Annotated in this window: 57 protein-coding genes, 4 tRNA genes and 2 riboswitches (1 of these 63 cut by a window edge); of the genes, 42 read left to right on the plus strand and 19 right to left on the minus strand. The window is 56.8% G+C overall.

Annotated features, from left to right (window positions below):
• Positions 1-66 precede the first annotated feature (66 nt).
• The 4 genes from HMPREF1985_RS05175 to HMPREF1985_RS05190 all read left to right on the plus strand — a co-directional run bounded on the left by HMPREF1985_RS05175 (position 67) and on the right by HMPREF1985_RS05190 (position 1,211).
• A tRNA-Ile gene (locus HMPREF1985_RS05175) sits at positions 67-143 on the plus strand.
• Between the two features lie 20 nt (positions 144-163).
• Positions 164-241, plus strand: a tRNA-Arg gene (locus HMPREF1985_RS05180).
• Between the two features lie 3 nt (positions 242-244).
• Positions 245-330, plus strand: a tRNA-Tyr gene (locus HMPREF1985_RS05185).
• A 71-nt stretch (positions 331-401) separates the two neighbouring features.
• Positions 402-1,211: a hypothetical protein gene (locus HMPREF1985_RS05190; RefSeq protein WP_021771452.1), complete on the plus strand. Its 810-nt coding sequence runs from the start codon at positions 402-404 to the stop codon at positions 1,209-1,211.
• Between the two features lie 31 nt (positions 1,212-1,242).
• On the opposite strand, the gene HMPREF1985_RS05195 is transcribed toward HMPREF1985_RS05190, so the two are convergent.
• Entirely contained in the window at positions 1,243-1,974 is a 732-nt protein-coding gene (locus HMPREF1985_RS05195) for a flagellar brake protein (RefSeq protein WP_021771453.1), read from the minus strand.
• A 130-nt stretch (positions 1,975-2,104) separates the two neighbouring features.
• Positions 2,105-3,130: an HD-GYP domain-containing protein gene (locus HMPREF1985_RS05200; RefSeq protein ID WP_021771454.1), complete on the minus strand. Its 1,026-nt coding sequence runs from the start codon at positions 3,128-3,130 to the stop codon at positions 2,105-2,107.
• Between the two features lie 262 nt (positions 3,131-3,392).
• Between HMPREF1985_RS05200 and HMPREF1985_RS05205 the strand changes: the two genes are divergently transcribed.
• The 14 genes from HMPREF1985_RS05205 (at position 3,393) to dgoD (ending at position 17,174) form a co-directional block, all read left to right on the plus strand.
• On the plus strand, positions 3,393-4,202 hold the full coding sequence (locus HMPREF1985_RS05205; protein WP_040637145.1) for an amino acid ABC transporter substrate-binding protein: 810 nt from the start codon (positions 3,393-3,395) through the stop codon (positions 4,200-4,202).
• Between the two features lie 27 nt (positions 4,203-4,229).
• Positions 4,230-4,874, plus strand: a complete 645-nt coding sequence (locus tag HMPREF1985_RS05210; protein ID WP_021771457.1) for an amino acid ABC transporter permease — start codon at positions 4,230-4,232, stop codon at positions 4,872-4,874.
• A complete protein-coding gene (locus HMPREF1985_RS05215; protein ID WP_040637147.1) occupies positions 4,855-5,631 on the plus strand; it encodes an amino acid ABC transporter ATP-binding protein in 777 nt (258 codons plus the stop codon). Before HMPREF1985_RS05210 ends, HMPREF1985_RS05215 begins: the two co-directional genes overlap by 20 nt.
• Positions 5,632-6,192: 561 nt before the next feature.
• Positions 6,193-6,420: an ACGX-repeat peptide gene (gene acgA / locus HMPREF1985_RS11795; protein WP_071782671.1), complete on the plus strand. Its 228-nt coding sequence runs from the start codon at positions 6,193-6,195 to the stop codon at positions 6,418-6,420.
• Between the two features lie 76 nt (positions 6,421-6,496).
• Positions 6,497-7,549 carry a radical SAM/SPASM domain protein, ACGX system gene (acgM, locus tag HMPREF1985_RS05225; RefSeq protein WP_196805324.1) on the plus strand — a complete coding sequence of 351 codons (1,053 nt, stop codon included), beginning with the start codon at positions 6,497-6,499 and terminating at the stop codon, positions 7,547-7,549.
• Complete coding sequence (locus HMPREF1985_RS05230) at positions 7,546-8,148, plus strand: TetR/AcrR family transcriptional regulator (RefSeq protein WP_021771462.1); 603 nt, start codon at positions 7,546-7,548, stop codon at positions 8,146-8,148. Before acgM ends, HMPREF1985_RS05230 begins: the two co-directional genes overlap by 4 nt.
• 2 nt (positions 8,149-8,150) lie before the next feature.
• Positions 8,151-8,762, plus strand: a complete 612-nt coding sequence (locus HMPREF1985_RS05235) for a 4Fe-4S binding protein (protein ID WP_021771463.1) — start codon at positions 8,151-8,153, stop codon at positions 8,760-8,762.
• Between the two features lie 10 nt (positions 8,763-8,772).
• A complete protein-coding gene (locus HMPREF1985_RS05240) occupies positions 8,773-9,744 on the plus strand; it encodes a zinc-binding dehydrogenase (protein WP_021771464.1) in 972 nt (323 codons plus the stop codon).
• Between the two features lie 365 nt (positions 9,745-10,109).
• Positions 10,110-13,064 (plus strand): sigma 54-interacting transcriptional regulator, encoded by a 2,955-nt coding sequence (locus HMPREF1985_RS05245; RefSeq protein ID WP_021771466.1) that lies wholly within the window; start codon positions 10,110-10,112, stop codon positions 13,062-13,064.
• A 130-nt stretch (positions 13,065-13,194) separates the two neighbouring features.
• Entirely contained in the window at positions 13,195-13,827 is a 633-nt protein-coding gene (locus tag HMPREF1985_RS05250; RefSeq protein WP_021771467.1) for a bifunctional 4-hydroxy-2-oxoglutarate aldolase/2-dehydro-3-deoxy-phosphogluconate aldolase, read from the plus strand.
• The gene (locus HMPREF1985_RS05255) at positions 13,824-14,285 is read left to right on the plus strand and encodes a PTS sugar transporter subunit IIA (RefSeq protein WP_021771468.1); all 462 of its coding nucleotides are present in this window, start codon (positions 13,824-13,826) and stop codon (positions 14,283-14,285) included. Before HMPREF1985_RS05250 ends, HMPREF1985_RS05255 begins: the two co-directional genes overlap by 4 nt.
• A 37-nt stretch (positions 14,286-14,322) precedes the next feature.
• On the plus strand, positions 14,323-14,625 hold the full coding sequence (locus tag HMPREF1985_RS05260) for a PTS sugar transporter subunit IIB (protein WP_040637150.1): 303 nt from the start codon (positions 14,323-14,325) through the stop codon (positions 14,623-14,625).
• 14 nt (positions 14,626-14,639) lie between these two features.
• Positions 14,640-16,013: a PTS galactitol transporter subunit IIC gene (locus HMPREF1985_RS05265; RefSeq protein ID WP_021771470.1), complete on the plus strand. Its 1,374-nt coding sequence runs from the start codon at positions 14,640-14,642 to the stop codon at positions 16,011-16,013.
• 15 nt (positions 16,014-16,028) lie between these two features.
• Positions 16,029-17,174: a galactonate dehydratase gene (gene dgoD / locus HMPREF1985_RS05270; protein ID WP_021771471.1), complete on the plus strand. Its 1,146-nt coding sequence runs from the start codon at positions 16,029-16,031 to the stop codon at positions 17,172-17,174.
• Between the two features lie 57 nt (positions 17,175-17,231).
• On the opposite strand, the gene HMPREF1985_RS05275 is transcribed toward dgoD, so the two are convergent.
• Positions 17,232-18,044: a class I SAM-dependent methyltransferase gene (locus HMPREF1985_RS05275; protein WP_021771472.1), complete on the minus strand. Its 813-nt coding sequence runs from the start codon at positions 18,042-18,044 to the stop codon at positions 17,232-17,234.
• A 162-nt stretch (positions 18,045-18,206) separates the two neighbouring features.
• On the opposite strand from HMPREF1985_RS05275, the gene HMPREF1985_RS05280 reads away from it, so the two are divergent.
• From HMPREF1985_RS05280 to HMPREF1985_RS05310, 7 genes are all read left to right on the plus strand, one after another.
• Positions 18,207-18,283: transfer RNA gene (locus tag HMPREF1985_RS05280), tRNA-Arg, on the plus strand.
• 106 nt (positions 18,284-18,389) lie between these two features.
• Positions 18,390-18,545, plus strand: a riboswitch (molybdenum cofactor riboswitch).
• 87 nt (positions 18,546-18,632) lie between these two features.
• Complete coding sequence (locus HMPREF1985_RS05285) at positions 18,633-18,938, plus strand: iron chelate uptake ABC transporter family permease subunit (RefSeq protein WP_021771474.1); 306 nt, start codon at positions 18,633-18,635, stop codon at positions 18,936-18,938.
• Positions 18,939-18,997: 59 nt separating this feature from the next.
• Positions 18,998-19,210 carry an ATP-binding cassette domain-containing protein gene (locus HMPREF1985_RS05290; protein ID WP_021771475.1) on the plus strand — a complete coding sequence of 71 codons (213 nt, stop codon included), beginning with the start codon at positions 18,998-19,000 and terminating at the stop codon, positions 19,208-19,210.
• A gap of 96 nt (positions 19,211-19,306) precedes the next feature.
• A complete protein-coding gene (locus tag HMPREF1985_RS05295; RefSeq protein WP_040637262.1) occupies positions 19,307-19,897 on the plus strand; it encodes a TetR/AcrR family transcriptional regulator in 591 nt (196 codons plus the stop codon).
• 51 nt (positions 19,898-19,948) lie between these two features.
• On the plus strand, positions 19,949-21,148 hold the full coding sequence (nirJ1, locus tag HMPREF1985_RS05300; RefSeq protein WP_021771477.1) for a putative heme d1 biosynthesis radical SAM protein NirJ1: 1,200 nt from the start codon (positions 19,949-19,951) through the stop codon (positions 21,146-21,148).
• Between the two features lie 68 nt (positions 21,149-21,216).
• Positions 21,217-22,215 carry a putative heme d1 biosynthesis radical SAM protein NirJ2 gene (nirJ2, locus tag HMPREF1985_RS05305; protein ID WP_040637264.1) on the plus strand — a complete coding sequence of 333 codons (999 nt, stop codon included), beginning with the start codon at positions 21,217-21,219 and terminating at the stop codon, positions 22,213-22,215.
• A 114-nt stretch (positions 22,216-22,329) separates the two neighbouring features.
• Positions 22,330-23,631, plus strand: a complete 1,302-nt coding sequence (locus HMPREF1985_RS05310; protein ID WP_021771480.1) for a hypothetical protein — start codon at positions 22,330-22,332, stop codon at positions 23,629-23,631.
• A gap of 40 nt (positions 23,632-23,671) precedes the next feature.
• Here the strand turns inward: HMPREF1985_RS05310 and HMPREF1985_RS05315 are convergent, their stop codons facing one another.
• The 12 genes from HMPREF1985_RS05315 to HMPREF1985_RS05370 all read right to left on the minus strand — a co-directional run bounded on the left by HMPREF1985_RS05315 (position 23,672) and on the right by HMPREF1985_RS05370 (position 37,004).
• On the minus strand, positions 23,672-24,505 hold the full coding sequence (locus HMPREF1985_RS05315) for a MurR/RpiR family transcriptional regulator (RefSeq protein WP_021771481.1): 834 nt from the start codon (positions 24,503-24,505) through the stop codon (positions 23,672-23,674).
• A 10-nt stretch (positions 24,506-24,515) separates the two neighbouring features.
• Positions 24,516-26,099, minus strand: coding sequence for a PTS transporter subunit EIIC (locus tag HMPREF1985_RS05320; protein WP_021771482.1), 1,584 nt, complete (start codon positions 26,097-26,099; stop codon positions 24,516-24,518).
• 176 nt (positions 26,100-26,275) lie between these two features.
• The gene (locus tag HMPREF1985_RS05325) at positions 26,276-27,166 is read right to left on the minus strand and encodes an ROK family protein (RefSeq protein ID WP_021771483.1); all 891 of its coding nucleotides are present in this window, start codon (positions 27,164-27,166) and stop codon (positions 26,276-26,278) included.
• 51 nt (positions 27,167-27,217) lie between these two features.
• Complete coding sequence (locus HMPREF1985_RS05330; protein ID WP_021771484.1) at positions 27,218-27,673, minus strand: YhcH/YjgK/YiaL family protein; 456 nt, start codon at positions 27,671-27,673, stop codon at positions 27,218-27,220.
• Between the two features lie 16 nt (positions 27,674-27,689).
• Positions 27,690-29,186 carry a sodium:solute symporter gene (locus HMPREF1985_RS05335; RefSeq protein ID WP_040637153.1) on the minus strand — a complete coding sequence of 499 codons (1,497 nt, stop codon included), beginning with the start codon at positions 29,184-29,186 and terminating at the stop codon, positions 27,690-27,692.
• 118 nt (positions 29,187-29,304) lie between these two features.
• A complete protein-coding gene (locus tag HMPREF1985_RS05340) occupies positions 29,305-30,186 on the minus strand; it encodes an N-acetylneuraminate lyase (RefSeq protein WP_021771486.1) in 882 nt (293 codons plus the stop codon).
• A gap of 45 nt (positions 30,187-30,231) precedes the next feature.
• Entirely contained in the window at positions 30,232-30,903 is a 672-nt protein-coding gene (locus HMPREF1985_RS05345) for an N-acetylmannosamine-6-phosphate 2-epimerase (RefSeq protein ID WP_021771487.1), read from the minus strand.
• A gap of 85 nt (positions 30,904-30,988) precedes the next feature.
• A complete protein-coding gene (gene nagA / locus HMPREF1985_RS05350) occupies positions 30,989-32,146 on the minus strand; it encodes an N-acetylglucosamine-6-phosphate deacetylase (RefSeq protein ID WP_040637155.1) in 1,158 nt (385 codons plus the stop codon).
• Positions 32,146-32,895, minus strand: coding sequence for a glucosamine-6-phosphate deaminase (nagB, locus tag HMPREF1985_RS05355; protein WP_021771489.1), 750 nt, complete (start codon positions 32,893-32,895; stop codon positions 32,146-32,148). The genes nagA and nagB overlap by 1 nt, the downstream gene beginning before the upstream one ends.
• Positions 32,896-33,167: 272 nt before the next feature.
• Entirely contained in the window at positions 33,168-34,316 is a 1,149-nt protein-coding gene (locus HMPREF1985_RS05360; protein WP_021771490.1) for a glycerate kinase family protein, read from the minus strand.
• Positions 34,317-34,362: 46 nt separating this feature from the next.
• Positions 34,363-35,748: a GntP family permease gene (locus HMPREF1985_RS05365; RefSeq protein ID WP_021771491.1), complete on the minus strand. Its 1,386-nt coding sequence runs from the start codon at positions 35,746-35,748 to the stop codon at positions 34,363-34,365.
• Between the two features lie 128 nt (positions 35,749-35,876).
• Positions 35,877-37,004, minus strand: coding sequence for a CdaR family transcriptional regulator (locus HMPREF1985_RS05370; protein ID WP_021771492.1), 1,128 nt, complete (start codon positions 37,002-37,004; stop codon positions 35,877-35,879).
• Positions 37,005-37,136: 132 nt separating this feature from the next.
• Between HMPREF1985_RS05370 and HMPREF1985_RS10790 the strand changes: the two genes are divergently transcribed.
• Positions 37,137-37,649, plus strand: a complete 513-nt coding sequence (locus HMPREF1985_RS10790; RefSeq protein WP_051349063.1) for a zinc-ribbon domain-containing protein — start codon at positions 37,137-37,139, stop codon at positions 37,647-37,649.
• An 84-nt stretch (positions 37,650-37,733) separates the two neighbouring features.
• Here HMPREF1985_RS10790 and HMPREF1985_RS05380 read toward each other — a convergent pair whose 3' ends face one another.
• On the minus strand, positions 37,734-38,162 hold the full coding sequence (locus tag HMPREF1985_RS05380; protein ID WP_021771494.1) for an EamA family transporter: 429 nt from the start codon (positions 38,160-38,162) through the stop codon (positions 37,734-37,736).
• Between the two features lie 247 nt (positions 38,163-38,409).
• Positions 38,410-38,515, plus strand: a riboswitch (TPP riboswitch).
• Positions 38,516-38,577: 62 nt separating this feature from the next.
• Between HMPREF1985_RS05380 and HMPREF1985_RS05385 the strand changes: the two genes are divergently transcribed.
• The 14 genes from HMPREF1985_RS05385 (at position 38,578) to HMPREF1985_RS05445 (ending at position 51,839) form a co-directional block, all read left to right on the plus strand.
• A complete protein-coding gene (locus HMPREF1985_RS05385; protein ID WP_051349064.1) occupies positions 38,578-39,204 on the plus strand; it encodes a YkoF family thiamine/hydroxymethylpyrimidine-binding protein in 627 nt (208 codons plus the stop codon).
• A complete protein-coding gene (locus tag HMPREF1985_RS05390; protein ID WP_021771496.1) occupies positions 39,197-39,763 on the plus strand; it encodes an ECF transporter S component in 567 nt (188 codons plus the stop codon). The genes HMPREF1985_RS05385 and HMPREF1985_RS05390 overlap by 8 nt, the downstream gene beginning before the upstream one ends.
• Positions 39,756-41,180, plus strand: a complete 1,425-nt coding sequence (locus HMPREF1985_RS05395) for an ATP-binding cassette domain-containing protein (RefSeq protein WP_021771497.1) — start codon at positions 39,756-39,758, stop codon at positions 41,178-41,180. Before HMPREF1985_RS05390 ends, HMPREF1985_RS05395 begins: the two co-directional genes overlap by 8 nt.
• A complete protein-coding gene (locus HMPREF1985_RS05400; RefSeq protein ID WP_021771498.1) occupies positions 41,173-41,862 on the plus strand; it encodes an energy-coupling factor transporter transmembrane component T family protein in 690 nt (229 codons plus the stop codon). The genes HMPREF1985_RS05395 and HMPREF1985_RS05400 overlap by 8 nt, the downstream gene beginning before the upstream one ends.
• A gap of 31 nt (positions 41,863-41,893) precedes the next feature.
• On the plus strand, positions 41,894-42,055 hold the full coding sequence (locus tag HMPREF1985_RS11310) for a hypothetical protein (protein WP_021771499.1): 162 nt from the start codon (positions 41,894-41,896) through the stop codon (positions 42,053-42,055).
• Positions 42,056-42,267: 212 nt separating this feature from the next.
• Entirely contained in the window at positions 42,268-43,017 is a 750-nt protein-coding gene (locus HMPREF1985_RS05405) for an NAD-dependent protein deacylase (protein ID WP_040637158.1), read from the plus strand.
• A 161-nt stretch (positions 43,018-43,178) separates the two neighbouring features.
• A complete protein-coding gene (gene hutW / locus HMPREF1985_RS05410; RefSeq protein WP_021771502.1) occupies positions 43,179-44,774 on the plus strand; it encodes a heme anaerobic degradation radical SAM methyltransferase ChuW/HutW in 1,596 nt (531 codons plus the stop codon).
• 112 nt (positions 44,775-44,886) lie between these two features.
• On the plus strand, positions 44,887-45,915 hold the full coding sequence (locus tag HMPREF1985_RS05415) for a FecCD family ABC transporter permease (RefSeq protein ID WP_021771503.1): 1,029 nt from the start codon (positions 44,887-44,889) through the stop codon (positions 45,913-45,915).
• 48 nt (positions 45,916-45,963) lie between these two features.
• Complete coding sequence (locus tag HMPREF1985_RS05420; RefSeq protein ID WP_040637268.1) at positions 45,964-46,803, plus strand: ABC transporter ATP-binding protein; 840 nt, start codon at positions 45,964-45,966, stop codon at positions 46,801-46,803.
• 2 nt (positions 46,804-46,805) lie between these two features.
• Positions 46,806-47,552 carry an ABC transporter ATP-binding protein gene (locus tag HMPREF1985_RS05425; RefSeq protein WP_231385165.1) on the plus strand — a complete coding sequence of 249 codons (747 nt, stop codon included), beginning with the start codon at positions 46,806-46,808 and terminating at the stop codon, positions 47,550-47,552.
• Positions 47,549-48,286, plus strand: coding sequence for an ABC transporter permease (locus HMPREF1985_RS05430; protein ID WP_021771506.1), 738 nt, complete (start codon positions 47,549-47,551; stop codon positions 48,284-48,286). Before HMPREF1985_RS05425 ends, HMPREF1985_RS05430 begins: the two co-directional genes overlap by 4 nt.
• 21 nt (positions 48,287-48,307) lie before the next feature.
• The gene (locus tag HMPREF1985_RS05435) at positions 48,308-49,279 is read left to right on the plus strand and encodes an ABC transporter substrate-binding protein (RefSeq protein WP_021771507.1); all 972 of its coding nucleotides are present in this window, start codon (positions 48,308-48,310) and stop codon (positions 49,277-49,279) included.
• Positions 49,280-49,313: 34 nt separating this feature from the next.
• Complete coding sequence (locus HMPREF1985_RS05440) at positions 49,314-49,823, plus strand: flavodoxin family protein (protein WP_021771508.1); 510 nt, start codon at positions 49,314-49,316, stop codon at positions 49,821-49,823.
• Positions 49,824-49,856: 33 nt separating this feature from the next.
• A complete protein-coding gene (locus HMPREF1985_RS05445; RefSeq protein ID WP_040637161.1) occupies positions 49,857-51,839 on the plus strand; it encodes a TonB-dependent receptor plug domain-containing protein in 1,983 nt (660 codons plus the stop codon).
• A gap of 166 nt (positions 51,840-52,005) precedes the next feature.
• On the opposite strand, the gene HMPREF1985_RS05450 is transcribed toward HMPREF1985_RS05445, so the two are convergent.
• Genes HMPREF1985_RS05450 through HMPREF1985_RS05460 form a run of 3 tightly spaced genes read right to left on the minus strand, consistent with a single transcriptional unit; the run spans position 52,006 to position 53,841 of the window.
• Positions 52,006-52,821, minus strand: coding sequence for an energy transducer TonB (locus HMPREF1985_RS05450; protein WP_021771510.1), 816 nt, complete (start codon positions 52,819-52,821; stop codon positions 52,006-52,008).
• 1 nt (position 52,822) lies between these two features.
• Positions 52,823-53,230, minus strand: coding sequence for an ExbD/TolR family protein (locus HMPREF1985_RS05455; protein ID WP_021771511.1), 408 nt, complete (start codon positions 53,228-53,230; stop codon positions 52,823-52,825).
• Entirely contained in the window at positions 53,227-53,841 is a 615-nt protein-coding gene (locus HMPREF1985_RS05460) for a MotA/TolQ/ExbB proton channel family protein (RefSeq protein ID WP_040637163.1), read from the minus strand. Before HMPREF1985_RS05460 ends, HMPREF1985_RS05455 begins: the two co-directional genes overlap by 4 nt.
• 202 nt (positions 53,842-54,043) lie before the next feature.
• Here HMPREF1985_RS05460 and HMPREF1985_RS05465 point away from each other — a divergent pair, with 202 nt between their 5' ends.
• On the plus strand, positions 54,044-54,415 hold the full coding sequence (locus HMPREF1985_RS05465; protein WP_021771514.1) for a YkvA family protein: 372 nt from the start codon (positions 54,044-54,046) through the stop codon (positions 54,413-54,415).
• 61 nt (positions 54,416-54,476) lie between these two features.
• Positions 54,477-55,141, plus strand: the 5' portion of a protein-coding gene (locus HMPREF1985_RS05470; RefSeq protein WP_021771515.1) for a hypothetical protein. It continues 367 nt past the right edge of the window; 665 of the gene's 1,032 nt are visible here — the first part of the coding sequence; its start codon is at positions 54,477-54,479; its stop codon lies off the right edge, out of view.

The raw sequence follows: 55,141 nt of genomic DNA on the forward strand, positions 1-55,141 counted from the left end.
GTCGCGAGTTCGAGCCTCGTTTTCCGCTCCATTTGCTTGATTCGCCTGTGGCGTTTCGATATACATGGGCCTATAGCTCAGTTGGTTAGAGCAACCGGCTCATAACCGGTCGGTCCTTGGTTCGAGTCCAAGTGGGCCCACCAAAAAATGTATTGGGATCAATGACTCAGTAGCTCAGTTGGATTAGAGTATTTGACTACGAATCAAAGGGTCGGGGGTTCGAGTCCCTCCTGGGTCACCATGTGGGTAGGTGCCCGAGTGGTTAAAGGGAACAGACTGTAAATCTGTCATCTTCGGATTACGATGGTTCGAATCCATCCCTGCCCACCACTATGAAGTGAGAGCGTCACAGCGATGTGGCGCTTTTTCGACATCTTTCGTGGAAGAGAGGTAGCGCAGCTGTGGCATTTTTCAAGAGTTCGGTTATTTTTTTCGTACTTGCGGGCGTCGCCTTCATCATCGGCGCCGTTCTTATCCTGCGCCATCGCGTTCGGCTTGCCGTGGCCGCGGCCGTCTGCGCGTTCCTGCTCGTCGCGACGGGAGGCATCCTGAGCTATCGCGAGTCGCAGATGCAGGCGATCCAAGCGTATACGGCGGAAGTCGATGCAGGAAGAAAGCAGACGCTCATCCGGAAGTATCAGGAGGCAGTGGAGCTCCTGCGAAACGTCTCGACCGCAAATCCCGACAAGGAAAGAACGGCAAGGGCAGTTGCGCTCCTGCAGCCCGTTGCAAGCGGGGCAGAGGCGGACAGCGTCGCGTCGGAGTGTCCCGATGCAAACGTGCTGCTCTGCTATGCGGAAGCGCTTCAGATCGTAAGTTCATACGACGGGCATATAACGAATCGGAATGTTGCGGAGAACGAGCCGCTGCAGAAGCTCGTCGAAGCGATTCCCGTGCCGTATCAAGGCACGCTCATGGAACGGATCGTTCCATTTCGTCAGCTCATTGAAAATCGAAAGAGCGAGGCGGAGCGCGAAGCGGAGCTCGATGCGGAAAATGCAAAGGCGCATGAGCAGGCAATGCGGGAAGGGCACTACGGCGCCCTCCGTCCTGGCGATACCGAGGAAAAAGTCACGGCGGCCATGGGCGAGCCGGATCGCGTCAATGAAAGCCAGACGGCGGACGGTGTGATCCGGCAGTACGTCTTTCGGCATAACAGCAAGTACGTGTACGTCTATACGAAAAACGGCGTTGTGACGGAAGTCAAATAGAGAAAAAAAGAGGGGCGCGTGCCTCTCTTTTTTATTTTACGCCCAGTCCGCGTTTCAGATACGCGCGCTGCAGATGCGCAAGACAGCGTTCGAGCTTTATGCGCTCCGCATTCGTGAGCTCTTTCGCCATCTGTGTGCCGATGTGGTAAACGACATTCGTCGGGCGCTTGTGCTCAGCGCATCGGCGTACGAGGCATGTGGTTGCGAGGGTGCCGAACCCGGGGAGATCCGGGATCTCCACGAGCACTTCGGTGCCCTCGGGGACGGGTTCCTTGGAGATAAAGCAGAGCCCGTCCCCGCTGAGATCGACAAGTTCCATTTCCTTGGTGTTTTTCAGTCCGCCGAGCGAGTTCGGCAAGCGTGCACGGATCGTAAGCAATGTGGGGATGCGGACGAAGCTGCGGCTCTGCTGGCGAATCATTTTCGTCGGCGCCGTGATGTACCAGATGTGGTCGGGGAGCGGCGTGCTCGAAGTGAATTTCGTAACAAAGTGATACGTACACGTGTCGCTCGTCAATGCCGCATGGAACGGCGTATTCTGTTTCGGGCTTTGTGCGTAGGCCTCATCCGTCATCTGCATGCGGACGATGAGACGGTTCCCCTCGTGTGCGGTGATCCGGCCTTTTTTTGCCTGCTCCTCGGAGTCTTCTTCGAGGAGGTATACCGTGCCGCCGGCGTCTAAAAGAGCGGGGACGGCAGCACTTGGGACGCTTTCGATAAACGCGCTCTCATCCTTGGGGTCGGACGTTTCCTTTGTCGCCATTCGTTTCGTCTCCTTGCATCTATGGGATACGACTAGCTTATCCGTAAAAGAAAAGGCTGTCAAGGATCGAATAAAGCCAAAAAGCTGTTCATGCCGGAATGAACAGCTTTCGCAGAAATCCTGGATCCGATCATTTCGGATTGTACTCCATGATCGTAAGCTCTGGATGATCGTTTAGGTTGATGAGCTCGTCTTCGGAGAGGCTGACGATTGGGAGCGAGGCAAATCCGTGCGGATAAGCGGAGATCGTGCCCTTCTCGCCGTTTGAAAGCAAGACCTTCGAGCCGAGGAAAGCGTCCTTGATGTGCGTGAGGACGGGAACGCAGACCGTCGGATCGAGCGAGGTGAACATGTTTTCCGTGACCATGGCGATCGCGGCGAACGGTGTGCGCTTCACGTAGCCCGTGCGCTCCGTCGTGATGTTGTCGTAGAGATCTGCGACCGCGATGACGCGCGCGTACTCGTGGATGTCCGCGCCGTCACAGCCAAACGGGAAACCGCTGCCATCCATGCGTTCGTGGTGCTGCAGGGCAGTGAGCTTGACACCGTCTGAAAGGCCGTCCATCCGATTCAGGATATGATGGCCGTCGACGGTGTGCTGGATGTAGGCCTCGTAGTCCTCGCCTTTGAGCGTTTCGATGTTCTTTGAGAGCAGGCGCTTTGGAAACTTCGATTTGCCGATATCGTGGAGGAAGCCCGCGAGGATGATATCCTGCGTCTTCTCACGGTCAAAGTGCATCCATTTCGCAATGACGCCGGCCAAAAGCGAGACGCGGAGCGAATGGTTGTAGACGTCATCGGCGAGGTGGTTGACATCGTTGAGGTAGTCGATGACACCGCTGCGGCGTGACAGCGGGAATAGGCTTCCCTTGACCATCGTCGACGTTTCCTCGACGGGCACTTCGCCCGTCTTTTGCACGTTGCGGAAAATATTCTCTGCCGTCTTGACGACGGTGCCGTACTCGCGTATGAATTGATTGCTCCGCATGAAAAGCGGCGACGTATTTTCTGCCTGTCGAAGTTCCTGCTCGTCCTTGATGTAGACGACGGGGATGTTCAGGAAGGTGAGTCGCGTGATGTGGGGCTTTTGCAGGACCGTGTCCTCCGACAGGACGACGACCATGTCGGGGTTCGTGACGGTGCGCGCGAGTACCATGCCGGGTTTTAGATCCTCAACGGAAATTGCTCGCAAGAAAGTTCCCTCCTTTTATTCGGTGCGTGTGCAGCGCAGTAGGTTCATGAATGAATTTTGTCGAATATCCATCTGCTTTGTTTAATTCGCTTCATTTTAAGAAAACCCTTCTTTTTCTGTAAATTAAGGAAAGAAAACTTGACAGCCCGCCCGATCCTAACGTATAATAACGCCATACTAATACTTTAGCAGGCTAAAGAACAAAATGAAAAGGAGATTCGATAGGATGAAATGGAAAACGCTCTTGGCGCTCGGCATGACAGCTGTTTTTGCAGCGGCATTCGTGACGGGCTGCGGCGGCACTGGCAAGGCCGTGAAAGACGGATCCTCTGCGGGCAACGAAACGATCATCGTCGGGCTCGATGACAATTTCCCGCCGATGGGATTCAAGGATGAGAACAACGAGATCACCGGCTTTGACGTCGAGCTTGCGAAAGAAGCATCGAAGCGCCTTGGCCGCGAAGTCGAGTTCAAGGCAATCGACTGGGCAAGCAAGGAGGCGGAGCTCAAGAGCGGTCGCGTCAACGTCCTTTGGAACGGGCTCGACATCACGGAAAAGCGCAAGGAGAACATGATCTTCTCCGATCCGTATATGGAGAACCGGCAGATTATCTTCGTCCGCAAGGGCACGCAGGGCATCACGGACGAGAAGAGCCTCGCAGGAAAAGCCGTCGGCACGCAGAGCGCCTCGACGGCAGAAGAATACATGGACAAGAGCGACTTCTTCAAGAACGAGGTCAAGGAGGTCAAGAAGTACTCCGACTTCGTCACGGCGTTCATGGATCTCGAAAACGGCCGCCTCGATGCCGTCGTCGGCGATGAGATCGTTGGCCGCTACTACATGAGCAAGCACCCCGAAGCGATTGAGGCAGTCGATAGCGCAGTCGGTCCCGTCAGCGACTTCGGCATCGCGTTTGCAAAGGACGACCAGAAGCTTCGCGACGCGGTGCAGAAGGTCATCGATGAAATGAAGCAGGACGGCACGATGGCGAAGATTTCCGAGAAGTGGTTCGGCAAGGACATCACGAAGAAGTAATGCCAATCGCATAAGGAGATTGAATCCATGGCCCATTTATCCGATACGGTCTGGCAGATGCTCGAAGGTTCTACGGTGACCTTCGAGATTTTCTGTGTTACGCTCGTGCTCGCACTGCCGCTCGGCGTGCTCGCGTCTTTGGGGCGGCTTTCTGCGTTTCGCCCCGTTTCCCTTCTCATGGAACTTTACGTCTGGCTCATGCGCGGCACGCCGCTGATGCTCCAACTCCTATTCGTCTACTTCGCGCTGCCGATGGTCGGCATACGCCTGCCGGACATGGCAGCGGCGCTTCTCGCCTTCACGCTTAACTATGCGGCGTACTTCGCGGAAATCTTCCGCGCGGGGCTGGAAGCCGTGCCGAAGGGGCAGTACGAGGCGGCGAAGACGCTCGGCATGAGCTACCCGCAGACCATGCGCCGCATCATCCTGCCGCAGGTCATCCGCATCGTGCTCCCTCCCGTGAGCAACGAGACGATCAACCTCGTCAAGGACACGTCGCTCATCTACATCCTCGCGATGAACGATCTGCTGCGCGTCGCGCGCACGATCGTGCAGCGCGAGTTCGACATGACGCCGTTCCTCATCGCAGGGCTTTTCTACCTCGCGATGACCTTTGTCCTGACGTGGATGTTCAAGCGACTGGAGGCGCACTATGGCAAATACGACAACTGATGCCGTCATGCTGCGCATGACTGCAATCCGCAAGTCCTTCGACGCGCTTCCGGTTCTGAAGGGCATCGACCTCGCCGTGCGCTGCGGCGAAGTGCTCGCGATCATCGGCCCCTCGGGTTCCGGGAAGAGCACGCTCCTTCGCTGCGCCAATCGCTTGGAGTCGATCGACAGCGGCACGATTGAAGTCGTCGGCAAGACGCTCGCAAAGACGCAAGGCACTCGCGCCGTTTACGCTGCGCCGGAAAAGAGCCGTGAGATCCTCGCACACATGGGCATGGTGTTCCAGCAGTTCAACCTCTTCCCGCACATGACCGTCATGGAGAACCTCATCGAGGCGCCCATGCAGGTCAAGGGGATGAAGCGGGAAGAAATCCTTCCCTATGCAAGTGAGCTGCTCGAAAAGGTAGGGCTTACAGGCCGCGCGGATTCCTATCCCGCCCAGCTCTCCGGCGGCCAGCAGCAGCGCGTCGCGATCGCTCGCGCGCTCGCGATGCAGCCCGATATCATGCTCTTTGACGAGCCGACGTCCGCACTCGACCCTGAGCTTACGGGCGAGGTGCTGAGGACGATGCGCGAGCTCGCCGCTGAGCATATGACGATGCTCGTCGTCACGCACGAGATGGCGTTCGCGCGCGAGGCCGCGAGCCACGTCATCTTCATGGCAGACGGGCACATCGTCGAGCAAGGCGAGCCCAAGACGTTCTTTGAACACCCGAAAGAGGAGCGCACGCGCGCATTCCTCCAAAACATGTTGTAAGGATGGACTCCTGGCGGTTGGATTGACTGTAGGTTTGTCAATCCTATGTTACACTGAGCCGGAATTTTTCCAAACATTCGTTTGGTGAATCCCAGCCCAGTGGACGCATCGGGAATGCATTGCAGATTCGATTGCGCCGAGCCAGCTGCCTTTTGAAATCCGCAAGGGAATCGAACTCGATCTGCACCTTTTCGCCAGGGAAAGAAGCGGGCTTGTATGGCTTCGGGATGTATTTCGGGTTCGGCAGCTTTTCCGCATAGAGCTTCATGCGCCGCATATGCCGGTACAGCCCTGTGATGGGCCGTGCCGTTCGGCATACCGAACTACGGCTAGACGGAAGGCTGCTTCTTGTGCGATTCTGTTCCTGAGAGGACACTCCTTGGCTTTTGGATTTGCTGCTTAAAAGCATAACACAAGGTGCGTCCTCTTTTCATGACGATTTTGTAACACATGTATTGTAAACCTACAACTTTTTTATTAACAATGCTCCAAAGATATTGACTCAGCAGTCAATGACCGGTATAATATAAGTGCCAACTAATTATGAATGGAGGTATTCTTATGGCACTCTCAAATCTCAGCGAATGGTCAGCTTCCGGAACAGCCTGCGGATCATCTGACAAGCCTGCAGCTTGTGGTTCTTCTGATAAGCCTCCAGCTTGCGGATCATCTGACAAACCCGCCGCTTGCGGTTCTGCGGACAAGCCGGCGGCTTGCGGTTCTTCTGATAAGCCTGCGGCATGCGGCAGTGCGGACAAGCCTTCCGCTTGCGGAGCTTCCGACAAGTAAGAAGCGGCATCGTAAGAGAGAACGGTCGGTCACCGGGAGGCTTCGCGCTTTCCGGTGATTTTTTATGGGAGGGCTTATGAACTATTTTGCGTTTCAATGGCAGCTGCTCGATGACTGTGACCAGCGGTGCAGGCATTGCTATATCTTTCATGGGAATAATGGCGTGCCGCTCACACGTATGGGTTCGGAGCAGATCGATAAGACGCTCGAAAACTGCCTTGATTTCTGCAGGACGTTTCAAAGGCTTCCTGAGTTGTACATTACGGGCGGCGACCCGATATTGCACAGGGATTTCTGGCGGCTCCTCGAAAAGCTGCATGAGCTGGATATTCCTTTCACGATTATGGGCAATCCCTTTCATCTAAGCGATGAAGTATGTCAGAGAATGCGCGGCCTCGGCTGCAAGAAATATCAGATGTCGCTTGACGGTCTGCAGGAAACCCATGACTGGTTTCGCAAACCGGGCAGCTTTGACATTACGCTCGAAAAAGTCGCCTGTATCAATAAATCGGGAATGCACAGTGTGATCATGTCCACGGTTTCGAGCAAAAATATTGACGAGATTCCGGAACTGATTGACATTTGCGCGGAGCACGATGCAGACATCTTCGCTTTCTCACGTTACTGTCCGGGCGCGGAGGACAAGACCAACGGCATCACGCCGGAGCAGTATCGGGAGTTTCTGCTTAAATGTGACGAGAAGTTTGAATATTACAATAACCTGTGCTATTTCGGAAAGGGACGGCTCTGGTGCAATAAAAAAGACCATCTGTGGACGCTGCTTGACTGGGAGCTCGGCCGTTTCAAAATTCCTGAAAACGCAAAGGAAAACATGATCTATGGCGGCTGCAACTGCGGCAACTGCCACTTAACCATTCTGCCGACCGGTGATGTTTACGCCTGCCGGAGGCTGTCAAGCAAGGTCGGGAATGTTTTCAAAGACAGGCTGGCTGACATATGGCTGAAGCCGATGGAGGACTACCGACAGTACGACAAATTTGAGAAATGCTCGAAATGCGAGTTGCTGCGGTTTTGCCGTGGGTGTCCCGCCGTAGCGCACGGAACATACGGAAGCTTTTATGCGGAAGATCCGCAGTGCTGGCACGAGGTACAGGAATCATGTCAATGACAGCAGAAAACAGGAAAATACTGGAAGATAAACGCACAAGCGAGATACAGGCGGCGGCGAAGAAGCTGTTCAGCATTTACGGGTATTGCCATACAAGCATGGACTCCGTGGCTGTGGAAGCCGGAATCAGCAAAGGACTGATTTATCACTACTTCAAAAACAAGGAAGACCTGCTGCTGTCGTTTTCTGATGAAGTGGAAGAATATCTTCATAAACTGAAAAAAGAAAAAAATCCTGTGACGGCACTGAAACGGTTCGGGACAGATTTCCTTACTTCTGACGAATCCAAATATGCAGACATGCCACCGATACAGCTGCTGCTCATTACTTTCGCCAATCAGGAAATGGATATATCAAAATACGAAAAGCAGAATCCCATCCTGCGTGACTTCGGCAGAGGTTATCTCGGCGGATTCTTTCAGCAGGGAATAGACGCGGGTATCTTTCAAAATGGAAATGCCAAAGTCTACGGAGACATTTACTGGTCTTTCCTGATGGGCAAACTGCTGCCAATCAAAAAAGGCAACGAAAAGGGAAAGCCGGAAGTTTATGTGGACGAAATTCTGATGCTGTTTATAAAGAAGAAACAGGAGGGCTGAATATGGATGCCAAAACCTGTATTTTGAAACTATCCTATGTCGGCGTGCTCAATTTTGCTACCGTTGACCAAAACGGGCTGCCGCAGGTGCGCTGTATCAGTGCGGTTCATTATGAGGAGAACTCCTTCTGGTTTCTGACGGCAAGGGGAAAGGAATTTTACCATCAGCTGATCGAAGATGGGCATGTGCAGATCCTTGTCTATACACGGTTCAAGGAAATGATCCGCGTTTCCGCTGTGGCAAAACGCCTGCCGGACGAAGTGCAGGAAAGCTGCCGGAATACAATCTGGGAAGAACAGCCCTATATGGAAAATGTCTATCCAAACGGCACAAGGGAAATCCTGGAAGCTTTTGAAATCAAGGATATGCAGATGGAGTATTTCAATCTCGGAACCCACCCGATTGGCCGCTACTATTACACGGTCGGAAACGCAGAGCCGATCGTTAAAGGATACCACATTTCCGATGCGTGCATTCAGTGCGGAACCTGTGCGGAAGGATGTCCGCAGAATGCGATTGACGAGGGCGAGCCATTCGTCATTCATCAGGATCACTGCCTGCAGTGCGGCAGATGCTACGAAAACTGTCCGGTGCAGGCGATAGAAAGATTATGAGGGAAAAGCAATGAACCAAACGATGAAAGCGGTTTTGATAGACAAGCCGATAAAAGGCGCGGACGTGGAACTCTCGGAAGTGTCGATTCCGCAGGTTCAGCCCGGCTGGGTGCTGGTTAAAGTAAAAGCCTTTGGCATGAACCATTCGGAGGAAATTCTGCGGGAGTTTGAAATTGAAAATGACTATATCAAAAAGCCGATCATTGCCGACATTGAATGTGTCGGAGAGATCGTCGATCCGTCCGACAGCGGTCTTGCAAAAGGACAGAAAGTCGCGGCTCTGATGGGCGGCATGGGCAGGAGCTTTGACGGTAGCTACGCCGAGTATGCTCTGCTCCCCGTTTCTCATGTGCTTCCGGTGGAGTCCAATCTCACGTGGGAAGAAATGGCAGCGATTCCGGAAACATATTTCACGGCGTGGGGTTCGCTCTTCCAGTGCCTGCGCCTGCAGCCGGAGGACACGCTTTTAATCCGAGGCGCGACCTGCGCCCTCGGTTATGCGGCGGTTCAGCTTGCAAAAGCGCTTGGCTGCAAGGTCATCGGCACAACACACAGGGAATCCAAAATGCAGCTCTTAAAAGACGCTGGCTGCGACGAATGCCTGCTTGACGACAGGAGCCTTCGCGGGCGTGTCCATGGAGTGAATAAAGCCTTGGAACTTATCGGAATCAAAACGGTGCAGGATACCATGATGAGCGTTGAACAGGGCGGAATCGTCTGCAACACGGATGTTTTGGGCAAGGTTTACGAGTGGAATCACTTTGACCCGATTAAAGACATTCCAAACGGCGTCTGCCTGACGGGTTTCTACTCCAACTATCCCACAACTGAGATGATGCGGGACATCTATCATTTCATGGATGAACATCACCTCAAGCCGCTGTATGGTGCGGTATATGATTTCAAGGATATCCGCGAGGCCTGCATTGCTCTCGATGAGGGTAAGGTCAACGGGAAAATCGTGGTCAGAGTTGAAGATTGATGGCAATGCCCCATATTGAGTTTTTTAGGTCGTTGGATTATGAGAACGGATTTGAGGTCACGGAGAAGATATTCCGGAGATTTCCCATGCAGTATGGCGTGACGCTCGGCCTTGACGGCAAAACAAATGTTCTGCAAATAGCAGGGTACTGACAGAACAGTTCGGCAGTCATAGGGAGTAGGTCATTGCCTACTATCTGACGGAGATGAAAGCGGAGTTTGCCACCTTCCTGCCCGGACTGACAATTAAACTTGCAATCTTCCCGAGGTTGTGCCATTTCTTACAGATTTTTGTGTTCAAATAACGTTTATATTATGATACAGTGAGATGGATGGAATTGTGCATGATGGCTGGAAGAGGATTTTATGAAAGGCAAGACAAATACGCGTGAGGCGAGACAGGCATTGCAGGGAGCATTGCAGCAGATTCTTGCGGAAGAAAACAAAAAAATCCCATTGTCCGACAGGGAAATTGCAAAAAAACTCGGAATCCGTCGCGAGCGGGTCGTCCTGCTGCGCGGTGAAATGAAGATCCCATCGTGCCGAGCCCGCCGCCAAAAGGCGATGGAAGAAGATGCATTCCGTATCCTGCAGAAGGATCCAAATCTGTCGGAGCGTGCCTTTGCCATGGCGTTGCAGGAATGCGGATATGCGGTTTCGCGCTATGCGGCCGCCTCGATTCGAAAAGCATTGGCGTGCGAGCCAAAGGCACGCATGAAAGCGGCCTCAAAGAAACGGTCGGCACGGCACCCGTCCATGCAGGCGGATCCCCAAAAGGGGAGCCAAGAGAAAGCAGGCGCATTTCAGGATATTATCGGCAGGGATGATGGGCTGCGGGTTCAGATCAATCAAGCGAAGGCGGCCATTTTGTACCCGCCGCATGGCCTGCACACACTGCTCACAGGCCCTTCCGGCGTCGGCAAGAGCTATTTGGCCGAAAATATGTACGTGTTTGCCAAAGAAGAAGACGTCATCGGGAAAGAGGCCAATTTTGTCGTATTTAACTGTGCGGACTATGCCGACAATCCGCAGCTCTTGCTTTCGCAGCTTTTCGGTTACCGGAAAGGTGCGTTCAGCGGCGCTTCGGCCGACAAGGCCGGCCTTATCGAAAAGGCTGACGGCGGCATCTTGTTCTTGGACGAGGTGCACCGCCTGCCTAGCGAAGGGCAGGAAATTCTTTTTTCGATCTTGGACAAGGGAGCGTATCGAAGGCTTGGCGACACGCGAAGCATTCGGGTCCATGTGCGCATCATTGCCGCTACGACGGAAAACATTGAATCGACGCTGCTGCTGACGTTTCGCAGGCGTATCCCTATGATCATCGACATACCGCCGCTGGCAGAGCGCCCGGTCTCGGAGCGCTATGCCTTGGTGCAGCGTTTTTTCCTAACAGAGGCGGTGCAGACGCAGCGGTCCATTCGCGTAGAAGAACGTGTGATCCGGTTTTTGCTCCTGTATAAATGCCCCGGAAATATTGGGCAGCTCCTGAGCGATATTCGCGTTGCCTGTGCAAATGCATTCCTGGACTCCGTTGCAAAAGGAAGCGGGGGAGTGGCCGTACGCACGCGGAATCTTGCGAAGTATGAGGAATCCGTCCATGCATCGAAAAAACAGGAGGAGGCAATCCGTGCATATACGCTGCAGCCTCTTGTCATCGATCCGGTGGATCAAGCCGGGGCGGCGATGGTGACACGTCATCTGGATACCATCTATCATACGATAGAAGATAATGTGCTGGAACTGCGGCGCATCGGCATAGATGATGCCAAGATCAACGAAATCGTGCAGCGGAAAATCAAGGAGAAAATTCAGGAATATGCATTGCCAAAAGAGGACGTGGGGCAAACCTTGGAAGAACTTTGCTCCATTGTAGATCCGCAGATTGTGGTCGCGGTCCGTGAAGCGGTGGAAAAAGCACGGTCCTACCTGCCACATCTTCAAATGAAGCTGGTTTATTTTTTCGCCATTCATTTAAGCACCTTTTCGGAACGGATCAAGCGAGGCGCCTATTGGAATTTTACGTTGGATGTCCATGACATCAGTACGCGATACCAGCGCGAGTATGAGGTGGCATGTATTTTGGCGCGCGATCTCCGCGATGCATTGGATCTCGACCTGCCGCCGGAAGAAATCGCTATGATGGCGATGTACTTGTATACGTTTTCGCATACGGATGTGCAGGAAAAGGCGCAAGTGCGCGTCATCGTGCTCAGCCATGGGCGCGTGGCTTCGGCTATGGCAGAAGTGGCAAATCGACTGCTCAATCTGAATGATGCGATTGGCATGGATATGGACTTCAATGAAACGCCGGAGTTTATGCTCGAAAAGGTCATCTCGGTCGTGGAAGAAGTGGATTCAGGCAAAGGCTGCTTGTTCCTTGTCGATATTGGCTCCTTGACGACTCTCGCACAGCAGGTCACGGAGCGGACGGGGATTCCTGTGGCGTGCGTTACGCGCGTCGATACGGCGATGGTCTTGGAAGCGGTAAGGCGTGCGGCTCTCACGAGCGTACGCCTGGAAGAGATTGCAAGTGCGTTGCGCATGGATAAGTTTGGCGGGCAGGATCTGGCCGGATTCGAGCGTCCGCCTGCCTTGCTCTTCGTCTGCATCACAGGAGAGGGAACAGCGCGGCGCCTGCAGGAATACATCGAGCGGGAAGACAAAAAAGGACTGCTTCAAGGCATTCGCACCTTTTCCATTGGCGCGTTGGATTCTGCGCACATGAAGGAGGAGGTCAGCAAGATACGAAGCGCGCATCGCATCTTGGCTTCCATCGGAAATATGCGCCCTCTCGGCACACGTGCTCCGTTTATCTCAGCACAGGAGATATTTTCGGGCACGGGCATGGCACGATTGAAGCAGCTTTTGGAAGAAGAAGTCATCGGCCCGGTTTCCCTGACGGATGTCTTGGACGAATCGAACATTGTATGCGGGCTTGGTTTTTCGGATAAGACGCAGGTCATGGATCGGTTGGCAGGTCTTTTGCAGCAGCATGGTGCAGTGGAGGCGGGGTTCCTGCTAAGTGCTTACAAAAGGGAAAGCACTGGTGCGACGTATCTGAGCGGTGGGATCGGCATACCGCATGGCGATGCCAAATACGTCAAACGCCCTGCGATTGCGATGGCTTGTTTAGAGCGGCCGGTCTTGTGGGAAAATAATTTTATGGTTGATTTGGTGTTCTTGCTGGCGCTGCGGGAGGACGATCAAAAATACGTCAATGCCTTTTATCGGATCCTATCGAACAAGGACACGCTGTCTAAGCTAAAGGCGGCAAAAACGCCAGCAGAATGCTTGACCGTTATGATAGAAAAACAATTTTAGCCAAATCTTGGCACGATTCTTGCGAGAAGAAATAGGTGTAGGGATGTACATCTATTTCTTTTTCTTTTATGCGTATATGTGTGCCTAAATATATGCGTATGATGCGTATGAATGGTATGGAGGTGTGCGAATGAAACAGGCGGTAGCGGATTTTTCAAAAATTACAGCCATCTTGCGCGGTTACGATTACGAGCAGGTAGAAGCCGCCGTTCGCGTCTTGTGCGGAAGTGTCGTATCCGCTGTGGAAATCACACTGAATCGCGTGGATTCCAAAGATACGATCCGACGCATTGCCGACAAGTACGGGGATCGGATCGCCGTGGGGGCGGGAACCGTCCTGAACGCAGAAGATCTTCAGGATGTCGTCGAGGCGGGAGCCGACTTCGTCCTAGCCCCAAGCATGTTTTCGCGGGATATGCTCGATTACTGCCGGCATCATCATGTGATCAGCGTGCCGGGCGTATTTTCCCCCAGCGAAGTCCGGCAGTGCGCAAAGGATGGAGCGGACATCCTTAAGATTTTTCCTGCCGGCACGGTCGGAAGCAAGTATTTTACGGATATACAAGCGCCGTTTGGGAAATTGCCGCTCATGGCGGTCGGCGGGATCAACGCAGAAAATATGGCGGAATACTTCCGCGCAGGCGCTTCCTTTGTCGGCATTGCCTCCGGACTGTTCCAAAAAGAAGATATCCTGAACAGGAATGCGACGGGGATGGCTCGCTCATTGGAAGTTTTTGCGCGGCAGATGGAGGTGGTTTCATGATAGAAGGCTTTCATGAAGACATGGTTTTGCGTGTCTCAGCAGAAGGAAAAACAAAGCAGGATGTTCTCGCCTTTCTTGCCAGAACGCTTTGCATGGCGGGATACGTAAAAGAAAGTTATCGGGATGGCATATTGCATCGGGAGGAAATCTATCCGACGGGACTCGCGACGGGGCACATCAATGTTGCCGTTCCGCATACAGACTGTGAACATGTACGTGAAAATGCGATAGCGGTTGGGCTTTTGGATGTGCCGGTTTCGTTTCGCGCGATGGATGATCCCAGTCGTGAGGTGGCGGTTTCCATCGTCATCATGCTGGCAGTGAAGGAGCCGCATGGGCAGGTTGACATGCTTCGGAAAATCATTGCACTTGTCAAGCGGCAGGATGATTTGAAACGGATCGTCGAAGCCAAGGAAACGAAGCAAGCGTATCAGATCATAGCCGGATATTTGGGATGAAACGGCATGAATTTTTGGTGTGAAGGAGTGGAAGGCAATGAAAAAGGTTTTAGTGGCATGCGGAAATGGAATCGCGACTTCTACGGTTGTGGCGTCGAAGATACGAGAAGCTTGTGAAGAGGCAGGGATCGATGTCTCGGTGAGCCAGTGCAAACTGTTGGAAGTCAAGTCGAAGGCAGCGGATTACGATCTGCTCGTGACTTCCGGCATGTTTACAGGCGGAGAAGCAAACATCCCCGTGATTGGCGCCATTTCTCTTTTGACAGGTGTTGGCGAAGAAGAGACGATAGAAGAGATTTTGATGCATTTGAAGTCAAATGGATGTCGTCCGGCAAAGTAAGGAGGCGTATCGAAATGGATTTTGTATATGTTGTATTCCATGCCCTTTTGGGCGCTGGTCCTATCGTCCTGCTTCCGATCATCATCACCATCATTGGGCTGTTGTTCCGCGTCCGACTGCTGAAGGCTTTTCGTGCCGGTCTTACGATTGCGATCGGGTTTGCCGGCATCAAGCTGGTCATCAATCTATTGTCTGGGAACCTAGGCCCTGCGGCAAAGGCGATGGTCGAGAATTTCGGCATACATCTCGATATCCTCGATGTAGGATGGGGGGCGATTGCTGCCGTTACTTGGTCGTCTCCCATCATTCCGCTTTTGATTTTTGGCATTTTGCTGACAAACATCGTTTTGTTGGTGTTCAAACTGACCGATACGCTCGATGTCGATATTTGGAATTACCATCATATGGCGATTGTCGGAATCATGGCATACTTTGTGACGGATAATGTCCTGCTCGGACTGGGCGCTTCTGTCATGATGGCCGTTATTTCGTTCAAACTGGCCGATTGGACCGCTCCTTATGTGGAAAAGTATTTTGGCATACCGGGCGTGTCGCTCCCGACGATGTCTTCGCTGTCGTCTGTCGTCATTGCCGCTCCACTCAATCGCCTGATTGACAGGATCCCAGGGGTCAACGGGATCGACTTTTCTGTCAAAGACACGCAGAAGTATCTCGGATTCTTTGGCGAGCCTCTTTTCATGGGGCTGATACTCGGCTGCGGCATTGGCGTTTTGGCAGAATATCCCGTCACGAAAATTTTTGAGCTGGGGGTCAACATGGCCGCTGTCATGATCCTGATCCCTAAAATGACAGCGCTCTTCATGGAGGGGTTGATGCCCATTTCGGAAGCGGCAAAAAAATTGACCAAAGAGAAGTTCAAGGGACGTAAATTCCTGATCGGTCTTGACGCTGCCGTGGTCGTCGGCAATTCCACCGTCATTACGACGGCACTGCTTGTCATACCGCTGACGATTTTCATGGCAGCCGTGCTTCCCGGAAACCGCGTGCTTCCTTTTGCGGATCTCGCCGTTGTTCCATTCCGTGTCGCCATGGTTGTCGCACTTTGCCGCGGCAATCTGTTCCGCAGCCTGCTCATCAGTCTCATTTGCATGGCCGCTATTTTGCTGGCGGGCACTGCTACTTCCCCCGTATTGACGCAGCTTGCCATGACGACGGGGATCGATCTTTCGGCAAGCGGGGGCATATCCTCCTTTGCCGCAACTAGCCTGACGGTCAGCTACTTGGTATATATAGCATTCACGAGCAATCCATTCGTATGCGTTCCGATCTTGCTTGTTGTTTTGATTGGCGTTTGGGCCTACATGGATAGACGCGCAAAACGTGCGGGACAGGCTTCGGGAACCGAGGAAAGCGGCAGGGCAGAATGAAAGGAGAAGTCGGAAATGAAACTTATTTCCTTTAAGGTATACCGCGTAAAACCCAGATGGATCTTCATCAAGCTCGTCACGGACGAAGGCATTGAGGGTTGGGGCGAGATGATTTCGGGAACGAAGACGGAAACGGTCGTCGCAGGTGCGGAGGAAATGGCGGCGTATCTGATCGGACGGGATCCGTTTGCCATAGAAACGCTTTGGCAGGAACTCTACAAATCGTTTTTCCGTGGCGGCCCGATCAATTCGACGATTGTTTCGGGCATTGAAATGGCACTGTGGGACATCAAGGGAAAAGCGTTGCAGGTCCCGATCTATGAACTCTTGGGCGGACGTGCCCGCAGCAAGATCAAGGTTTATTCTTGGATTGGCGGGGATCGGCCCGACGATGTGGTCCGGGAAGCGCTCGACCGCAAGAATCGTGGATTTGATGCGGTCAAGATGAATGCGACAGAAGAACTCCATTATATCGACTCGTATGATAAGGTGCAGGCAGTGGTCGATCGCGTTGCCTCGATCCGAAAGGAACTCGGTGCCGGGTTTGGCATCGCAGTGGACTTTCATGGACGTGTGCACAAGCCCATGGCGAAGGTATTGGCAGCCGCGCTTGAGCCATATCATTTGATGTTTTTGGAAGAAGTGGTACTGCCTGAAAATGAAGAGGCATTCCGGGAGGTCGCGCATCATGTTGCGACGCCGCTTGCCACGGGGGAGCGCCTTTGCAGTCGTTGGGCGTATAAGAATCTCTTTCGCGAAGGGGTCATCGATATCATTCAACCCGATGTCGCCTTGGCAGGCGGCATATTGGAAACGCGCAAGATTATCGCGGCGGCAGAGAGCTTTGATATGGCAGCGGCACCGCATGCGCCGTATGGGCCGATTGCGCTCGCGGCAACGCTTCAGATCGACGCTTGCGCACCGAATGTATTCATCCAGGAGCAGAGCCTTGGCATCCACTACAACAAAGGGTTCGATCTATTGGATTTCGTGCAGAACAAGGAGATTTTCCAATATAAGGACGGATTCGTCGATCTGCCGTCCTTGCCGGGGCTTGGGCTTATCATCGATGAGGAACGCGTGAAAAAAGTTTCGGCAGAGGGGTTGGTTTGGACGAACCCCAAATGGAAGAATTATGATGGAACGCAGGCGGAGTGGTAGTCGTCGGGGAAAAGCAGACCCGAATCGGTGCGGGAGAGTGGCATTTTCTCTCCTGGATCACGATTCCCGCATAAGAAGCTTCAGACAGAGGATCTTGTTATTGAGATTCCGGTTTACCCATGGAATCCATGAAAGAATGCCCAACAATCCCCAGTGCATTCGGTACCCTTCGTAAAGGGTTCGTTCCCATGACAGGCGCAGCTGCGGATGAAGCGCGAGGACATCGCGCCCGCGCTCGACACCCCATTGAAACGGAGCGGATTCCCTCTTTACGGAGTCATGGTGCTTTTGGTGGCGAATCAAAAAAGGCGGCATGACCTCCATGAGCATGGTTGCAGGTGCGAAATGCTCTATGAGAAGTTGCAACAGCGTTTCCATCTGTTCTTTTCTGAAATACATCGAAGCGCCTTCCATGAGGATTAGGACAGGACGGTCATGATGCGGAATTTGGTTTATCCATGCCGGATCAAAGATGGACGCGGCGATGTTCTTCGTATGCGGATCCACTTCCGTGAGCAGACGTTCCCGCAATTCGATCCCTTCGGGAAGATCGATGTTGTACCAGTCCACCCGTCCATTTTTGACGCGCTCAAAACGCGTGTCAAGCCCGCAGGCGAGGTTGAGGCAGACGGCATTTTCGTGCTCATGGATAAATGCTTTTGTTGCACGGTCTAAGATATTGCTGCGGACAGCTGTGCCAATCTGTGAAAGACGTGCATGCTTAAATTTTGAGAAGTCGTAGTCCAGCTTGGAGACGAGATCCACGGCAATCGGGTCGCGAACGAGGGGCGAGCTCTTTTGGGTTTCGTATGCGCGCGCCCAAAGCGGGATCAGCATGGTTTCCGGCACGCCATGAAGCGATACGTTCATTACAAAGCACATCCTTTCTTCTAGCCATTAACATGAGAACTATTCTCTATTGTAGCATAGAATGTTATGAACTGGGTTAGATTTTGCGCCGATAAAATCGGGAAAGTCTTCGTAAGGACCTTGCATATCTGTGTTGCATTTGCTAAAATGACCGTGGTGATTGCGGTTGTAGCTCAGCTGGATAGAGCAGTTCCCTCCTAAGGAAAAGGTCGTGCGTTCGAATCGCACCAATCGCACCATTTTTTCGTCATGGAATGGACGCCTGCCAAGTGTTTTGCCCGGCGTCTTTTTGGGCAATAGGCTTGCCTTAGTTATCCTCTCATGCTATACGGAAAAAATATATATCGTTCTTATGTTTTTCGAGCCGTCGCACCTGTGGTCTTGCTATGGTGTGCCGGCCTGGCCGTGGGATTTCCACGAGCCGCGGGGGAGGCACTGGAAACGGATCTCCCTGCCCGCAGGCGTTGCTCTGCACTGCAAAGGAAAACCGGCAGGAAAGCTGCGTCTCTTTTTCGCGCGCGAAAGTTGTCCTCCCGGAATTTTCCGGGAGGACTTTTTTGGGGGAATTTTTAAGAAGGGATTGACGGTATGGGGCGGTATGCGCGCATGTTGGCAGCGGGGATTGTTCTCGCCGTGCTGTTTTTCATCTTGTCACTCGCGAGCGGGCGGTTTTATGTTCCGCCGGATGAAGTGGCGGCGATTCTCGGCTCGCGTTTTCTGGAAGTGCCGATTACGTGGGATGCCTCGATGTACAATGTCGTGATGGAGATCCGCCTGCCACGCGTGTTCGGGGACATTCTCGTCGGCGTCGCGCTTGCCGCGTCCTTTTTGATGCTGGCGGATCTCTTGGCGCGCATGCTGACGGCGGTGGAGATTCCGCTCGGGATTCTCTGAGGGTTCGTCGGGACGCCGTTCTTTGCCTGGATTCTCTATCAGCAGAGAAGGTTTTTCTGATGGACCGCGCCATGCTTTGGCTGGAGGACGGCTCGTTTCGCTATCGGTCGGATGCGCCGTTCATCTTCTATCATATTTCGTTTTCCATCAAGGGCGGCGAGGTGCTGGCGCTCCTCGGCCGCAACGGCGTCGGGAAGTCCACGCTGCTCAGCTGCCCGATGGGGTTCTCCCCGCTGGTTTTGCAAGGCATTGAAAAATACTCTCAAATATGAAAATATTGCGATTCCTCTTCCAAAATGAAGCAGATTCATTTATAATAAAACGAAGAGAGCCAGTGCGTGGGAGGATGATGCTTGTTGGAAGAGAAGATGGGGCGAAGGGAGCGCAAGAAGCTGCTTTCGCGCAAGGCCATATTGGATGCGGCGGCGCGGGCATTTTCCGAAAAGGGGTTTCGCGAGACGTCGGTAGCCGATATCATGAATGCGGCGGATCTCGGCATCGGCACGTTCTACAATTACTTCGAGTCGAAGGAAGAGATCTTGATGTGCCTGCTCGGGCAGCTCGTGCAGGAGGCCCGTGTGGAGATCGATGCGCTGCGCACGAAGGGGAGCACGGCGTCGGAGCTTTTGACGACGGTCTGCAGCATGACGGCGCGCTTCCTCGACGAGAACCGCTTCGTGCTGCCGCTTTTCCTTTCCGGCTCGGAGCACAGCGCCATGCCGGAAGGCATCGCACCGTCGCGCCAGCTCGAGACGCCTGGATTCAAGTCGATCTTTGGACAGATTTTGCGTCAAGGGCAGGAGACAGGCGAGTTCCGATGCGACGTGCCCGTCGATCTTCTCGCGGAGATGTTCCACTCGCTCTATCAGGCGGCGGCATTCAGCAAGCTCACGTTTTCGTTTCGGGAAAATGTCGCGCTCAAGACGCGCATCCTGCTCGATGGGATCCGAGCAAAATAAGGCGTGTGCAAAGAACGCGCCTAGGGCATTGTTTTTAGGAGCAAAAGAAGAATGATCAGTGTTACAAAACTTTTATTCGCTCGTGAGTATTACGGGGATAAGCTGCGCTACACGAAGAGCGCGCATACGATGCGCAATGGTGCAAGCGAGGGCGTCGGCCCAGTCGTCGTTTGGAATTCGACGAAGACGTGCAATCTGAAATGCATGCATTGCTACATGGGATCGGATGCGCAGAAGTACAAGGACGAGCTCACGACGGAGGAAGCGAAGAAGTTTATCGACGACCTCGCGGACTTCCATGTGCCCGTGCTGCTCTTTTCGGGCGGGGAGCCGCTCATTCGTCCCGATTTCTTTGCGCTTGCGGCTTACGCGCAGGAAAAGGGCGTGCGTCCGACACTCTCGACGAACGGCACGCTCATCACGCGCGAGGTCGCGCAGAAGATCAAGGACATCGGCGTCGGCTATGTCGGCATTTCGCTCGATGGGCTTCAAGACGTCAACGACAAATTCCGCGGTGTCGAGGGCGCGTACGAGAAGGCGATGCAGGGCATTCAAAACTGTGTTGCAGTCGGTCAGCGCGTCGGTCTCCGTTTCACGATCAACCATCACAATATCGCAGAGCTCGACAAGATCTTCGACTTTATCGAGGCGGAGCATATCAACCGCGTCTGTTTCTACCACCTCGTCTACAGCGGACGCGGTGAGAAGATGATGGATCAGGATGTGACGGCAGCGGAGTCGCGCCGCGCGATGGACACGATCATCCGCCGCACGAAGGACTTTGAGGCACGCGGGCTCGAAAAGGAGATTCTGACGGTTGACAACCACTGCGACGGGCCGTACCTTTACCTGAAAGCACTGGAGGCAGGCGATTACAGGAGAGCGAAGCAGATCGAGAAATTCATCTCGATGAACGGCGGCAACCGTTCGGGCATCGCGTTCGGCGAAGTCGACCCGCAGGGCTACGTCCATCCCGATCAGTTCACGCAGCATCACACGTTCGGCAATGTACGCGAACGCAGGTTCGGCGATATTTGGTCGGATGTATCGAATCCCATCATGAAGGGACTCAAGAATCGCAAGCCGCTTCTCAAAGGACGCTGTGCGACGTGCCGCTTCCTCGCGAACTGCAACGGCAACTTCCGCACGCGCGCCGAGGCACGGACGGGCGATTTTTGGGCGTCCGATCCGAGCTGCTACCTCACGGATGAGGAAATCGCGCAGGACAAGGCGCACGCTGTGGGCGAGTGAGCGTCGCCCGTCGCTTGGGATGGATCGGGCAGCAAAGCCAAACTGTGATGATGGATACGGAGAGCATCATGAAGATTATATCTTGGAATACGACGAATGCCTGCAATATGTACTGTGCACACTGCTATCGCGACGCAGGATGCAGGGCGGAGGAGGAGCTGAGTACGGCAGAAGGCAAGAAACTCCTCGATGAGATCGCGAAGGCGGGTTTCAAAATCATGATTTTTTCGGGCGGCGAGCCGCTCATGCGCCCCGATATCTTGGAGCTCGTCGAACACGCGGCAGGGCTTGGGCTGATCCCTGTCTTCGGTACGAACGGCACGCTCATCACGAAGCAGATGGCTCGCGGCCTAAAGTCCGCAGGCGCACGCGCAATGGGGATTTCGCTCGACTCGCTCGACCCCGAAAAGCACGACAAGTTCCGCAGCTTCCCCGGCGGCTGGGAGGGCGCAGTCGAGGGCATGAAGAACTGCACGGAGGCAGGGCTTCCGTTCCAGATCCATACGACGGTCATGGACTGGAACCAAGGCGAGCTTGAGGCGATGACGGACTTCGCCGTTTCGGTCGGCGCGAAGGCGCACCACTTCTTCTTCCTCGTGCCGACGGGGCGCGCCGAGACGATCGAAGAGGAGAGCCTGCGCGCCGAACAGTACGAGGATGTCCTCACGCGCATCATGAAAAAGCAGCAGGAGGTCGATATCGAGCTCAAGCCGACGTGCGCGCCGCAGTTCCTGCGCATCACCGACCAGCTCGGCTACAAAAGCCGATTCCATCGCGGCTGCCTTGCCGGTCTTTCGTACTGCATCATCAGCCCACGCGGCAAGGTGCAGCCCTGCGCTTATCTCAATATGGAGCTCGGCGACGTGCGCGAGACGCCGTTTGACGAGATTTGGGAGCAGAGCGACGTGCTCAAAACGCTTCGCACGCTCGACTACAGCGGAGGCTGCGGCACATGCAGCTACAAGGGTGCCTGCGGTGGCTGCCGTGCGCGCGCCGCGTACTATCACGATGGCGACTACATGAGCGAAGAGCCTTGGTGCCTCTATCATGGGCGCCGCGGTGAGTGAGAGCCATTTTTTGTCATGCCCACAGGAGACGATGAAGTCTCCTTTTTCTTTTCATCTTCTATGCTATAATAGGAATATAAAATTAATGGAAGATGAGGAGGAAGTTTTGAAAAAATGAAACGCTGGAAAGGATTGGGTGCTTGTCTCATAGCGGGGCTTGTGGCGTTTGGGGCAAGCCATAAAGGCGAAGCAGCGCGGCATAGGGTGGCGGCGCAGGAAGGCGACAGCTCGACGATCGTCGAGCGCGTGCACGCGATACTCTCTTCCGACCCGTCTTACTCCGTCTCCATGGAGCGCGGGGGAGAAACGAAAAATCTCACGGCAGATCGGCTCGCGCAGAAGGCTGGCGATGCCGCATCGAACGGCGCGCTCCACTACAATCAGACGACGCGGAATATGCACGAGTGGGCAGTCGATGTCGAGGATACGGGCGGAACGCTGCTCTTTTCCGACAGCCCCGAGTACGTCAAGGACAGCGGCATTCTCTATGAGGACACGGTCGTGGGGGATGCGCGTGTCCTCTACTATCACTTGAACGATTCCGAGGCGGTGAAGAAGGTTGCCGTCGTGCTTCAGAATCCGAGTGCTTCGCCCGTCACCGTGACGGTCACGCGCGGCGGTACGAGCGATGCGAGCACCGACTACCTCGAAGTGGGCAAAAACACACAGATCGCCTATTTCCAAACGAAGCGCAACGACGTGATCACGGTTCCCGCACACGGCAAACGGCTTTTGGAGGCGGAGATGGACGAAGCTGTTCTCATGCCCGGACAGCTCGTGTACGGCGTCTATGATTTTCATGCGGCGGCGCCGGTAAAGGCATCCGTCATTTGCTATCCGGACTGGGCAAACCCGCTTTCCTTCCTTTCGCATGCCCGCGTCCTGCCTAAGGATGAGCAGCGCCTGCGCGGCACGTTCAAGGGCATGGATCGCGTGATCAGCAGCAAGCCGTACGATCCGGAGCGCGACGGCGTCGTCTACATTTCCATTGGCGACAGCCATCGCGATACGTTCCGCAAGGGAATTGACGCGACGGATGGCAGCACGGTGACGGATGTCGGAAACTACGGCGTGCTCTACCGTCTCGAGATCCCGTCGGTCGGCCGCGTTGCGACGCAGTATTACCTGACGCCGCTCGGCGGCGTTTATGCGGGTGCCATGCGCGTCCATTACGGACAGGGCAAGACGCGCCTTCTTGAAACGCCAGGCGGCCGCGCTTACTTTGGCGACGATATCCCGCCCGACAGCGACGCAGACCGCGCCTTGCGCCTTCTCGGCCGCGATCGGCTCAAGGCTTCGGCGGAGATGTCGGATCTCGGCAGCTATCACAGCACGAGCGCGCCGCGGTTTGAGTTTTCGCCGCCCGGCGCATCGAATCTGCCCGTGCAGATCATCCTGATGCCGGCAAAACAATAAGAGACTGTCGCAGGCAGTCTCTTGAAGGATGGTTGGAACTTTATTGCCGCACGGCTTCCGTCGTGCGGATTTTTTTTTCGATCGCTTCGTTTGGCAGCATCTTTACGACCTGCGTATAGACGAGGTCAATGAGGAAGAACTGTGCCATTTTTGCGGCGACGGAGCCCGTCTCCAAAGCCGTTTCTCCCGCTATATAGGAAAGACCGACGTCGGAAGCTGCATACAGGCGCGAGGCGCGGTTCTCCGTGAGGGAGATGATGCGCAAATCGCGCTTGCGGCCGATTTCGACGGTCTGGAGGATCTCTTCCGTCTCGCCCGAATGGGATATGGCGAAGATGACGTCATTCGGCTCGAGGATCGCGGCAATCATGCGCATGGTATGGCTGTCGCACGGGGCGACACAGTCGAGACCGATGCGCATGAACTTGAAGTACGAGTCTTGTGCAATGATGCCGGAATAGCCGAGACCGACGAGTGCGATTCGCTTTGCTTGGATGAGCAGGGAAGCAGCCTTTTGGATCATGGCGTCTTCAATGATGTCCTGCGTCTTTTCGAGTGCGATCATGTTCGATGCGAGCAGCTTGCGCGCCGTCTCGCCTGCAGGCTCGTCGTTCTTGATGTTCTCGTGGCCGATGAACCGACCGATTTCTGCGCCTTCCCGCGCAAGGGCAGCCTTGAAATCGCCGAGGCTTGAAAAGCCGAGCTTGCGGACAAAGCGCGTGCATGTCGCTTCTGCCGTCCCGCTCGCGAGCGCGATTTCCGAAATGGTCATGCGCGGGATGTCGAGCAAATGGGTTTTGATGCAGGCGATGATTTTCTTGTCGCCCTTTGATACGCGGAATGATGGTGCGTCAAGTTGGCTCAGTATTTTCAATGTAAGCCCTCTATTCCAAATGCAGTTGTTCTTCCACTTCGTTCTTGATCACGGTGACCTGCGGCCCATAGATGATTTGGATGCCGTTTCCGCTCGAGAGAATGCCGCGGCTTCCCGATTCCTTCAGCAGCCGCTCGCTCACTTTGTCCGAATCCTTGACGGTCACGCGCAGGCGCGTCGCACAGCAGTCAAACTCCACGATGTTGTCCTTGCCGCCAAGCCCCTCGATAATAAGGTCGGCGCGGTATCCTGCACCATCTTTTTCGGACGCGCTTGCCGCATCTGACATGTCGTCTTCGTCGTCCTCACGGCCGAGCGTTTTGAAGTTGAACTTTTGGATGAGAAACTTGAACGAGAAGTAGTAGAGGAAGAACCAGGGAATGCCGACCATGGGGATGTAGAGCCAGTTCGTCTTGGCATCGCCCTGAAGGACGCCGAAGAGGATGAGGTCAATGCAGCCGCCGGAGAACGTCTGCCCAACCGTGATTTGCAGGATATGGGCAATCATGAAGGCGCAGCCGTCAAAGAAGGCATGGAGGACGTAAAGAGCTGGGGCGACGAACAGGAAGGAGAACTCGATCGGCTCGGTGATGCCGGTCATGAAAGACGTGAGCGCAGCCGACAGCAGAAGGCCGCCGACGACCTTGCGCTTCTCCGGTCTTGCCGTATGGTACATGGCAAGGCATGCGCCGATCAGGCCGAACATCATCGTGATGAAACGGCCGGACATGAAGCGGGAAATGCCGATGTAGTAATGCTGTGTGCTGGGATCGCCGAGCTGGGCGAAGAAGATGCGCTGCGTGCCCTCGACGAGCTGTCCGTTGATGACTTCCGAACCGCCGAGCGCCGTCGTCCAAAATGGCAGATAGAAGATGTGATGCAGGCCAAAAGGGCCGAGCATGCGGAGCACGAAACCGTAAATCAGTGTGCCGATGTAGCCGGTCGAATCGACAATGCCGCCCATGCCGAGGATGATCTTTTGAACATGAGGCCAGACGAGGAACATGATGCAGCCGAGGAAGATGGCCGAAAACGAGCAGATGATCGGCACGAAGCGCGAGCCGCCGAAGAATCCGAGAAATGGCGGAAGCTCAATCTTGTTGAACCGTTTGTGCAGGGCATACGTCATGAGGCCGACGACGACGCCGCCGAATACGCCCGTTTCGAGCGTCTGTATGCCGAGGCTCATGCCTTGGCCGACGCCTGCAAGGTTGTCCTTGGCGAGCGTGCCCGTGATGATGAGCAGGGCGTTGATCGTCGCATTCATGACGAGCAGTGCGAGCACGGATGCAAGTCCTGCCGTTCCCTTGTCCGTACGCGCAAGCCCGACTGCAATGCCAACGGCGAAGAGGATGGCGAGGTTGGCAAAGACGATATTGCCTGCCGAGGCCATGATGGCAAAAACGTTTTGCAGCCAACCGATGTCAAGAAACGGATATGCCTTGACGGAGTTCGGGTTTGAAAGCGCGCCGCCGATGCCGAGCAAAAGACCGGCAGCCGGCAGGACCGCAATCGGCAGCATGAAAGACTTGCCGAATCGCTGGGCCTTGGCGAAGAAAGAATGATTGCTGCTTTCTTGCGAGAAGATGCCCATAGGAAGACCTCCCTTTTAAGATACAACGAAAAGAAAAATGCACAATCGAATCATAACATAGAATGAAATGATTTGCAATTTGCAAAGAAATCAGCATGAAATGCAAAGAAAAATGAAAATAACCGCGAGTTTGCAAGGGGGTGTGCAACTGCGGTTATTCTCATTTGACCGGGCCTCTAGGAATGGACACGATGCTCCTGGAGGAAGTGATAGAGCGCGCCGAGCATTCCTGCTGTGTTCTGCGTGGCGGCGAATGCAACTTTTGTTGCGCCGTAGACACTCGGCACGAGGCGCTCGCGAAGCCTCGCTTCGAGCAATGGGCGAAGCACGGCTTCGCGAGCCATGATCCCGCCGCCCAAAATGATGCAGTCGGGATTTGCAACGCAGACAATATTTGTGATGGCATCGGCGAGCGACGCGATGAGCGCTTCGACGGCGTCCTTTGCGGATGCGTCGCCTTCGTCGAGGAGCGCGAATACCTGCTTGCCGTCGAGACTGCCTTCCGGCAAGGCTTTTGTCCGTTCGACGTCTTTCACGAGACGCGTTGCGGAGCAGTTCTCGTGGAGACGCCCGCTCGGAACGCGCATATAGGCGATTTCGCCCGCGCTTGCGCTCGTGCCGTGCACGACGTGCCCGTCTACGATGAGACAGCCGCCGATGCTCGTGCCGACCGTTATGGCAAAGAGCGATTTTGCGCCTTTTCCCGCGCCCTTCCATAGTTCGCCGAGTGCGGCGCAGTTGACGTCGTTTTCGACCGAGCAGGGCAGGGAGAATCGTCCTTCTATGACGGTGCGCCAATTCGTACCCGTGTAGTTTGGGATAGAGGAGGGAAGTGCATACGTGATCGTGCAAGAGGCCGTGTCCACCATGCCTGCCGTGGAAATGGCGACACCCTCTGCAGCATCGCCGCGCAGGGACTCGACAATATGGCAGACTTTCTGGACGATTCCGGGTCCCCCATGCGAGAGCGCTTCCGTCGGCATGGCGTCCTGCGTGATCAGCACGCCGTTTGCGTCGGCCGTGCCGTACTTGATGGCCGTGCCGCCGATGTCCATGCAGATATACATAGCGATTCCTCCTCGTTCTCCGCAGCTTGCCATACGGCAGGCTGCGAGGCCTCATCCTCTGATGCGCACCTTGAAAATTCCCTTCTTGAGCGGTGCGGGAGCATCGAGCATGACGCCTGGGCGGTGGACGTCCTCTGGATAGCATAGGAGGAAGTCGCCGGGGTGCATGGTGACGGAGGCAGTCGCCTCGCCGGTCGCGGGGACGTAGTCACGGTCTTTTTCATACGTGCCCGTCTGCATGCGTTCGATGGGTGCGAGGTCGATGCGCTCGCAGCCTTCCGCGAGGACGTGGATATCGAGGTAGTCGCGGTGCGCTTCCCAGCCCTTTTCCTCGGATGGGCCGGTCGTGTAGTGCGCGATGTTGACGTAGAGCGCGTCGCCTGCGATGTCGTTCCGCCCTTTTGGAAGTGCGCTGAGGTCATGTGTCCGCGCGAAGTCGATCGCCTCCTGTACTTCCCTGGGAAGAAAAGAGTATGTTTTTTCATGGGAAAGACTGCCGTAAATCATGATGGCCTCCTTGTGGTCAGGGATGCGGGGTAAAGACGGTCGTGCCGTTCGGAGCTTCGTAGCTCGGTTCCGTCATCCGGCTGACGAGGCTGCCGACCAAGATGGAGAGCGTGATCGTGATGAACGTATACGCCCAGAACGAAACAGAGGGAACGAAGTATTTCAGGTAGATGACGACGGCTGTCGAGACGATGAAGCCTGCGAGAGCGCCCTTGGCGTTGGCGCGGGGGCAGAACGCGCCGAGGACGAACATGCCGGCGAGCGCGCCGAGCGCAAGCCCGATGAAGCTGTTGAACCATTCGTAAGCGGAATGGATGTTGCTGCCGGCCATGATGATGGCGACGACGATGGAGAGAATGCCGACGCCGAGCGAGATGAACTGCGCGATGCGCGTTTGGCGTTTCATGGGCATTTCGGGGTCGGCGACAGACTGGATATCGAGCACCCAGCTCGTTGCAACGGAGTTGATGCCCGTTGAGAGGGTCGATTGCGCAGCGGCAAAGAGTGCGGCGAGCAGGATGCCCGTGAGCCCTGTCGGAAGCTCGTAGGTGATGTAAGCTGCGAGCACGAGGTCGCGGCGGTCGGTCATCAGAAGATCCGGGTTCTGTGCGTAGAACACGAAGAGACTCGTGCCGACCAAGAAGAATACCGTCGCGGAGAAGATGGAAAGCACGCCATTGCCAAGCGTCATTTTGTTGAGCTGCTTGACATCCGTCGTCGTCGTGAAGCGCTGGACGATGTCCTGGCTTGAGATGTAGGAGGCAAAGGTGCTGAGACCGCCGCCGATGAATACGATGAAGACGCTCGTCGAGAGGATGTCGGGGCTGATCCAATGCTCGGTTTCAAACAAGAACTTGTGCCCTGTCGTCAGCGTATCCCAAATGGTGCCGAAGCCGCCGTTTATGCTGCCGATCATGACGATGAGCGTGAGTGCGATGCCGACGATGAGCACGGTGCCTTGGATGAAATCGGTATAGAGGACGGCCTTTAGCCCGCCCGAGTAGGAGTAAATGATGGCAATGACGCCCATGACAACGATGAGCAGATTGACATCGATTCCCGTGAGTTGTGCGAGTGCGAGCGACGGCAGGTACATGATGATGGACATGCGCCCGAGCTGGAAGAGGATGAACATGATTGCGCCGAGCATGCGCAGCCGCTTGCTTTCAAACCGCTTTTCCAAGTAGTGATAAGCCGTGTCGATCTCAAGCCGGCTGTAGATGGGCAGGAAGAAGCGGATGGTCAGCGGTATCGCGATGAGCATGCCGATTTGTGCCCACCAGAGGATCCAGGAGCCGTGGTAGGAGTTGCCGGGAATGGAGAGAAAGGAAATGGGGCTCAGAAGCGTAGCGAATATGGAGACGCAGGTGACATACCAAGGAATGGTTCCGTCTCCTTTGAAGAACTCCTTGCCCTGCATGTCTTTCTTTGAGTAGTATAGGCCTGCGAGCAGCACGCCGCCAAGGTATACGATCAGGACGACCGTATCAATCCAAGTAAAACCTTCATGCATTTGTATCTCCTCCAAATAGATTCGTTTGAAGATTTCAACACATTTAGGAAACACGCTCCAAAAGGAGCGCATTTCCATGCAGCTTACAGAGGGTCAGGGGATAGGGGATCGTCGCAAATCAGAAATACGTTTTGTAAATCTCCTTTGCCCGTGCGCGCATTTCCGGGGTATACGCCTTCATCGGCTCACGGCAAGCGCCGGCGTGGATGCCTTCTTCTTCCAACAGGAGCTTTATTGTGCCGTAGAGACCGTTGCCGAGTATATCGGTGATGAGATCGTTTGTGACGTGCTGGATTTCGAGTGCTTCCTTGGTCTTTCCTGCGCGGGCGAGGTCGAAAATCTGTCGTGCGCGCGGCCCGTTGACGTTGTATGTCGAGCCGATTGCGCCGTCCACGCCGAGCACTGTCGCGGGAAGCAGCATCTCATCGAAGCCCGCGAAAATGAGCTTGTCGGGGAATGTCTTGCGCATCCGCTCAAGAAGATAGAAGTCTGCCTGCGTGAATTTGACGCCGACAATTTTCTTGTCCTCAAAGAGCTTGCCGAACTGCGGCAGGCTCATGTCCACGCCCGTCAGGAACGGGATGGAGTAGATGACCATGCGGTTATCGACAGGACCGATGATGCTTTCGTAGTAGTGGCGGATTTCGTCGAAGCTGAACTTGTAGTAGAATGGCGTGACGGCACTGATTGCATCATAGCCGAGATCCGTGACGAATTTTGCGAGTTCACAGGATTCCTTGAGGTTGATTGAGCCGACCTGCGCGATGAGGGTCACAGCGTCCTTTGCCTCGTCCTTCACGATTTCGAAGATTCGCTTTTTTTCATCCGTCGCGAGCATGAAATTCTCGCCCGTGCTGCCGCCGACATAGAGACCGTCCATTTTCATCTTGTCGATGTCATGGCGGACAATTTGGCGTAGGCCGCTTTCGTTCAGCGTGCCGTCCTCATGGAATGAGGCGAGCAGGGCGGCGTAGAGGCCGCGTAAATCTCTCTTGGACATGATGGTTTCCTCCTTGCTGTAGGTATGGTTGGTTGGCAAAGCGCATTATGAAATCGCTTCGATGAAACGCTTGGCGATGAGCTGGGGGCGCGTGATGGCAGAGCCGACAATCGCGCCGTGCACGCCGGTCCGCATGGCTTCTTTCAAATCATTCGGCGTATTGATCCGCCCTTCGGCAAAAACGGGGACGGATGCATCTGATGCAAGGCTGCGCATGAGCGCAAAGTCGGGGCCAGTCCGCTTTTTGCTGTATGGCGTGTAGCCCGACATGGTCGTGGAGATCGCATCCGCCCCGAGCCTTGCGGCCTTTATGCCCTCCTCGTAGGTCGAAATGTCGGCGAGCACGAGCGTGTTCGCTTCGTGGACGCGTGCGATGAGGTCGCGGATGTCCGTCTTCTTCGGCCGCTCACGGTCCGTCATGTCGAGCGCGACCATCTCGCAGCCCGTTTTGAGGAGCAGGTCGACCTCACGCATCGTCGGCGTGATGTAGATGGGGGAGTCTGCATAGTTCTGCTTGATGAGCCCAATGACGGGAAGCTGTGCGATGCGGCGTATCTCCTCGATATCGGCGACGCTCTGCGCGCGTATGGCAGCGGCTCCCGCCTCCTTTGCCGCGTATGCCATGCGCCCCATGATGAAGGGGCTGAACAGTGGCTCGTCAGGGAGTGCCTGGCAGGAAACGATCAGCTTGCCCTTGACCGCGTCGAAGAAATTCATGGATATACCTCCAATTTTATAAATGAAATATTTTTTCTTATTTCGATAGAATTATATCATATAATTCTAGAAAATGCAAATATATTTACTTCTTATAATATGTCGTCCCGCCGACAACGGTGCGGCGCATGCGAAAATCGCGGTCGAAAATGGCGAAATCGGCGGTCTTTCCCTCGGAGAGAGAGCCGATTTCGTCGTAGAGACCGAGTTCCTTCGCAGGGGTCCGCGTTACCATTTCGATGATGGAGGGAATGGGCGCGCCTGTGTTCGTGCGGAAGATGCGCAGCCCGTCGTTGAGGCAGAGGACACTTCCGGCGATCGTCCCGTCTGCAAGCGTCGCAAGCGTGCCGCGGACGGTCACCTTCTGCCCGCCGAGTTCGGATGGTCCGTCGCCAAGCCCGCAGGCGCGGAGCGAGTCGGTGATGAGGATGAGGTGCTTCCCGCCTTTTGCATGGTAAATGATGCGCTGCATGGTGGGATGGAGGTGGACATTGTCGCAAATCAGCTCGCAGTTCGCCGTCGAATCGAGCGCAGCACCCAATACGCCGGGGCGGCGGTGGTGCAGTCCCGTCATGGCATTGCAGAGGTGCGTGATATGATGCGCGCCCGCCTCAATGGCGTGTGCCGCCGTCTTATAGTCTGCTGCCGTATGGCCGATGGAAACGACGATGCCGTGTGCGGTGCATGCCTTGATGAACGCATCGTCCGGGAGCGTTTCTGGGGCGACCGTGATGATTTTGATCACGTCCGCATAAGGCTCGATGGTGGAAAAGTCGGCAGGGAGGATATGCGCCGCATCCTGCGCGCCCTTTTTGGAGGGCGCGATGAAAGGCCCTTCCATGTGGCAGCCGAGCACGCGTGCGCCGTGCGCGTCCCCGTGCATGGCATGGCGGATCGTGCAAAGGGCGTGCGCGATGTCCGAAAAAGCGCAGGTCATCGTCGTCGGCAGGTAGGCGGTCACGCCCGTCCTCGCTTGGAAGAGACTCATCTTGTCGAGCGCGTCAGAGTCCGCGTCCATCGTGTCCGCGCCGTCGCAGCCGTGGATATGGACGTTGAGGAATCCCGGCGCGACGTAAGCGCCGCCTGCGTCATAGACCTCCTCTAGGTCGGCGTGGCCCGCGTCTTTCCCCTCTGGCCGGATCGCGCGGATTTTTTCGTCGTAGAGGAGGGTCAAGCCTTCCTTGGAGCAGAAGTGTCCCGTTTCATCGGGGACGATGAGAATCCCGTTTCGGATGGCTTTCATCATGCGAGCTCCTTCCCCTTTGCGGTGAGCAGGCTCCCTGCCTCGCGGTCGACGATGAGCGTCACATGGGGATGGAGCTGCAGGATGGAAGCAGGGACGGCTGGCGTGATCGTGCCTTCCCATGTGTCCTTTACCGCTTGCGCCTTTTCCGCCCCGCTCGCGAGCAGGAGAATGTGCCGTGCCTGAAAGATCGTGCCGATTCCCATGCTCATCGCCTCGCGCGGCACGTCCTTTTCCGAGGCGAAGAACCGCGCATTCGCCGCAATCGTGTTCCCCTTCAGCGCGACCTTATGCGTCGTGCGTGTGAAGCAGTCTGCGGGTTCGTTGAAGCCGATGTGCGCGTTGCGCCCGATGCCGAGAAGCTGCAGGTCGATGCCGCCTGCCGCCTCGATGGCCTTTTCGTAGCGCATGCCCTCTGCTGCTGCATCGTCTGCCAGCCCATCGGGGAAGAAGATGCGCTCGTTTCGGATGTTGACATGGTCGAAAAGGTTTTCATGCATGAAGCGATGATAGCTCTGTTCGTCATTCGGCGAAAGGCCGACATATTCGTCAAGGTTGAACGAAGTTGCCTGCGAGAAGTCCAGTCCGACCGTCTCATATAGGTGGATGAGTTTCTGATACAGCATGACGGGCGTGCTGCCCGTCGCGAGGCCGAGGACGGAATCGGGCTTCAGCCAAAGCTGTGCTGCGATGATTTTGGCAGCTTCCTCGCTCATGCTTTCGTAGTGGTCTGTGAAGATGATGCGCATGACAGGTGCTCCTTTCTGACCTATAGAAGTTCGTCTTCATAAGAATATACCACGTGAAACTAAATAATGCAAATAAATTTCATAAAACTCTTTATTCCTTCAAAAATAAAAGCATGTAAAGAAAAATTATTTCTTTACATGCAAGGGATGGATTTCTTGTTTGCACGTACGCCTTAGGTTGGAAATCGCTGCCGCCAGCAGACGTCCTCGCGCGCAATATCGAAATTGCGTTCCTCGTGCTTTCGGGGCTTTGCCTCATGGGGACGATTCCCTCAACGGCAAGGCGCAAGTAGTCCGAGAACCTGCCGCGCCGTCCGCGCGAGGTTTTCACGCGCCGTCGCGGGATGCATGGCCTTATCGAGTGCCATGGGCATGGAGAGAATCGGGAAAAAGGCGTCGATTCCCGCTGCATTGACCGCTTCTGCACCGCGCTTTGCGCCGCCGCAGAGCGCGACGGTGCGGCAGGCGGGGCGGCATTTCTTCGCGAGGGCGGCGACGGCGACGGGCGCTTTTCCCATGGCACTCTGTTCGTCCATGCATCCCTCGCCCGTGATGAGGAGGTCGGCACGGGCGAGCGCCTCGCGTATCGCGGGAATCGCCGATAGGATGAGAGCGCCGCCGGGCACGAGTGAGCCGCCAAGAAAGGCGGAGAAGGCAAAGCCTAGCCCGCCTGCCGCGCCCGCGCCCGCACGATCCATCGCCGCCACGCCCGTGGCGCGTCCGGCGATTTCGGCGAAGTGACGGATGTCGGCGTCCATGCGCGTGACGATTTCAGGCGTCGCGCCCTTTTGCGGGCCGTAGACGGCGGAGCAGCCGTTTTTGCCGCAGAGCGGGTTCGTCACGTCGCAGGCGATGGAAAATGCCGCTTCGCGCACTGCGCCGTCCAGCGCCGCGAGGTCGATCACGGCAACGTCCCCAAGATCGCCTCCTGTGATGCCGGCGGGCGAGCCGTCCGTCTTTTGAAACCGCACGCCGAGCGCCGAGAGCATGCCGAGACCGCAGTCGTTCGTCGCGCTGCCGCCGATGCCGATGATGAAGCGCCGGCAGCCTCTGTGCGCGGCGGCGCGTATGAGCTCGCCGACCCCGTACGTCGTCGTGCGGAGCGGATTGCGTTTTTCCGTTGGGACCATCGGCAGGCCTGCCGCGTCTGCCATCTCGATGACGGCGGTCTGCGTCTTGGGCAGATAGCCATAGCGGCTTTCGATTGGCTCGCCGAGCGGGCCCGTTACCGCCACGTGCTCGATGCTGCCGCCTAGCCCTGCCGTGAGCGCCTCGACCGTTCCCTCGCCGCCATCGGCGAGCGGAAAAACGCGCACCTGTGCGGATGGGTCACGCGCGAGAAGCCCGTTTCGTGCGGCCTCGCCTGCTTCGAGGGAGGAAAGGCAGCCTTTGAAGGAATCGATTGCTACGACGATATTCATATTGCCAGCTCCCTTTTCTTGAAGACTCGGATCTTTTGGAGACAGGTCATAGCAGAATGAGAGAGGCGGCAAAGATGGAAATCATGGAGACGATGCCGACGACAAGCGTCATCATCGTCTGCGTGCGATAGCCGTCCTGTGGATCCATGCCCGTGAAGTTCGTGACGACCCAGAAATAACTGTCGTTTGCATGCGAGACGGTCATTGCGCCTGCACCGATTGCCATGACGGTGAGAAGCGCCGCCATCGGCGTCGTGAGGCCGAGCGCCGTCATCATCGAGGCGCTGTCGGAGAACATGCCCATGATGCCGGCCGTCGTCGTGATGGCAACCGTCGAAGAGCCCTGCGCCGTCTTTAAGATGGCAGAGATGACAAACGGGAAGAAGATACCGACACTTGCGAGGAATGCCGCATTGGTCTTCATGAATTCGACGAACCCTGCCGCCGAGATGACCTTGCCGAGCACAGCACCGGCTGCCGTGATGAAGAGGATGGGTCCGACCGTCTTGAGCGTTTCCTCCGTGACTTGGTAGAACATTCCCATTTTGCTCGTCGCAAACAGCAGGTAGACCGTGAAGAGCAGGCCGATGATCAAGGCGATGATCGGCGTGCCGAGGAACTTCAGTCCCGTCGCGGCAGCGCCTTCCATGCCTGCCATTGCGGCAACCGAGCCGAGCGCCATGAGGAGAATCGGCACGATGATCGGAGCGAAGGAAGCGCCTGCACTCGGCAGTCTGCCGTACTCGGCGACGAGCGCATCGTAGTCCTTTTCGACCGTATCGGAGGCGCCCTCCGGGTCTTGGATCTGGATGTCCTGATTGGCGATATGGCGCGAGAAGAGATAGGCAGCGATCAGCGCGGGGATGGAGGCGGCGATGCCGACCAAGATGACGGCGGCGAGATCGTCCGCGAGTCCCAAGAAGCCTGCAGCGGCAATCGGTCCCGGCGTCGGCGGGATAAAGACGTGCGAGACGTATAGGCCGCCTGAGAGCGCGACCGCCATGCCGACGGGGCTTGCATTCCTGAGCTTCTTGCAGAGCGCCTTGCGAATGGGGTTCAGGATGACGAACCCGCTGTCGCAGAATACGGGAATCGAGACGATCCAGCCCATCAGCATGATGGCGAGCTGCGGATGCTTCTCGCCGACGCAGCGGATGACGACATCGGCGAGGCGGATCGCGCCGCCCGTGCGCTCCAGCACGAGACCGATCAATGCCCCGAGGATGATGACGAGGCCAATGCTGGAGAAAATGCCGGAAAAGCCCGCGCCGACAATGCCCGGGATCTTCGCAAGCGGCAGCCCGACGGCGATGGCAAGCAGAAGCGACGTGCCCATCAGCGAGAGAAACGGATGGATCTTGAGCTTGGAGATGGCGACAATCATTACGACGATTGCCAAGAAAAATGTGATGAGAAGCGGGATGCCGGTCATAATGAAACCTCCTTTTCACAATAGATCGATTATGTATTGAACTAAAGCTATTGTAGCATAGAAAAGCAGCAGGGGAATATGTCTTCTAGAACATATTTCCTGCTGCTTTTATGGTCTTTTCTATAAGGTCAGACGAGCTGCTTCACTTCGGGATAGAAGTAGAGGACGAGATAGAAGACGGCGCTTGCGCGCAGGGAGCGTGGGTCGTAGCCCGTGCGCCGGGCGATTTTCCGCAGATGCTGCTGGAGGGTGTTCTTGTGGATGTAGAGCGCAGCGGCGGTCTTTGCAATCGAGCCGTCGTACTCGTAGTAACATTCGAGCGTGCGGAGCGCTGCCTCGCGTTCGAGCGGCGTGTAGCCGTGAAAGATTTTCTCGATGTAGTCGCGCTTCGCGCTGAGCGGGATGAAGTCGGCGACGATTTCCATATTGATTTCGGCGTAGCTCTTGATGGATACATTGCCCTTGCGGCGGCAGGAGGCGAGCGCCTTCTGTGCCTGCAGGTAAGCCGTGTGCAGATGCGTGTTGTCGGCGGCGGGCGCATCGATGCCGATGCAGAGCGTGGGGGAAAATGCGGCGGCATGACGTAAAAGATCCCGTGCGAAGGCAGCAATTTCCTCGTCGTCCGAAATGCTCGTCAGAAGCACGATGTTCTGCCCCATCATTGTGCAGCGGCAGCATGGATCGCAGCGGCATGCGTCTGCCTCAAGCGCGCGGCAGATATCATGCAGGTCGTGCGAAGCATGGTCCTTTAGACCCGCGACGAGCACGCGGCGCGGAATGAGAAGGTCGATGCCGAGACCATGCCCGCGCTCCATATTCGATTTCGTCAGGAAGGTCTCGCTTGCCGTCAGAAGCTCTTCGAGAAAGGCATGTTTCTGCCGCTCGCGTGAAGCCTGCTCGCGCAGGTGTTCCTGCTCGTGGACGAGCAGTTCCGTCATCTTGCGGATGACATTGGCGAGCGGCAGGATCGTATCGTAGCCGCCCGTGATGCCAAGGACGCCGATCGGCGCGCCCGATGCCTTCAGCATGAAATTTGTCCCCGGACGCGCGCCGGGGTAGTCGTGCGTGGTGAAGATCCGAAGCTCGTCCAAATTTTCGGCGATGATGCGCGCGGCTCCGCCGTGATACGTTCCGACGCGATTCGGATCGGTGCTCGCGATGATGTGTCCCGTTGTGTCCATCAAATTGATTTTTTGCGGCAGGACGCTGTTGATCTCGCGTACGATTGCCATAGCCTGCTGCGTTTCCAGTTGCATAGCCTTCGCTTCCTTTTCTGCCTCGTATTATAGCATGACGATAAACATACGGAAAGAAAAAGAGAGGAGCACGGCGGCGTATGGCGTATGGCGTATGGTATAATGATCCTAGCGGAAAGGAGAGATGGCGATATGGAACGCTATTGTACCAATTGCGGCAAGCCATTGAAGGCGGTGGATCGTTTTTGTGCGAACTGCGGGAAACCATGCCCGATTTCTTCGCGTGAGCGTGCCGCGCCCTCTTGCAGTGCCGTGCGCAGGGAAGAGCCGAGCGGCCTTTGGAAATTCCTCGCAGGCTCGGCGCTCGGCGTAATGGTCGCCAATCTCTTCGGACACGCCTCTCATGACGCACAGGCAAATGCCATGGCGCAGGCTTCGGCGGCGGACCATCATGCTCAGGGCGGCGATGCGGATTACGATGCCTACCTGGAGGGCTATCGGGAAGGGCATCAGGACGCGCTGGACGACGACTTCCGCGAGCCTGTCGATTATGGCGACGAAGACGATGCGGACGCCTATGCGTACGATGGGGGACGCGATGACGACATGGACATGGATTCCGACTGCGATGACGATTGTGACGACGGCTACGGGGACGGCTATGATGACTTCGATGATTGCGATGATTACGATGAAGAAGACTGAGCGATAAAGAGGGGATAGGATTGTAGTCCCCCAACAAAAGTTAGATTCTCTAGGGCAGGTCAAACTTAGAGGAGGAAGACCCTGCTAAAATAGCGCGAGCATCAAGCCGCCGACCGCAATCAAGGCAATCGCGGCGGCGTGCAGGAGGCTGACTTCCTCGTGAAAAAGAATGACGGCAAGCACGACGGCGAAAACGACGCTGAGCTTGTCGATGGGAGCGACCTGCGAAACCGTTCCTGTTTTTAGCGCCATGAAGTAAAAGAGCCACGACGTCGCGCCTGCGATGCCGCTGAGCGTGATGAAGAGGAGCGCCTTGCGGTCGGCAAAGACGGCGCCGAGGCCTGCCGTATGCCCCTCCACAGCCATGACGCCGATGAGGAACATCGCCATGATGACGGCGCGGACAGCAGTCGCGGCGCTGCTGTCGAGTCCCGCAAGTCCGACCTTGCCGAAGATGGAAACAAGTGCAGCGGAAATCGCTGACAGCAGGGCGAAAACGAGCCATGAAGGCATAGGAAGGACTTCCTTTCTGCTTGGCACACTGCGATGATTGGATCGAGTTGGTGCCCTGCGATGATCGGATCGAGCTGTTTGGGGGCAGAAGCGGGTTGAATTTATTATAGCGTAATTATAGCGTAAAAAAACAGTGCGTCATCCGAAAAATCGTCCGTTTTAAGCGGGCAGGAAGAAGGGAATGGGGATGGGATCTGCTGCCATTGATTTTCGTCAGGGGATTTGCTATAATAAGCGCAAACAGAATAGTTAAGATCTTGGGAGTCTCGTTCGGGAGGCTGAGAGTGTATGAAACAGACCAATATCATCTGATCAACTTCATGGTTGCGTAGAGAGTATCTTAAACAATACATGCGTTTTGCACACGGAATATGCCCCCTTTCAAGGCTTCATCATCTTGAAGGGGGTTTTTGCGTTGCAACATGTTTCGTATGAAGGCTGCCGCGTCGGCGTGCCCGGATCGCACCTCGACATCACGGGCGCCCGTTTCAGCCTGATGCCGATGTCCGATGATTTCCTTGCCATTATCCTAGGCGCGATACAGAAGGTCAATCGAACTAAGGTTTGGGCAAAGACGGATCCTACTTCGACGGTTTACCGAGGCGGCAGCACGGAAGTTTTCGATGCGCTGAAAGCGTGTTTTGTCTTCAGCTACCGCCCGCGCGTCCATGCTTCGCTTGAAGCCACGATTTCGAAAGGCTGTCCGGGCGATGTGGATGCGGATGCCGCCCTGTCCTTTGATGGAAGCCGTGTCAATGAATCCGCCAGCCAAGCGATTCATTTCCCTGTCATTGGCAAGTTTTCCGTCTACCCGATGGGCACGGGGGACTATATGCATTGCATTGAAACCGTGATCAATCGCGGCATAGACAAGGGAATTGTTACGGGAACGGGACATTACGTCACATTTCTTGGCGGCGATGTGCATGAAGTGTTTCGTTATATCGAAGAGGTATTCCATGAATTGGATGCAAACGTGAGCCATTTTGTGATTCAATTGACGCTGCTGTGCAATTTGCCGGAGGGAGAAGCACATGAATAAGAAACCATTGCGTCTGCGCGATTTTTTGTTGATCAGTTTCATCTGTGTGCTGTTTGGCGTATTCTATCTGTCGGCGGTTTACGCGGGCGGCATGCTTGGCGGGCTTTTAGCTCCCATGGGGCTGGGAATTTTAGGCTACGAGCCGTTTTACGGCATTTGGTTTATGGCACCCGTCTTTACGCTCTGCATCATTCGCAAGCCCGGAATCGGGATCCTTACGGAAATCATCGCGGCTGCAATCGAAGTGCTTTTGGGCAATATGTTTGGCGTGATTGTTTTGGTCAGCGGGTTTATTCAGGGGCTTGGCGTGGAGCTCGCATTCCTGAGCCGGAAGTACGCGAATATCACATACGGCACGACGATGCTCGGCGCTGTGCTTGCGACGGTTTTTTCTTTTCTGTGGACGGGATTCCGCAGCAATTACCTCGCTCTCGATTGGCACGTTGTAACGGCGATCTTCATCATCCGTTTGCTGTCGGCGCTTTTCTTCACCGGGTATCTAAGCAAGCTCCTATGCGACAAGCTGCTGGAAACGGGCGTGGTGAAGGCGCGTGGATAAGCGCGATACGATCCTGCGCCTCCGCAATGCCCGCTTGGAAATCGGCGGGACGACGCTGTTTTCTAGCCTTTCCATGGAAGCAAGAGCAGGTGAAATCGTCCTGCTCGCCGGCAGGAGCGGCGTCGGAAAGAGCAGCCTCATGCACGTCATCAGCGGCTATTATCCCAATGAAGATGCTGCAGTGGACTGTGAACAATTAGAGGTCGCAGGGCATGATCTGCGCGGCAAAAGCCTTTTGGAACGAACGCGTTACGTGCGATCGGTATTTCAAAATGCGCGATTGTCGTTTGCGATGGCAACGCCTTACGAAGAGATGCTATTCTGCTTGGAAAATTTTTGCGCTCCGGTCCATCAGATGGAAGAACGGGTCATGGAACAGGCGAGGGCGTGCAGGATACAGCCTCTTTTGCATCGCGAATTTGCCATGCTGTCAGGCGGCGAGCTGCAAAAGGTCGCCTTTGCCTGTGCAAGCCTCGTAGAGGCGCCTCTGTATTTGCTGGACGAACCCTTTGCCAATATCGACGAGGAAAGCATCCCGTATTTCATCGAGCGGATCAAGCGGTGGGCAGGGCAGGGGAAGGCGGTCTGCGTCATTGACCATCGGCTGGATTTTTGGGATTGGGTGGATCGTTGGTACCTGTTGGATGAAAGGGGAACGCTGCAAATTATCGGGGTGCCGCTCTCCGCTGCGGATACCGAAAGCCTGAAAGAGAATGGCCTAGTCGGAGACTTGCCGCCAAAATCGGCGAAACCAGAATGGCGGTATCCGCAGAGAGAAGTGCTCCGCCTTCAGGATGTGTCCATTTTTGTTTCCCCGGACGAGCCGCTCGTCCGGAATATCCATGTCCGCCTTCATGAAGGAGAGATGGCGGCGCTCATCGGGGCGAGCGGCGCCGGCAAGACGAGTTTTTTCAGGGCACTGTTGAAGCAGTGCCCCTTTCGCGGAAGCATTGAGCTATTGGGACGACCGTTGGGAAAAGTGAAAAAGAAGGAACTCTACGCGAGCGTAGGGCTTGTGTTTCAAGACCCGTCTCTGCAATTTATGGCCGTGCGGGTCAGCGAGGAGATTCGAATCAGCTTTCCGCATCTGCCTGAAGCGGCGCGGCGGGAATGGATGGGCAGGTTCCATTTTGATGCCGTGCAAGACGTATCGCCTTGGCTCATCAGCCAAGGACAGCAACGCCGCCTGGCATTTTTGACGATGGCATGCGGGGATAAGAAGATTCTTTTGGTGGACGAGCCGACCTACGGGCAGGATTTCCAACATGCCTGCCTCATCATGACGCTGCTGCAAGGCTTGTGCCGACGAGGGCTTGCCTGCATTTTTGCGAGCCACGACCGACGCTTTGTCAACCAATTTGCGCATCAAGTGATGCGGATCCGCGACGGAAGGATGGAGGTTCTTTGCCATGCGTGACCGATTGAACCCCGGCGTGCAGGTGGTCGCCTCGTTCCTTTTGTCGGTGCTCATTCTCGTGACGCATTCGTGGAAGCTCAATCTTTCGCTCGCGCTCCTGTCGCTCATTTGCATTGCCCTTTTCCGGCGGACGCCATGGCGGCACATAGTGCGGCTTTTGCTGGGACTGCTCTTTGTCGCGGGCGTTTATTTCTGGGCGGCGTACGTCCATCCAAATCCGGAGCATGTCATAGATTCCGCCAAGGATGCCGTTTGGTTTGCTGCGCTTGAGATGGGAAGCCGGATTTTCGCATTGGGCGCTATTGGCATCAGCCTTTGCGTGTCGATTGAAAGGAATTATTTCGTCGCGAGCCTCATTCGGCAATTCAGGGTACCCATCCCGATTGCGTATAGCGTCCTGGTCGCGATCCACTTTTTGGGGCTGATTCAAAATTCGTATCGGCAAGCGGAATTGGCGCTGAGGATGCGAGGCCTTTCGGGGCTGTCTGCCCGTTTTCGGGCATTGCTCACGATGCTGGTACGGCTGATTCGCCAATCCGAGTATACTGCGATCGCCATGGAAGCGCGGGGGTTTTCCGAGAAGCGCGTGCAAAGGATCAATCCGTCGATTACGAAGTTCGATATTGCTTATGTCGCCATGCTGGCCTGTTATGTGCTCGGCATCTTTCATTTCATGCGATAAAAGAATTGCAGGACTGGCAGGGGGCACGTATATGGGATGGGCGTTGGCACTGATTTACCTCGTTTGGGGCATGAACTGGGTCGTAATGAAAACGGCGAATCTCTATTTCCCGTCGACGCAGTTTGTCGCCTATCGCTTTGCAGTTGGCGCGGCGAGCCGTTTACGCCATGGATTGCGTGCGGCATGGCGCTGATTCTTGCCGGTATTGTCGTCGTGGTGCAAGCACCGCCGGCCACTCGCATGCGTGAGGAAAAATGAGCTGGAATGCAGGTGCTTGCTTTTGAGGGCGGGTGTGCTAAAGACGTGGACCGCCCAAACACTTGGCATCGCGCCCGCTATGCACTCCATGTGGAGCGCGGGCGCGGTATGTCAGAGCAGAGTGCTAGATGGAAAGGCGGCGTCAGCATGAACAAAACAGACAAGCTGGCACAGATCATCCAGGGAAGTTCCCGCATGGTATTCTTCGGCGGGGCAGGCATGTCCACCGAATCGGGCATACCGGATTTTCGCAGCGCGGATGGCATCTACAGCCAATCGCTGAGCCGTGCGTTCCGCCCCGAAGAAATGGTGTCGCATACGTTTTTGCTCCAGCATCCGCAGGCGTTTTTTGATTTTCTCTTCGGGAAGATGATTTTCTTGGATGCACGGCCAAACGATGGGCATAGGGCACTGGCGTCGCTCGAGGCGCGCGGCAAACTGTGCGCCGTCATCACGCAGAACATCGACGGGCTTCACCAGATGGCGGGAAGCAAGGCGGTATACGAGCTGCACGGCTCGCTCATGCGCTGGTCCTGCACGGAATGCGGCAGGTGTTATTTCTTGGCGTACGCATTGCAGGAAAGAAAGACGCATCCGATCCCGCGCTGCAGGGAATGCGGCGGCATGGTGCGCCCCGATGTCGTCCTCTATGAGGAGCCGCTCGATGGACGTGTGATCGAACATTCCGTCAAAGCCATTCGGCAGGCGGATACGCTCATCGTGGGCGGGACTTCGCTCGCGGTATACCCTGCAGCAGGGCTTTTGGATTATTTCCATGGGGATCATCTGGTCGTGATCAACCGTACGGCCACGAAAGCCGACCAATCGGCAAGCCTGTTGATACGCGAGCCGATTGGCGAAGTCCTGCGTGCGGCAGGAATTATTCGCGCAATATGAATGGAAAGCCTATTGTTTCACATTGACAAATCGCGTAGGGCATGCTAAAGTTATTTTTGTGATTGATAATCGGTATCAAAACCTGAAGTGAGTTCCATCTAGAAAATGGTTCTGCTTCGTTGCCGGGGGCATGGAAATACGGAAATAATGGAAGGTGCAATATGACGCTGAAAGAATACTTGGACGGCTTGCCCGACGAGAAGCGCGTGGCGCTCGTTGGGCGCGAGACACAGGACGTGCGTCATGCCGCATTTGGGAGCAAGCGCGTCGTCCATGCGGGCATTATCGGCATGCCGGTCGCGCAGGACGCGTACCAAAAGAGCTGGCGGCGCGTGATGCATGAGGAGGCAGACGCCTCGCGCCCGTACGCGGTCTACATCCATGTGCCGTTTTGCCAGACGAAATGCCTTTACTGCGGCTTTTACCAAAATGCGAGCCGTCAGGAGGTCGAGGACGCGTACATCGACGATCTCGTCGAGGAGATCGAGCGCGATGCGGCGATGCCGCAACTGAGGACGGCAAAGATCGCGAGTGCCTTTGTCGGCGGCGGCACGCCGTCCTCGCTTTCCGCAGGGAACGCGGCGCGCCTGCTCGCAGCCGTACAAAGGAATCTGACGCTTTGCGAGGACTGCGAGCTGACGTTTGAGGGGCGCATCCACGATCTCGTTCCCGAAAAGATCGAGGCGTGGAAGGCGGGCGGCGTGAACCGCGTCTCGCTCGGCGTGCAGTCGTTCGACACGACGCTCCGTCACCGCGTCGGACGCATGGACTCGCGCGAAGAAGTGCTCGCGCGTCTCGCGCTGCTCAAAGGCTATGACATGACGGTCATCGTCGATCTGATCTACGGGCTTCCGGGGCAGACGGGAGAGCTTTGGCTGCGGGATATGGAGACGTTGCTCGAAGCGCCGATTGACGGCATGGATCTCTACCAGCTCAACGTGTTTCCCGATGGCGATCTCGCGCGCGCGGTGAGAGCGGGGCGCGTGCCGCCCTGCGCAGACCTTGCGGGACAGGCGGATCTCTACCATGCGGCGCGGGCGTTCCTGCTCGCGCATGGCGTGGAGCGATTGAGCCTTTGCCATTGGCGGCGCGATAGGCGCGAGAGCAGTCTCTACAACACGCTCGCGAAGACGGGCGCGGTCGTTTATCCGTTCGGCTGCGGCGCGGGCGGCAATGTCGGCGGCATCTCGTTCATGCACCAGCGCAGGATTGAGGCGTATCATGCGGCGATCCTGCGCGGCGAGAAGCCCATCATGATGATGGCGCATCAGGCGAAGCGCGAGCTCATGCGGGTTTCCGATGAGATCATCGCGGGACTTGAAAAGGGCTTCGTCGACCTGCGGCGCCTCGTGATGATGGACGGACGTCTCGGCGAGCTGGAGGAGCTGCTGGGCATTTGGCAGGAACGCGGTCTCATGCAGGAGGATCTCGGCATCTATCGCCTGACGGCAGACGGCGAGTTCTGGTACATCAGCATGACGCAGTCGCTCGTGGAGTGCGCGGAGGCGCTGCTCACCGCGCCGGCGGAAATGGCGGATGAAAATGAGAAGGCGGCGTCGTCCGCGCTCGACCGCGTCATCGCGGAGATGGCGCCGGAGGCGAGCGCCGATGAGCGGCAGGCAATGGCGGCGCGCATTCCCGCGTCCGTCCGTATGATGATTCGAAGCAGTTCCTACGAATCGCTCAAGAAGATGCTCGCAGGGCTGCCGCCCGCGATGCGCGAGCGCATGATGAGCCGCGGCCACGCGAACGCATGAGATCGCGCTGGAACGTGTCATGGGCATTGCGGTGGAAAAGGGGAAAGTCCCCTTTTCTTTTTGAACATTGAACGAGAATGAAAATCAAAATCTAATTAAATGGGGCTTATAGATGGAAGCATTGAAAGAAATGCCGCAGGCAGCGGTGCACCCGCGCGCCGTAAAACGAAGGATTGCGCTGGGGGTCGGCATCGTTGCGCTCCTCGCGGCGCTCGTCGCGAGCGCATCGGTCGGGGCCGTGGCGATCGCGCCGGGGGATATCGTGCCGACGCTCATGGGGAACGGCTCGGTGGAGGACTACCGCATCCTCTGCCACATCCGTCTGCCACGCCTTTTGACGGGAGCGCTTACAGGCATCAACCTCGCGCTTGCGGGCTGCATCCTGCAGGGCATCCTGAAAAATCCGCTTGCGGATCCCGGCATCATCGGCGTCTCGTCGGGCGCGGGGCTTGCCGCGATGTCGATTATGATCCTCTTGCCCGCACAGACGGCGTTCGTCCCGCTCGCCGCTTTTTGCGGCGCGATGGTCGCCGTGGCGCTCGTCTTTGCGCTCTCGTGGGAGCACGGCGTGCGCCCGATGCGCATGGTGCTCGCGGGCGTTGCGATCGCAGCGTTTTTCGGCGGCGCGATGACGGCGCTCATGGTGTTCTACTCCGACCGCGTGCAGGGGACGGTGAACTGGATGGCGGGCGGCTTTGCCGGGCGGAGCTGGACGCATGTCGAGATGGTGCTTCCGTACACGCTCATCGGCATCGCGGGGACGCTGCTCGGCAGCCGCTGGCTCAATGCGCTGCAGCTCGGCGAGGAGACGGCGCGCAGCCTCGGCGTGAACGTCGCGCGGGCGCGGCTCGTGCTGCTCGTGCTCGCGGCCCTGCTCGCGGCGTCCGCCGTCAGCGCGGCGGGCATGCTCGGCTTTGTCGGTCTCGTCGTGCCGCATATCGTGCGCCTCTTGACGGGGTCGGATTTCGATTACCTCTTGCCTGCGGCGGCAATTTGGGGCGCGACGCTTGTCACAGGCGCTGACGCGGCAGCGCGGACGGCATTCGCGCCCGTCGAGATCCCCGTCGGCGTGTTCATGTCGTTCCTCGGCGCACCGTTCTTCCTCTACCTGCTCAAGAAGGGCATGAAGCACAGCGCGTAGGATGGAGGGGGACGAGAGATGGATATACGGAACAGGGAAGAAAAGACGATGCAGGACAAGAAACAGAAGGAGGAAGAAATCATCCTTCGCGCGGCGAATCTGACGCTCGGCTACGGGGCGGCGGATATCGTGAAGGATGTCAGTCTCTCGATACGCCGTGCGGAAATCGCCGCGATCATCGGGCCGAACGGCTCAGGGAAGTCGACGCTCTTAAAGGCGCTCGCGCGGCTCTTGCCGATCCGCAGCGGGAAAATCACGCTCGGGAATGCGGATATGTGGGAACAGCCTACGCGGCAGGTCGCGCAGCGCGTCGCCTTCCTGCCGCAGAGCGCGGATTTCCCGCCGGACATCACGGTCATGGAGCTCGTGCGCATGGGGCGTCTGCCGCACCGCGGCTTTTGGGATGGGTTTTCCAGGAAGGACGCGGCGGCGAGCGAGGCAGCGCTCAGGCGGACGGGGCTCATTCCTTTCGCACGGCGTCCGCTGCGCGCGCTCTCCGGCGGGGAGCGGCAGCGGGTGCGCCTCGCGATGGCGCTTGCCCAGGAACCGGAGATCCTGCTGCTCGACGAGCCGACGACGTATCTTGACATACGCCATCAGCTCGCGCTCATGGAGCTGGTCGAGCATCTTCACGATACGCTCGGCCTCACGGTCGTCATGGTGCTGCACGACCTCAATCAAGCCGTGCGATACAGCCATCACCTCATTGCGCTCACGGATGGACGCGTGATGGCGGACGGCGCGCCGGAGGAAATATTCACGCGCGATCTCGTACGCGATCTCTACGGCGTCGAGAGCCTCGTGCGCGATGTGGAGCTTGCGGGACGGCGCACGCGTCTTTGCCTGCCGGAGCGCGTCGCGCAGGAAAAGGAAGGGGAGGCGGTATGATCGTGTGTGCAGGGGAAGGACCTCCCGCCATCGAGGTGCAGGGCGTCGACTGCTCGCGCAAGGGAAAGCAGATCCTGAAGGACGTGACGCTGACGGTGCCAAAAGGCACGGTGTTCGGCCTTTTGGGTCCGAACGGCGCGGGCAAGACGACGCTCATCCGCCTGATCGCGGGGCTTGCGTGGCCGGACGCCGGACGGATCCGCGTCGCAGGCGAGGACGCCTCGCGGCGAAGCGTGGCATTTCGGCGGCGCATCGGACTTGTGCCGCAGGAGAACACGCTTGAGAGCGAGCTCACCGTCGGCGGGAGTTTGCTCGCCTATGCACGTCTCTACGGAGTAGCGCATCCGAAGGTGCGTGTGCGCGAGGCGGCGCGCAAGTATCATCTGACGGGCTTCCTCGCGCGCCGCCCGGAAGAGATATCCGGCGGCATGCGCCGCCGCGCCGTCATCGCGCGCGCCGCAATGACGGATCCGGACGTGCTTCTGCTCGATGAGCCGAGTGTCGGGCTTGACCCCGATCTTCGGCAGGAGATATGGGCGCTCGTGCGGACGCTTCAGCGCGCGGGCAAGACGATCCTCCTCACGACGCACTACATGGAGGAGGCGGAGACGCTCTGCGGCCGCATCGCTTTTTTGCGCGAGGGGCGGCTGCTGCTCGTCGACACAGCGGACGGCATCCGCCGCCGCGCGGGCGCCGACAGCCTTGAGCAGGCGTTCCTGCGCCTCTCGCGCGAGGAGGAAGAAGCATGAGTTTTCTTCCCGTATTTCAGCGCGAGATGGCGATGCTTGTGCACCGCATCGGAGGGCTTGGCTACCTCTTTTCAGGGCTGCTCTTCCCGATGATCTACCTGCTCGCATTCGGATGGGGACTAGGCAGCAGGGTCGAGGTCGCGGGCGGCTACGTCGCCTATCTCGCGAAGGGCATGCTCGCGATCGCCGTCATGATGAACGGGTTTCAGCAGACGGCCATATCCGTCAGCGCGGCGCGGTTCTACTTCCGCACGTTCTCCGTGCTGCGTATGAGCCCGGTGAGCGACTTCGGCATCGTCTTCGGCATTGCGCTCGCGGGCGCCGTGCGCGCGCTCTTCGCGGGCGCGGCGATATTCCTTGCGGCGTGGCTCTTCTTCGACGTGCAGCTCCTCTCCCTGCCTGGGCTTTTGGGAATCGTGCTCACGGCATTTTGCTTTGCGGCGTTTGGCGTCGCGGTCGGGCTTTCGATACGCGGACAGGAACAGTTTTCGGTGATCATCAATTTCTTTATCACGCCGATGACGTTCTTCTGCGGATCGTTTTTCCCCATCGCCAATCTGCCGTCTGCCGTTGGGAAGGTCGTCTCGCTCCTGCCGCTCGCGCAGACGAATGCGCTTTTGCAGGCGGACGGCTGGGATGGCGGCGCCGTTGCCGCACTCATCCTGCTGGCCGTTCTGACGGCTCTCGCATTCGCGTGGGGCGTCGTTCGGATGAAGCGGTACCAGGAATTTTAGTTATTTGGACAGGAGGCCATCATGCGAAAAATCATTTTGGCAATCGCGGCGCTCTGTGTGGTCGGTGCGATCGCCTTTGTCCTTTGGCCGAAGCAGAAGGAGGCGGCGCAGACCGTCGACATGACGGTGACGGACAGCACGGGGCGCGAGGTCACGCTCCCCGCACATCCGAAGCGCGTCGTCTTCCTCAACGCGTCGAACCTCGATCTCTTCGTTGCGGCGGGCGGCGCGGATGCCGTCGTCGGCAAGCCGACCTCGCAGGCGCTTTCGGAAGCGGTGCAGGAGGCGACATCCTCCGCTGAGGAGGTCGGCATCATCCATCAGCCCGACATCGAGAAGATTCTCTCGCTGCAGCCGGATCTTGTCATCGGCACGAACGTGCCGTTCCATACGGATTTGGAGGATACGCTCGGCGAAGCGGGCATCCCGATCTACATCCGCGCGCTCGACGACGTGCCGTCGCTCTTCGAGACGCTCGCGCTTTACGGCAAGCTTACGGGCGACGAGGCGCGGGCGCAGGCGGTGGCAGACGACCTGCAAAAGAAGATGGACGCCGTGCAGGCACAGGCAGAGGGCAGGACGCCGCCGAAGAATCTGCTCGTCTTCGGTGCGCCGGACAGCTTCAACATGGGGACGGGCAAATGCTTTACGGGCGGGCTCATCCATATGCTGGGCGGCGGCAACATCGCGGACAAGGCGGAGGAAGGAAGCGAGGGCAGCTACGGCGGCTACATCCCGCTCTCCATGGAATTCGTCGCGCGGGAGAATCCCTCGGTCATCTTCATCATCGTCCACGGCCCCGTGGAGACACTTGAACCGAAGATGCGCCGCGACTTGCAGGAAAATCCCGCATGGGCGGATGTCGATGCCGTGAAGAACGGGCGTGTCTACGTCCTGCCGTACGACCTTTTCGCCGTGAATCCCGGCATCCGCGCGGCGGATGCGCTGCAGGTACTCGCCAATGCGATGTATCCGGAGGATGCGCCGAACTAGGCATAGGACGCAAGGAAAGAGGGAATGAAGACGCATGAAGATTTTAGTCGTATACTCCAGCAAGACGGGCAATACGAAGCGCGTGGCAGAAGCGATTGCCGAAGAACTCAGGACGACGGCGACCGACGTCCGCGGACAGCCGGATCCGGCGGGCTACGACCTCGTTATCGCGGGGTACTGGGTCGACCGTGGCGCGCCTGACGCGAAGATGAAGCAGTGGCTCGGTTCGCTCACGGGCGGACGCGTCGCCGTATTCGCGACGCTCGGCGCACGCGCGGACAGCGACCATGCAGCGAAGTGCCTCGAGGCGGGAAAAGCACTTGCCGGCGAGCGCGGCGCCATGGTCGTCGGCGGATTTATCTGCCAAGGGAAGGTCGACCCCGCACTCGTCGAGATGATGAAGGGGATGTTCCCCGCAGGCCATCCGCATGCGATGACGCCGGAGCGTCTCGCGGGCATTGCGGAGGCGGATAGCCACCCGGACGAGGCGGATCTCTCGGCTGCGCGGGACTATTTCCGCACGCTCGTCTCGTCGCTTAGCTAATACGTCATGGGATTAGGGAAGGGAAGAAACAAGATGATAGCCAAGCTTACGAAGAAGAAAACCGCACTTTTGACGGCCGCTGTGCTCGGTGCACTCACGCTGCCCGCTTACGCAGCAGAAGCAAACGCAAATGCGGACGCGGATACCGTAAAGGTCAAGGCGAATGACGTCGTCGTCACCGCCTCGCGCACGGAGCAGATGGTCAAGGAAACGCCGTCCTCCGTCGAGGTCATCACGCGCGCAGACATTGACAGGATGGGCGCGGAAAACCTCGTGCAGGCGCTTCGCCTCGCCGCCGGCATCGACATCCACGAGAACGGAATGGTTGGCAACCAGTCCGCCATCCGCGGCATGGACACGAATCAGACGCTCATTCTCATCGACGGGCGGCGTATCCGCACGGAGAACACGAGCGAAACGGCGAACTACTACGAGCTTCAGCGCGTCAATATGGACGACGTCGACCGCATCGAAATCGTGCGCGGCGCGGCGAGCTCGCTCTATGGTGCGGATGCCTTGGGCGGCGTCATCAACATCATCAAGAAGGTGCCAAAGGAGGACAAGGTTGGCGTTCTCGCCGATTGGACGAGCCGCCAAAAGGACGGAGGCATTCGTTTGGAGACGGCGAAGAAGGGGAACTGGGCATTCTCATCGAGCTTCAAGACGACGGATATCCGTGAGCGCGGATCCGATGCGATGAGCAATATGTACGGCAACAAGTATTTCTTTGATCTCGACGGACGCATGGATCTCGCGAAGAACAAGTGGCTCGACGTCTTCTTCGACTACATGAAGGAAGATCTCGACATGAAGGATTCGCTCGTGCAGGCGACGAACTACGATCATGACCGACTCTCGACGGGCGTGAAGTTTTCCGGACGCGATCACCTCGGCAACTACGATATGCAGCTCTATTATACCTACTTTAATAAGGATCAGGAGACACGCTACCGCCATGGCGGAAATCTTTCGAGCTTCGATAAGATGCGGCTTGATTCCTACGTCTTCGACGGAAAGCGCAGCTTGGCACTCGGCGATGATCACCTGCTGACGGTCGGCGGCGAGTATCGTCAGGAAGACTATGAGAGCACGCGCATCAAGGGCTCGGGCACGATGACGCGCGACGGCATCACAGACCATCTCGGCGACAGCTCCATGAAATATGCGGCACTCTACTTGCAGGACGAGTGGACGGTCACGCCGAAATGGCTGCTCATTCCCTCCATCCGCTGGGACTACAACGATACGTTTGGCAGCGAGGTGACAGGCAAGCTCGGCACGACGTACAAGCTCAGCAAGAACACGCGCTTCAAGGCGAATATCGGAACCGCGTACCGCGCACCGACGGCGAGCGAGCTCTTCTTCTCATGGCAGCACACGCCGAACGCCATCATGGAAGTCCACATCAACGGCAATCCTGATCTAAAGCCGGAAAAGTCCGTGAACTTCGACCTCGGTTTCGAGGCGGAAAAGGGGAAGACATCCGGCAAGGTGACGTACTTCCACAACAAGGTTGACGATCTGATCCATATCCATACCGTCATGACGCCCGTCCCCATGCCGCATTTCCATATGCTGGCAAACGGCACGTATGAGAATGTGGACAGCGCGACGATGCAAGGGGTCGAGGCCGAAGTCAAGCATGCGCTCGGAGCGGGATTCTCCTTGCGCGGCACGTATACCTATCTCGATGCGAAGGACGACACGACGGGCGCGCGCCTCACGGGGCGTGCACGCCATACGGCGAGCCTGCAGCTCGGCTACGAGGATCCGAAACACGGTCTGAGCGCGCTGCTTTGGAACGACTGGACGAGCGGCTATCGCTATGAAGAATCGGTCGGGCGCAGGAGCGTTCCGCGCGACGCTTCGATCAGCCTGCTGAACTTCGTCGTCAACAAGAAGTTCGGCGACCGATTCAGCGCATACCTCGGCATCGACAATATCCTCGACAAGACGAGCGATGCGCTCGCCTACGATGGGCGTATCTGGCGCGGCGGCGTGCGCATGACATTTTGAGCCAATCGGCAGGACAAAGAAAGGCGGCAGGACGTGATGGTCCTGCCGCCTTTTCTGCGTGAAGGGCGAAAGCACGGATAAAAACCACTGCCCTAGTGCAGCTTTTTCCCGCCCTTCGGCGGAACATCTGCGCCGATCGGAAGGAATTCATTTTATCAGCGGCGCTTTAATTCAAGTAGAACTTAACGGAAATCGTGACGGAAACGGTGCGCCCTGTCGGATTCGGGTACGAGCCGACAGCGCGCGCTGCCGAGACGGATGCTTTGTCGATGACGCCGTAGCCCGAAGAGCCTGCCACGGACACGCCTGTGATGCTCCCGCTCGGCTCGATCGTGCAGGTGAGCGTGGTCGTGCCCTCAAGACCGCGCGTGATCGCTTGGTAGGGATATTCCTTGTTCGCGTCGACAGCGGCACTGAATCCGGCGGTGTCAAACGGGCTGCTTCCCGTGCCTGCCGTTTCCCCTGTACCCGTGCCTGCGCCATTTTCGCTGCCTGCGCCGACACCTTCGCCGCCGCCCGCCGCATCGCCTGCACCTGTGCCTTCGCCTGCGCCGAAGCCATGCGCATCGCCCGCCGCTTCACCTGTGCCATTGCCTGCATCCGATGCGCTTTGCCCCGCGGCAGGCGTACCCGCCTCGGCTGTATTCGCGGCAGGCGCGCTCGCTGCAAAGGAGAGCGGGGCCTCGGGTGATATGGCCTGCATCGTGGCTGCGGTCTTTGCGAGTGCCTGCTCCTGCTGGACGCTTTCGATGCGCTTTTCGACGTCTGCTTCTTTCAGCGGCTCAGGAAAATCCGCACCCGCGCCGCCGCCTTCGTGGCCGCTTCCTTCCCGAAACTCGGAGCTCGCGAGGTCGACGACGTACGTCTGCGCCTCCTTTTCCGCGACGATTTGCGAGAGCCCAGCTGCAAGCAAGGCGAACATGACGAGATGGAACAAAATGGACGTGCCGTACGCCTTGATCCACGAAAGGTGCTGTTCCATGTCACGTCCTCTGCTCGGTGGCAATCGAGAGACGCTTCACGCCTGCGCCTTTGAGCATGTCCATGACCGCGACGACCTGTCCGTGCGCCGTGCGCTTGTCCGCCTGCAGGACGACGGCGGCATTTGCGTTTTCGTGCATGTGCTCGCGCATGATCGCGCCTGCCTCGTCGAGGTTGACGGGCTTGTTGTCGACCGTGATGTGTCCCGCCTCGTCGATCGTCATGATGATCGGGAGCTGGGCGGAAAGGGAGGCGCTCTGCGCCTCTGGCAGCTGGACGGCGAGCGCTTTCTGCGCGACCGTCTGCAGGCTGTTCATCATGAAGAAGACGAGCAGGAAAAAGATGATGTCGATCATGGGAATGATCATGAAAGTCGGTTTCTTCCTAGGGCGATATTTAGTGAAATTCATGCGGTTTCCCAGCTTTCTCTCTTTGCATTGATTACGGTTTGGCAAAGGCCTTCCGTATCCGTCACCATCGTGTCGAGCTGATGGCTGAAATACGTGTAGAAACAGAATGCGAGAATCGCGACGCAGAGACCGGTCGCCGTTGCGACGAGTGCTTCGCCGACGCCGCCCGTGATCGCCGACGCACCGCCGCCTCCGTCGAGGACGCTGAACGTCTGGATCATGCCCGTGACCGTTCCGAGCAGCCCCAAAAGCGGCGCGATCGTCACGATCGCGCTGAGGTAGTCGAGATAGCGGTTGAACGCGATCGATTCCATCGCCATGCGGTCCTCGAAAGCGCTCTTCATCGCGTGCTCGCTCTTTGCATGGGAAAGCCCGTTTTCGATGATGCGGCTCGGCGCTGTCTTTGAGGCGGCACAGATTCGCTCGGCTTCCGCCCAGTCCCCGCTTCCTGCCGCATCCCGCAAATGGAGGAAGAGCGAGCGAAAGCCCTTTCGGTTTGTGTGATAGAAGAAGAAGCGTTCCACTGCGATCGCAAACGTGATGATGGAAAGGATGAGCAGCGGGTACATGACGAAGCCGCCACTTTCAAACAGATGCGTCAAATGTTCCATTCGGACAACACTCCTTAATATATTGCATATTTCAGCAAGAATCATTCTCATAGTAACAAAATATGATATTGATTGTCAATATCTTTATTTTAGGCGAGGGAGGGGCAATGCGTGCTTGACAAAAGAAGGCATTTCTTCAATAATTGAAAGGAATAGTTAACAGCACGGAACAGGTTATCCGTACGGATGAAAAGGAGTGCTTATGGCTCGTGTCTTCATGTTTCTTCGCCTCTTTCGGCGCGATCTCATCGTCATGCTGCTCGCGCTGAAAAATCCCGCTACGCCGCGGCGCGTGAAGTACCTGATGGCACTGGCGGCGCTCTATCTCGTGAGTCCCATTGACCTCGTGCCCGACACGATCCCGTTTTTCGGGCTTGTCGACGACGCGGTCATCGTGCCGGCGGCAGTTTACGGACTCATGCACCTCCTGCCGCACGGCGTCCGTGCCGAGAGCGAATACCAAGCGGATTACGTCCTGCGCCACGCAAGGGCCGTGCTCATCCTCGCGAGCGCGTTTATCGTCTGCTGGATGGCGCTGCTCCTATGGGGGATCTGCCGATTGCTTGCGGGGTGAGCGATGCAGTGCCGCGTACTTGTTTAGGCCGGGAAGTCTGGCAGCATTGGGGGGATTTTTGATGGATCATATGGCTGGGCGTGTGCGCTTTGTCGTGACGGGCATGTTGCTCATCTTGCTTTTCCTGCCGTTTTCCTGTGCTGCAGCAGCGGAAAAGGCGGATTCGAGCGTGCGCTACGAGAATGAGGAACTCGGCATTTCGCTTGCGCTGCCGACGGGGTTCCGTTTGGTCAAGTTGGAACCGGCCGGCGCGATTTACGAGCGTGAACGGGATGGCGTGCGCATTCTCGTACATGTGGAGGACTGGCGCAGCCGGGGGACGCTGCCGCCGCATTTCTATCGAATGGTTCCAAGCGTGTATGCCGATAAAATCAAGAAGGAAAAGCAGAAGCGCTACAAGGTCCTTCGGGCAGAGCCGATGGAGATCCAGGGCATGCCGGTGCTCCGCGTGAAATGGTTTGATCCGGGACCGAAGGTCTATCGCGAGGATTACCGCTGGGCAATGCCCGGCCGTATGTTTTTGCTCCGCGTGGATTCCAAGACGAAAGAAGGGCTGACGGAAAGGGAGCGGAAGGCACTTATGGATTCCCTTTCGATGCAGCCTATTTTCACGCGTCATGCGGTTGCGTCCGAGCACGTATCCTATGCGCTGCCGAGCAGTTGCTACGTCTTCCCCGAGGCGAAGCATGACGAGGAACACGCGTTTTTAGCGATGGACGAAAATAT

It is taken from the genome of Mitsuokella sp. oral taxon 131 str. W9106, assembly GCF_000469545.1.
Taxonomy (GTDB): Bacteria; Bacillota; Negativicutes; order Selenomonadales; family Selenomonadaceae; genus AWVT01.

What these genes read in the sequence shown, in the direction of transcription:
- HMPREF1985_RS05195 (WP_021771453.1), bottom strand. Translation starts at nt 1,974, where the DNA reads ATGGCGACAAAGGAAACGTCCGACCCCAAGGATGAGAGCGCGTTTATC.
- HMPREF1985_RS05200 (WP_021771454.1), bottom strand. Translation starts at nt 3,130, where the DNA reads ATGGTACTCGCGCGCACCGTCACGAACCCCGACATGGTCGTCGTCCTG.
- HMPREF1985_RS05205 (WP_040637145.1), top strand. Translation starts at nt 3,393, where the DNA reads ATGAAATGGAAAACGCTCTTGGCGCTCGGCATGACAGCTGTTTTTGCA.
- HMPREF1985_RS05210 (WP_021771457.1), top strand. Translation starts at nt 4,230, where the DNA reads ATGGCCCATTTATCCGATACGGTCTGGCAGATGCTCGAAGGTTCTACG.
- HMPREF1985_RS05215 (WP_040637147.1), top strand. Translation starts at nt 4,855, where the DNA reads ATGGCAAATACGACAACTGATGCCGTCATGCTGCGCATGACTGCAATC.
- acgA (WP_071782671.1), top strand. Translation starts at nt 6,193, where the DNA reads ATGGCACTCTCAAATCTCAGCGAATGGTCAGCTTCCGGAACAGCCTGC.
- acgM (WP_196805324.1), top strand. Translation starts at nt 6,497, where the DNA reads ATGAACTATTTTGCGTTTCAATGGCAGCTGCTCGATGACTGTGACCAG.
- HMPREF1985_RS05230 (WP_021771462.1), top strand. Translation starts at nt 7,546, where the DNA reads ATGACAGCAGAAAACAGGAAAATACTGGAAGATAAACGCACAAGCGAG.
- HMPREF1985_RS05235 (WP_021771463.1), top strand. Translation starts at nt 8,151, where the DNA reads ATGGATGCCAAAACCTGTATTTTGAAACTATCCTATGTCGGCGTGCTC.
- HMPREF1985_RS05240 (WP_021771464.1), top strand. Translation starts at nt 8,773, where the DNA reads ATGAACCAAACGATGAAAGCGGTTTTGATAGACAAGCCGATAAAAGGC.
- HMPREF1985_RS05245 (WP_021771466.1), top strand. Translation starts at nt 10,110, where the DNA reads ATGAAAGGCAAGACAAATACGCGTGAGGCGAGACAGGCATTGCAGGGA.
- HMPREF1985_RS05250 (WP_021771467.1), top strand. Translation starts at nt 13,195, where the DNA reads ATGAAACAGGCGGTAGCGGATTTTTCAAAAATTACAGCCATCTTGCGC.
- HMPREF1985_RS05255 (WP_021771468.1), top strand. Translation starts at nt 13,824, where the DNA reads ATGATAGAAGGCTTTCATGAAGACATGGTTTTGCGTGTCTCAGCAGAA.
- HMPREF1985_RS05260 (WP_040637150.1), top strand. Translation starts at nt 14,323, where the DNA reads ATGAAAAAGGTTTTAGTGGCATGCGGAAATGGAATCGCGACTTCTACG.
- HMPREF1985_RS05265 (WP_021771470.1), top strand. Translation starts at nt 14,640, where the DNA reads ATGGATTTTGTATATGTTGTATTCCATGCCCTTTTGGGCGCTGGTCCT.
- dgoD (WP_021771471.1), top strand. Translation starts at nt 16,029, where the DNA reads ATGAAACTTATTTCCTTTAAGGTATACCGCGTAAAACCCAGATGGATC.
- HMPREF1985_RS05275 (WP_021771472.1), bottom strand. Translation starts at nt 18,044, where the DNA reads ATGAACGTATCGCTTCATGGCGTGCCGGAAACCATGCTGATCCCGCTT.
- HMPREF1985_RS05285 (WP_021771474.1), top strand. Translation starts at nt 18,633, where the DNA reads ATGGGGCGGTATGCGCGCATGTTGGCAGCGGGGATTGTTCTCGCCGTG.
- HMPREF1985_RS05290 (WP_021771475.1), top strand. Translation starts at nt 18,998, where the DNA reads ATGGACCGCGCCATGCTTTGGCTGGAGGACGGCTCGTTTCGCTATCGG.
- HMPREF1985_RS05295 (WP_040637262.1), top strand. Translation starts at nt 19,307, where the DNA reads ATGGGGCGAAGGGAGCGCAAGAAGCTGCTTTCGCGCAAGGCCATATTG.
- nirJ1 (WP_021771477.1), top strand. Translation starts at nt 19,949, where the DNA reads ATGATCAGTGTTACAAAACTTTTATTCGCTCGTGAGTATTACGGGGAT.
- nirJ2 (WP_040637264.1), top strand. Translation starts at nt 21,217, where the DNA reads ATGAAGATTATATCTTGGAATACGACGAATGCCTGCAATATGTACTGT.
- HMPREF1985_RS05310 (WP_021771480.1), top strand. Translation starts at nt 22,330, where the DNA reads ATGAAACGCTGGAAAGGATTGGGTGCTTGTCTCATAGCGGGGCTTGTG.
- HMPREF1985_RS05320 (WP_021771482.1), bottom strand. Translation starts at nt 26,099, where the DNA reads ATGGGCATCTTCTCGCAAGAAAGCAGCAATCATTCTTTCTTCGCCAAG.
- HMPREF1985_RS05325 (WP_021771483.1), bottom strand. Translation starts at nt 27,166, where the DNA reads ATGTATATCTGCATGGACATCGGCGGCACGGCCATCAAGTACGGCACG.
- HMPREF1985_RS05330 (WP_021771484.1), bottom strand. Translation starts at nt 27,673, where the DNA reads ATGATTTACGGCAGTCTTTCCCATGAAAAAACATACTCTTTTCTTCCC.
- HMPREF1985_RS05335 (WP_040637153.1), bottom strand. Translation starts at nt 29,186, where the DNA reads ATGCATGAAGGTTTTACTTGGATTGATACGGTCGTCCTGATCGTATAC.
- HMPREF1985_RS05340 (WP_021771486.1), bottom strand. Translation starts at nt 30,186, where the DNA reads ATGTCCAAGAGAGATTTACGCGGCCTCTACGCCGCCCTGCTCGCCTCA.
- HMPREF1985_RS05345 (WP_021771487.1), bottom strand. Translation starts at nt 30,903, where the DNA reads ATGAATTTCTTCGACGCGGTCAAGGGCAAGCTGATCGTTTCCTGCCAG.
- nagA (WP_040637155.1), bottom strand. Translation starts at nt 32,146, where the DNA reads ATGAAAGCCATCCGAAACGGGATTCTCATCGTCCCCGATGAAACGGGA.
- nagB (WP_021771489.1), bottom strand. Translation starts at nt 32,895, where the DNA reads ATGCGCATCATCTTCACAGACCACTACGAAAGCATGAGCGAGGAAGCT.
- HMPREF1985_RS05360 (WP_021771490.1), bottom strand. Translation starts at nt 34,316, where the DNA reads ATGAATATCGTCGTAGCAATCGATTCCTTCAAAGGCTGCCTTTCCTCC.
- HMPREF1985_RS05365 (WP_021771491.1), bottom strand. Translation starts at nt 35,748, where the DNA reads ATGACCGGCATCCCGCTTCTCATCACATTTTTCTTGGCAATCGTCGTA.
- HMPREF1985_RS05370 (WP_021771492.1), bottom strand. Translation starts at nt 37,004, where the DNA reads ATGCAACTGGAAACGCAGCAGGCTATGGCAATCGTACGCGAGATCAAC.
- HMPREF1985_RS10790 (WP_051349063.1), top strand. Translation starts at nt 37,137, where the DNA reads ATGGAACGCTATTGTACCAATTGCGGCAAGCCATTGAAGGCGGTGGAT.
- HMPREF1985_RS05380 (WP_021771494.1), bottom strand. Translation starts at nt 38,162, where the DNA reads ATGCCTTCATGGCTCGTTTTCGCCCTGCTGTCAGCGATTTCCGCTGCA.
- HMPREF1985_RS05390 (WP_021771496.1), top strand. Translation starts at nt 39,197, where the DNA reads ATGAATAAGAAACCATTGCGTCTGCGCGATTTTTTGTTGATCAGTTTC.
- HMPREF1985_RS05400 (WP_021771498.1), top strand. Translation starts at nt 41,173, where the DNA reads ATGCGTGACCGATTGAACCCCGGCGTGCAGGTGGTCGCCTCGTTCCTT.
- HMPREF1985_RS11310 (WP_021771499.1), top strand. Translation starts at nt 41,894, where the DNA reads ATGGGATGGGCGTTGGCACTGATTTACCTCGTTTGGGGCATGAACTGG.
- HMPREF1985_RS05405 (WP_040637158.1), top strand. Translation starts at nt 42,268, where the DNA reads ATGAACAAAACAGACAAGCTGGCACAGATCATCCAGGGAAGTTCCCGC.
- hutW (WP_021771502.1), top strand. Translation starts at nt 43,179, where the DNA reads ATGACGCTGAAAGAATACTTGGACGGCTTGCCCGACGAGAAGCGCGTG.
- HMPREF1985_RS05415 (WP_021771503.1), top strand. Translation starts at nt 44,887, where the DNA reads ATGGAAGCATTGAAAGAAATGCCGCAGGCAGCGGTGCACCCGCGCGCC.
- HMPREF1985_RS05420 (WP_040637268.1), top strand. Translation starts at nt 45,964, where the DNA reads ATGCAGGACAAGAAACAGAAGGAGGAAGAAATCATCCTTCGCGCGGCG.
- HMPREF1985_RS05430 (WP_021771506.1), top strand. Translation starts at nt 47,549, where the DNA reads ATGAGTTTTCTTCCCGTATTTCAGCGCGAGATGGCGATGCTTGTGCAC.
- HMPREF1985_RS05435 (WP_021771507.1), top strand. Translation starts at nt 48,308, where the DNA reads ATGCGAAAAATCATTTTGGCAATCGCGGCGCTCTGTGTGGTCGGTGCG.
- HMPREF1985_RS05440 (WP_021771508.1), top strand. Translation starts at nt 49,314, where the DNA reads ATGAAGATTTTAGTCGTATACTCCAGCAAGACGGGCAATACGAAGCGC.
- HMPREF1985_RS05445 (WP_040637161.1), top strand. Translation starts at nt 49,857, where the DNA reads ATGATAGCCAAGCTTACGAAGAAGAAAACCGCACTTTTGACGGCCGCT.
- HMPREF1985_RS05450 (WP_021771510.1), bottom strand. Translation starts at nt 52,821, where the DNA reads ATGGAACAGCACCTTTCGTGGATCAAGGCGTACGGCACGTCCATTTTG.
- HMPREF1985_RS05455 (WP_021771511.1), bottom strand. Translation starts at nt 53,230, where the DNA reads ATGAATTTCACTAAATATCGCCCTAGGAAGAAACCGACTTTCATGATC.
- HMPREF1985_RS05460 (WP_040637163.1), bottom strand. Translation starts at nt 53,841, where the DNA reads ATGGAACATTTGACGCATCTGTTTGAAAGTGGCGGCTTCGTCATGTAC.
- HMPREF1985_RS05465 (WP_021771514.1), top strand. Translation starts at nt 54,044, where the DNA reads ATGGCTCGTGTCTTCATGTTTCTTCGCCTCTTTCGGCGCGATCTCATC.